Consider the following 42,915-nt stretch of genomic DNA (forward strand, 5'->3'; position numbering starts at 1 on the left):
TCAAATGCCTAAAGAAAAGAAATAAGCAATTAGGTAAACTTGAAAATCCTCTTTCCAGAAAGGAAAGAGGATTTTTACTCCTACAAGTAATTATTTCTTTCATAGGTAATAAAGTAATTTAGTCAAAATATCCAGTGAAATCTACAATTTTGGAACAACATCTCTCTTAACCTAGACGCCTTGGTATAACAAAAATTTGTAATATTTGTGATTATTTTGAACATGGAATACTCTTCCTAAATACTCTACCTCAAAAGGATAGGACACATGTATTACAACTATTTGCTATAATACAAAACTCATTTCAATCCTTATTCGAAATTCCATTTTCAGACGGCCTTGTCTGTTTATAAGGCCGTCTGAAATGTTTTCCATCCATCCCCTTCTGCCGAGCCATGATTCCATCTGATTTCATTGACGAGCTTTTGTCCAAAGTCGATATTGTCGATATTATCGACGAGCAGGTTCCGCTGAAGAAAGGCGGGGCGAACTATATGGCCTGCTGTCCGTTTCACAAGGAAAAGACACCATCGTTTTCGGTCAGCCCGACCAAGCAGTTTTACCATTGCTTTAGTTGCGGTGCTCATGGTTCGGCAATTGGTTTTGTGATGGAGCATCAGGGGCTGTCGTTTCCGGAGGCGGTGCAGTTTTTGGCTGATCGCGTCGGTATGACGGTGCCTAAAGTTCGCGGGCAGGAAGACAACCCTGAAATCCGTGCCGAACGTAAAAAAAAGCAACAAACTTTGGAAGAAACAACAGCGGCGGCAGCGGATTTTTATGCGCAACAGTTGAAATTTAATCCGGCGGCGAAAGCTTATTTAGACAAGCGCGGCTTGAGTGCGGAAGTCATCGCGCATTATGGTTTGGGCTATGCACCTGACGGCTGGCAACCTTTGGCACAAGTGTTCCAACCCTATCCTAATACTGCGTTGGTGGATACGGGCATGGTCATCGATAACGAAGGCAAACATTACGACCGCTTTCGCCACCGGATTATGTTCCCTATCCGTAATCCTCGTGGGCAGGTTATCGGATTTGGCGGCCGCGTATTGGACGACTCCAAACCCAAATACCTGAACTCTCCCGATACGCCTTTGTTTGACAAGGGGAAAAACCTTTATGGGCTATATGAAGGGCGTGCCGCCGTAAAAGAGGCAGGACGGATTTTGGTAGTCGAAGGCTACATGGACGTGGTTGCATTGGCGCAGTTCGGCGTCGGCTACGGCGTAGCGGCTTTGGGTACGGCAACCACGGCAGGACACGTCAAAATCCTGATGCGTCAGGCAGACAGTATTTATTTTTGTTTTGATGGCGACAGCGCGGGACGTAAAGCGGCTTGGCGCGCGCTGGAAAATGCGTTACCACAATTAAAAGACGATAAATCGCTGCATTTTCTATTCCTACCTGAAGAACACGACCCAGACAGCTACATCCGCGCCTACGGCAAGACGCAATTTGAAGATGCCTTGTTAAACCAAAGCAAGCCCTTATCCGAATACTTTTGGGAACATCTTTCAGACGGCCTCAACCTCAATACGCAAGAAGGCAAAGCAGAATTGGTCAAAACCAGCTCTCCGCTTTTGGCTCAGATTACTGCGCCGGCATTGGGCTATCTTCTGAAACAAAAACTCAGCGAACTGGTAGGCATTGACCCGGACAACCTCGCCCAGTTACTCGGACAAGAAGCGCCAAAGCGGCACGTCAAACAGAAAAGTTACAAACTGCCGCCTATTTCTGTCAAACAACCAACCATGCTGACACTGGTTCAAAGACAGATACGCAGCCTCTTGATAAATCCGGCTTGGGCTTCATATATAGACCTGCCCGATTATCTGGCCTTAAGTGGCGACTTTGCCTGTCTGGCCAATTTGGCCGAAACCATCAAGAATCACGATACGACTCCTGCAACTGCACAAGTACTTGAATATATGCGCGGTTCGCCCTATGAGGAAACCGTCAATCAAATCTTTTTATCAACCCTTCACTCTGAAGAAATAGAAGGGGATGACGAGGAAGATTGCGAAAGTTTCCAAATCGGCATGAAAAAGTTGTTAAATGAATTAAAATACAGTCAAATCGAAACTTTAAAGCAAAAAAGTATTCAAACTGGTTTGACCGAAAATGAAAAAAGACTCTTGCTGTCACTTTTGACGGCAAAGCAAAACTAACCCCTCAGGCCGTCTGAACAATCTAAACACACGCTGCGAAACATGACACGCAGAACACTCCATCTGTAATATTTTCAGACCGCCTCAGAGTATTAAAGTGAAATCTGATTTCACAACAAAAAGCTCTGCTCCGCCTTCAGGTACGGCCACATCACCGTAAACCGTCGGCACCCTATCAACCTAGAGAGCAATCCATGTCTAAAAATCAAAACTACGAAGAATACCAAGACCAAGACGACAACCGTCCATTGAGTATCGAAGAGCAGCGCGCGCGTCTGCGCCAACTCATTATCATGGGTAAAGAACGCGGCTACATCACTTATTCCGAAATTAACGACGCCCTGCCCGACGATATGTCCGATGCCGAGCAAATCGACAACATCGTCAGCATGATTTCCGGCTTGGGCATCCAAGTAACCGAACAAGCCCCCGATGCTGAAGACATCCTCTTGAGCGACAACGCCGCCGCCATGACCGACGACGATGCCGTTGAAGAAGCCGAAGCAGCACTCTCCAGCGCAGATTCAGAATTCGGCCGCACTACCGATCCTGTGCGTATGTATATGCGTGAAATGGGGCAAGTCGATCTGTTGACACGCGAAGACGAAATCATCATCGCTAAAAAAATCGAAAATGCACTGAAAAATATGGTGCAGGCAATCTCCGCCTGCCCTGGCTCGATTGCCGAAATTCTGGCTTTGATCGAGCAAGTCCGCAATGACGAAATCCGTGTGGATGAAGTCGTTGAAGCCATCATCGACCCTAATGAAGTCTTATTGAACGAATTAGGCTTGGGTCATTTGGAAAATGCTAAACCAGATGACGAAGAAGGCGAAGCCGTTAGCGATGATGAAGATGGCGATGATGAAGATGAAGACGATTCAGGTAGCGACTCTGAAGCCATATCCGCTGCCCATTTGGCCGAACTGAAACAAAAAGTTTTGGAACACTTCGCCTTTATCGAGAGCGAATACGGCAAAATGATCAAGCAGTTGGAAAAACACGGTAGTCAGCACGCCAACTACCTGAAACACCGCGATGCCATTGCCAACAAACTGTTGGAAGTCCGTTTTGCCACACGTCAAATCGAAAACCTGAGCAGCAACCTGCGCAGCCGCGTTGAAAACATCCGCAAACTCGAGCGTGAAATCCGCGATATCTGTATCGACCGCGTCCGCATGGAACGCGACTACTTCATCAAAAACTTCCTGCCCGCCATTACTGATTTGAAATGGGTAGAAGAAGAAGTAGCCAAAGGCCGTGTATGGGCAAACGCGTTGGATCGTTTTCGCCACGCCATCCTCGAAAAACAAACCGAGCTGGCAAATATGGAAGCTGAAACCCGCATTTCCATCGAAGAGTTGAAAGAAATCAACAAAAACATGGTGTTGAGTGAGAAAGAAACCTCAGCCGCCAAACAGGAAATGATTCAGGCTAACTTGCGTTTGGTTATTTCCATTGCCAAAAAATACACCAACCGCGGCTTGCAGTTCCTTGATTTGATTCAAGAAGGCAATATCGGTCTGATGAAAGCGGTGGACAAATTCGAATACCGCCGTGGCTACAAGTTCTCGACTTACGCCACATGGTGGATCCGTCAAGCGATTACCCGCTCCATCGCCGACCAAGCGCGTACCATCCGTATTCCGGTTCACATGATTGAAACCATCAACAAAATGAACCGTATCTCGCGCCAATACCTGCAAGAAACCGGTGAAGAGCCTGATTCTGCCAAACTGGCCGAGCTGATGGAAATGCCGGAAGACAAAATCCGCAAAATCATGAAAATCGCCAAAGAGCCGATTTCCATGGAAACACCGATTGGCGATGACGACGATTCGCACTTGGGCGACTTCATCGAGGATGCCAACAACGTTGCGCCGGCAGAAGCTGCGATGTACACCAGCCTGCACGAAGTAACCAAAGAAATCCTCGAAAGCCTGACACCGCGTGAAGCCAAAGTGTTGCGCATGCGTTTCGGTATCGATATGAATACCGACCACACTTTGGAAGAAGTCGGCAAACAATTTGACGTAACCCGCGAACGTATCCGTCAAATCGAGGCCAAAGCCCTGCGCAAGCTACGCCATCCTACCCGCAGCGACCGCCTCCGCAGCTTCCTTGATAGCGAAGAAAACAAATCATAAAAGCAAACCGCAGGTTGAAAGACCTGCGGTTTTTTTTGAAATACGAAGGCCATCTGAAAACCAAATCTCAAAAGATTTAATCGTTTCAGACGGCCTTAAACTTATTTTGATAATTTATTAAGCCTCAGTGGTTTTCTTTTTCGGACGGCGACGACGACGTTTGGGTTTGCCATCAGTTGATCCACTTTGTTTCTGACGTTTGTGATCATTGGCCGCAGTCATTTGCTGACGGGTTTCCTCATCAGCATGTTGGAAAGTTGTCCACCAAGAAGCCATCTCTTTATCAACCTCGCCAACCTCGCTACGCAAAATCAGGAAATCATAAGCGGCTCGGAAACGTGCTTGTGATAGCAGGCGATACGGACGTGCGCCGCGCATATTGTCGAATTGCGGCTGAAATTGCCAAATTTCACGCATGGTTGCAGAAAACCGTTGCGGTACGCCCCAACCTTTCTCTACCGTATCCCGCATGGTGTTCATCGCATCCATCAATGCAGGGACAGGTTTTTGTCCATGGCCTTGATTGCGTTGCCAAATAGCGTTCAGTGTCGGCCACAATACCGCCGCCAATACGAAACCTACGGAAACGGACTTATCCGCACGGATACGCTCGTCAGTATTTTTCAAGGCCAACATAATCATACGGTTTTCAGCCGCTTCAGCAGTTTTCAAGGCATCTAAAAGTGGATGAATGCCTTCGGGAATGCCCAACTCGTTTAGCCGCTTCAAACAGGCACGAGAATAACCGGAAAACAGGATTTTCAGAATTTCATCAAAAAGACGGGCAACAGGCTCATTTTTCAGACGGTCTGCATATTCGGCAATCGGCAAAGCGGTTTGCTCTTCCACTTCAAAACCCAATTTACCCGACAAACGGACGGCGCGAAGAATACGGACAGGATCTTCCTGATAGCGTTCGGCAGGATCGCCTATCATCACCAATTTTTTATCGGCAACATCAGCCACACCCTGATGGAAGTCCCAAATCTCCTCTTTAATCGGGTCGTAATACAGCGCATTGCAAGTAAAGTCGCGACGCATGGCATCTTCTTCAATGCTGCCGTAAGTATTGTCCTTCATAATGCGGCCTTGCGCATTTTGCTGAACCTTATCGCCACCGCGGAACGTCGTCACTTCAATAGTTTCAGGTCCGATCATCACATGAACGATTTGGAAGCGGCGGCCGATAATGCGGCTGCGGCGGAATACTTTGCGGATTTGCTCCGGCGTGGCATCGGTTGCGATATCAAAGTCTTTGGGTTCGACCCCGAGCAACAAATCCCGAACGGCACCGCCCACAACATAAGCCTGAAAACCGGCTTCATGCAGGCGTTTGGCAATTTTCTCCGCGGCAAAGCTCAACATATCCGCGCGGATACCGTGTTGCTCAAGCGGGATAATTTCCTTTTCGGGCAACGATTTGACGTGTTTTTTAGGCAACACTTTATGCAGCCATTTTTTTAACATAAGCAGCTCTTTTCACAATAAAAAAGGCCGTCTGAAACTTGTCTGGCTTAAGCCTTTGCACAATATTCTGTCGTAGAAGGGGCAAAACATTGAGCAAAGGCTTCAGACGGCCTAAAAAAGACGTGCCATTATACCTTATGGAAGTTCGATTAATTAGCGTATTGGCAAAAAATATCGGCTATAATGACGGTCTGACAACGATTCAGGCAGAACATCATGTACCACTACAAATCCGAAGCTACCCAATTTCTCGACAAACTCATGGAAGACAATCCCGAAATGGAAGCGCAACGCCTCGAAAACCGCCATTTGCTGTGGGATGTTACCCTCAATCCGACTGAACAGGCCGAATTTGAAGCGGCCAAAGTCAACAAAAAACCCTACACCTACTATCAAGACTAATTCCGTATCGGCATGACGACCAACACGCACAATACCGATCTGGCATTACAACATTACCTCAACAGCATCGGTCAATCCGAACATCCCGTTTTGACCGCATTGCGCGAGCGTACCCAATCACATCGTCTGGGAAAGATGGCCATCGCCCAAGAGCAGGCAGCCATGTTGGTGTGGTTGGCCAAATTATTGAATGCCAAAAAATATTTGGAAGTTGGCGTCTTTACCGGTTACAGCAGCACCGCCATGGCGCTTGCCCTCCCCGAAGACGGCAAAATCACGGCTTGCGACATCAATGTAACCTTTACCGATATTGCCCGCGAAACATGGCAGGCAGCAGGCATAGCGCATAAAATATCGCTTCATCTGCAACCGGCTTTGCTGACTTTGGACGATTTGATTGCGCAAGGCGAATCGGAAAGCTACGACTTGGCACTTATCGATGCCGACAAACCACCTACGCCGAAATATTTCGAACGCTGTTTGCAACTGGTACGGAGTGGCGGTGTGATTGCCATCGACAATATCTTGTTGGGTGGACGCGTCATGAATGAAGCTGCCGAAAATGATCCGCCCAGCTTGGATATCCTGCGCCATTTCAACCAAAATCTGCCGCACGATACACGCATTATTCCCATTACCCTGCCTGTCGGCGACGGTTTGACATTGCTACTAAAAAAATAAAACGACACAATCCGATGAGAACATTATCACATTCCCTGTTTCTTTTGCCGCTTACTCTATTAGCCGCATCGTGCGCCGTTTCCCATCCTCCCCAACCTGCCGACAATCCTAACTTTGTCCTGCCGGATATTCCGCGTGAGCCTTTGCATGAAAAAAGTATTCCCTATCCGCGTTTGGACGCACAAACCCAGATTGACCACTTGGGCATACAAATTGCCCGACTGGAACGCACGGTTGAAGAATTAAATCAACGCTTGCACACATTGGAACAACAACGAAACATCAAACGTCCAACTACTTCGGTTTCCAACCCCAAAGCCCAGCGATTGGACGACCGCAAGCTGAAAATGAATTATTTGGCAAATGGCGGCGGCGTGCCGTCTGAAACAGACTCAGCCGCACAAAACGAATTGCGCCTTTATAATCAAGCGCAAAAATACTATCAGCGTAACAACTTCTCTGCCGCAGTAGCCATTTTAAAAGAAGCTGACGGTGGCAACGGTAGCGAAATTGCCCGCCGCAATATGTACCTGCTCCTGCAAAGCCAACAACGTCTGGGCAACTGCGAATCTGTTATCGAAATCGGCAACCGCTACGCCAACCGATTCCGCAACAGCCCACAAGCTCCTGATGCCATGTACAGCATCGGCCAGTGCCAATACAAACTGCAACAAAAAGACATCGCCCGCAGCACATGGCGCAAACTGATACAAAGCTTCCCCAACAGCGAAGCGGCAAAGCGCGCTTCCATCAGTCTCAAACAAAGATAAACGTTCAGACGGCCTTGTCATCTCCAAGGCCGTCTGAATATTTTTTTACCCTTAATCCATTCAAGCAAAAGGAACTCCTCATGATCCAAGTCGGCATTATTATGGGCAGCAACAGCGATTGGCCGGTGATGCAGCAGGCAGCACAATTTCTCAAAGAATTCGGCGTTGAATACGAAGCGCGTGTCGTCTCTGCACACCGTACGCCTGATTTGATGTTTGAATACGCCGAAACCGCACGCGAACGCGGCATCAAAGCCATCATTGCCGGTGCAGGCGGCGCAGCGCATTTGCCGGGTATGGTCGCTGCCAAAACCACGGTTCCCGTCTTAGGCGTTCCCGTGCCCAGCAAATATCTGCGCGGCGAAGACTCCCTGCTTTCGATTGTGCAAATGCCTAAAGGTGTTCCTGTTGCTACATTTGCCATTGGCGAAGCCGGTGCGGCCAATGCAGCGCTATTTGCCATTTCACTTTTGGCCAACGAAAATCCTGAGTTGGCTGAAAAACTGGCGGCCTTCCGTGCCAAACAAGAACAAACCGTTCTAGCCATGGAATTGCCCGAAGCATAAGGAACTAAGGCCGTCTGAAAGTTGTAAATGGAAACTTTGATTTCGTTTTACGATTGTTCAGACGGCCGTAGTCTTTTATTAAATTGAATTAATACCATGAAAACCCTAGTATTCGTCCTACTCTCTACCCTGCTTTGTTCCTGCCAAAGCCCAAGCACTCCAGCTCAATCAACTGCCACCCCATCTCAACAGCAAGCCCAAGATACAACCGGCAATCTGATTATCTTCTATGATGCCCAAACCGGTTCCGCGCCATTGCTAAAAGCAGTAAAAACCTCCGGTGCAACTTTGGTTTACGAATACAAAAACCTGTACGGCATTGCTATTCGTCCATCTTCCAAGACCAATATTAAAGATGCTATTGCCTATTTCAAGAAAGTAAACGGCGTATTGTCTGTTGAACAAGACCGACTGCTTAAACTTCAATAAACAAACTATTTTTGACCAAATAAAAAAGGCCGTCTGAAACGTATCACTACGATTTCAGACGGCCTTTATTTTTCAATAAATCAAATCATGCCGCTGCCTTGCGCTTTAGGCTTGGCTTGACCAAATTCCAATTTGCTCAGTGCAGACAGATAGGCCTTGGCAGTCGCTACCAACACGTCGGTATCAGCGCCTTGACCGTTGACCACACGATCGCCACGTTGCAGACGGACAGAAGTTTCGCCTTGGCTTTCGGTACCTTGTGTCACCGCATTGACAGAGTAAATCTGCAAGGTTGCGCCACTTTGAGCCACGCTTTCAATGGCTTTGAAGATCGCGTCAACAGGGCCGGAACCGGTAGCGGTAGCGTGTTTTTCTTCGCCGCGAATACTGAACACAATATTGGCACGAGGCTCTTCACCGGTTTCGGTGCTGATTTTTTGAGAGATGAATTTGTAGCTTTCAGCATTCAGGCTGCCCATTTCATCAGACACCAAAGCGTGCAAGTCTTCATCAAAGATTTCGCGTTTCTTATCCGCCAGCTCTTTAAAGCGTGCAAATGCTGCATTCAATGCCTCTTCGCTTTCCAACTCGATGCCCAAATCAGCCAGCTTGGTTTTGAAAGCATTACGGCCGGACAATTTGCCCAAAGTCAGACGGTTGGTTGACCAGCCGACTGATTCGGCAGTCATGATTTCATAGGTTTCAGGGTGTTTCAACACGCCGTCTTGGTGGATGCCTGATTCGTGCGCAAAGGCGTTTGCGCCGACTACTGCTTTGTTTGGCTGAATCGGATAGCCGGTGATAGTAGATACCAGTTTGGAAACCGGCACGATTTGCGTGGTATCGATGCCGGTTTCCAAGCCAAACAAATCATGACGCACTTTCAACGCCATCACGATTTCTTCAAGGCTGGCATTGCCTGCGCGTTCTCCCAAACCGTTGATGGTACATTCCACCTGACGCACACCTGCCTGAACAGCAGCTAATGAGTTAGCAACCGCCATACCCAAGTCATTATGGCAGTGGGTCGACCAAACTACTTTGTCGCCATTGGGAACGCTTTTGATGATGTTGCTGATACGCTCGTACCATACGGAAGGGATGGAGTAGCCGACAGTATCGGGAATGTTGATAGTAGTCGCCCCCGCTTCGATAACCGCCGTAAAGATTTTGGCAAGGAAGTCCAAATCCGAACGCACTGCGTCTTCGGCTGAAAATTCCACATCGTCAGTGTATTCTTTGGCAATTTTCACCGCTTTGACCGCCGCATCGATGACCTGCTGCGGCTTCATTTTCAGTTTGTGCTCCATGTGGATCGGGCTGGTAGCGATAAAAGTGTGAATACGTTTATTCGGAGCGGGGGAAACAGCTTCGCCTGCTTTGCGCACATCGTTTTCAACGGCACGCGCCAATGAGCAAACTGTAGATTTGGTAATGATTTTGGCAATCGCATTAACCGATTCAAAATCGCCCGGACTAGCTGCTGCAAAACCTGCCTCAATCACATCGACACCCATCTTTTCCAACTGGCGGGCAATACGGATTTTCTCCTCTTTGGTCATGGATGCACCAGGCGACTGCTCGCCGTCGCGCATGGTGGTATCGAAAATGATAACGCGGTTGGTTTGTGTCATTTCTGTTCTCTCCAGAGATTCATTTTTTTGTAAAAAAGCATTCAAATCAAGCGGTCTGCCTTGCGCTTCCGCCAAAGCGGTCAGTTTTTGCAACTGAGCCAAAGGCAGGGAACCGCGTGTACGCCATTTGTAGATAGCCGCTGTGGTCGCAGCATTTTCCGGGTCGTGCTGTTTCAGGGCTTCGGCCAGCGCGTTTACGCCGCCAAAATAGGCAACCAAACGGTCAATGTCTAATTGCATGATGTTCCTTGTCCAAATCTGATTAAGATTATTGTGTTCTGGTTTTGCATTATACTCATTTTAGACAAAACGACAATCTATTTTTATCAAAATATCAGCTCAAATTTTAAAATTTAAGAATTTTTTATACATTTTGTCTAATTTAAACTAATAAAAGCCTCTCTCAAACCGAACCTATCCTAAATATAGTAAACTAATCCTCTATTTTCCCGATTTGAAACACATTATGCCCCACACCATCCCTACCAACCGTTCCGACATCGAATGGCGCAACGAAAGCACCCAAAAACCGCCCAAACAAGCGGTTTACATCCAAGAAGCAGGCGCAGCAGAAATTTTAAAAAATGCCCACGCGCAAACTGCAACTGTTTGGACTGGCGATTTTCACAATGCCAAACAAGTCTTGGCCGCAATGAAAAAACGTATCCGCAGGCCGTCTGAAAAAAAGAAAGATACGCCTGCCGATATTCAGACGGCCTTTCACACCCACCGTATGAAACAGGCTCAGCAAAGCCGTTTGCTCAATATGCTTGCCGTTGAAATCCAACCGAATTTTCAACTGGATAATGCACGCGTACCTGACATCTACTCCGCTCTGTGCGATGTTTACGACACACCAAACGACAAACCGTTTCTCTTACCACTGAATCAACTACTGGGCTTTATCGGTGCACACGAATGGCACAAAAAGGGCATAGACATTCCTCAGCTAAACGGAAAAATCCATGTTCCTTTCGGCGTATTCTCTCCACTGCGTGGCGAATATTTGGATTTAATCGCCCGAGCACCACTCACTCCCAATATTCAGACGGCCTTTGACATCGGCACCGGCTCAGGCGTGATTGCCGCAATTTTGGCCAAACGAGGCATACCCGGCATCATTGCCACAGACACCAACCCCAAAGCAATTGCCTGCGCCACAGCAAACCTCGAACGCTTAGGCTTGGATAAAGCTGTCAGTATTCAATCGATTGATTTGTTTCCCGAAACTTGCACCGACCTTATCGTTTGCAATCCGCCTTGGCTGCCGGCAAAACCGACCTCCGCTATTGAGACCGCCCTTTACGACCCCAATCATGCCATGCTGGCTGCATTCCTCAACGGCGTACGCAAGCACTTAAATCCAAACGGCGAAGCCTGGTTGATTATTTCAGATCTAGCAGAACATTTGCATTTGCGCGATAAAGACTTTCTAAACAAATGCTTTCAGACGGCCTCGCTCAATGTAGTTGATATTTTGAAAACCAAACCGCAACACAAAAAAGCAATAGATGAATCCGATCCTTTGGCGTTTGCCAGAAACAAGGAAACTACTTATCTATACCGTTTGAAAGCGATATAAAATCAAGGCCGTCTGAACATTCAGACGGCCTTTAAGCATTTCCATAAAAGAAAACGGCATATCCGTAAAGATATGCCGTCGATGGGAGCAGGGACTGCTATATTTGGCAGTGGTTTGTGTTTTAGTCCTCTTGCGCCGCTGTTTGCAGGTAGTTTGGCAAACCAACTTTGCCAATCAATTCCTGCTGAGTTTCAAGCCAGTCAATGTGTTCTTCGTTGATGTCTTTTTGTTTTTCCAACAAATCACGGCTGACGTAGTCTTGTTGCTCTTCTGCAAGAGCGATGGCTGCAACCAGAGCATCATGTTTTTCATACTCTTTTTTCAGATCGCAGGCAATGATTTCTTCGGTAGATTCACCGATCAACAGTTTACCCAATTCTTGCAGATTAGGCAGGCCTTCCAAGAACAAAATACGCTCGATTAAATCGTCTGCGGATTTCATTTCGCGGATGGATTGTTTGAAGAAGTGTTCACCTAATTCTTCAAAGCCCCAGTTTTTCAAAATGCGGGCATGCAGGAAGTATTGGTTAATGGTAATCAGCAACAAACCTAAGTTTTTGTTCAGCTCGCGAATAACTAAGCGATCGCCTTTCATATTCAGCTCCTTATATGTTATACGCTAGATTACAGTTGGCTTTGGTAGTAGTTGCCTTCGCCGACCAATTCGATCAGACGCAGTTGTTGTTCCAACCAGTGAGCGTGATCTTCTTCAGTGTCTTTCAGTTGGGCAACCATCAAATCGCGGGTAACGTAGTCTTGAGCTTCTTCGCACAATTTGATGCCTTTTTTCAACGCATCGCGTACTTCGTATTCAGTGTTCAAGTCTGCTTTCAGACAAGAGATTACGTCAGTACCGATGTTCAGTTCGGCACGAGTCATTTTAGGAGTACCGCCCAACATCAGGATACGACGGATGAAGTCTTCGGCGTGAGTGGTTTCTTCTTCCATCTCGTGGTTCAAACGTTCGAACAGTTTGGTGTAACCCCATTCGGAGTACATGCGAGAGTGGATAAAATATTGGTCGCGAGCAGCCAACTCGCCAGACAATAATTCGTTCATGTAATCAATAACTGCTTGGTTGCCTTGCATAATTCTTTCTCTTTCTTTTAAAAGTTGACGATCACGAAATGAAGATTCGTGTGTTGTTATGGAATGAGGTAATTGTATGCATAAGTAGCACTTTTGACAAATTTTCTATTTAAAATACAAACAATTATCAAAAAATTTAACCCGTCTAAAAGGCCGTCTGAAAAATTAATTCCCTGTTTTTAATAACATTTTTTTGACATTGATATTAAGAATCCATTGAATCATTCAAAAACATTTACATTCGTTAACCATAAATAAAAGCAAATAACCCAACAAAATCAATCAAATTTAATTATGAATTATTCTCAACTGCTTTTGCCTCACTTTTTTGAATCTTCTACTCCGTCAACACTTAGGAATCGTGCTATAATTACCAGTTATCTTTTTTTTAAGCACCTAGCTGAAACACATAAATTATCATGAAACAAATCCGCAATATTGCCATCATCGCCCACGTCGACCATGGCAAAACCACATTAGTTGACCAATTGCTGCGTCAGTCCGGTACATTCCGTTCCAACCAGCAAGTAGAAGAGCGCGTAATGGACAGCAACGATCTTGAAAAAGAGCGCGGCATTACCATTCTCGCTAAAAATACCGCCATCGAATACGAAGGCTACCACATCAACATCGTAGATACCCCGGGACACGCCGATTTTGGTGGCGAAGTGGAACGTGTATTGGGCATGGTTGACTGCGTCGTACTGTTGGTTGACGCACAAGAAGGCCCTATGCCGCAAACCCGTTTCGTGACCAAAAAAGCTTTGGCTTTGGGTCTGAAACCTATCGTTGTCATCAACAAAATCGACAAACCGTCTGCCCGTCCAAGCTGGGTTATCGACCAAACATTCGAATTGTTCGACAATTTGGGCGCAACCGACGAACAATTGGACTTCCCTATCGTCTATGCTTCCGGCCTGTCCGGCTTTGCCAAATTGGATGAAAACGACGAGAGCAGCGATATGCGCCCTCTGTTCGAGACCATTTTGAAACACACGCCTCCTCCAAGCGGCAACGCAGACGCAACGCTGCAACTTCAAATTTCCCAACTGGACTACGACAACTACACCGGCCGCCTCGGTATCGGCCGCATCCTGAACGGCCGCATCAAACCCGGCCAAGTCGTTGCCGTCATGAATCATGAAGAACAAGTTGCCCAGGGCCGTATCAACCAACTGTTAGGTTTCCAAGGCTTGGAACGCGTACCTTTGGAAGAAGCCGAAGCCGGCGACATCGTGATTATTTCCGGTATCGAAGACATCGGTATCGGCGTAACCATTACCGACAAAGACAATCCTAAAGGCTTACCTATGTTAAGCGTGGACGAGCCGACCCTGACCATGGACTTTATGGTCAACACTTCTCCTTTGGCCGGTACTGAAGGCAAATTCGTGACTTCCCGCCAAATCCGCGACCGTCTGCAAAAAGAATTGCTGACTAACGTTGCCCTGCGTGTTGAAGATACTGCCGACGCTGATGTATTCCGCGTTTCCGGCCGTGGCGAATTGCACCTGACCATTTTGTTGGAAAACATGCGCCGCGAAGGCTTTGAATTGGCAGTAGGCAAACCGCGCGTGGTATTCCGTGAAATCAATGGCCAAAAATGCGAGCCTTACGAAAACCTGACCGTGGACGTACCTGATGAAAACCAAGGCGCCGTTATGGAAGAGCTTGGCCGCCGCCGTGGCGAACTGACCAATATGGAAAGCGACGGCAATGGCCGTACCCGCTTGGAGTACCACATTCCTGCCCGCGGCCTGATCGGTTTCCAAGGCGAGTTCCTGACCCTGACCCGCGGTACCGGCTTGATGAGCCACGTTTTTGACGACTACGCACCGGTTAAACCCGATATGCCCGGCCGTCACAACGGCGTACTGGTTTCTCAAGAGCAAGGTGAAGCCGTTGCTTACGCCCTGTGGAACTTGGAAGACCGCGGCCGTATGTTCGTTTCTCCAAACGATAAAGTCTACGAAGGCATGATTATCGGTATTCACAGCCGCGACAACGACTTGGTGGTAAACCCTCTGAAAGGTAAAAAACTGACCAATGTCCGTGCCAGCGGTACAGATGAAGCCGTGCGCCTGACTACGCCAATCAAATTGACTTTGGAAGGTGCAGTTGAATTCATCGACGATGACGAACTGGTTGAAATTACGCCACAATCCATCCGCCTGCGTAAACGCTACCTGAGCGAATTGGAACGTCGCCGTCATTTCAAAAAACTGGACTGATTCTGTTTGATTGATATGTTTTAAAATTAAGGCCGTCTGAAAAGTGTTTTAGAAATCCTAGATTTCATTTTTACACTTTCAGACGGCCTTTTATCATCTGTTCAAATAAAGTAAATCGGCATTTCTTCCGCTTGTACCGCCGCTTCATCAGTACGATCATTCTTACGATATTGCCCCGGCGATATCCCATATTGCTTTTTAAATGCCTTGCCAAAATGCGTTTCCGATTGAAAACCGACTGAGAGCGCAACCGATAAAACCGGATCCGCCGTCTGTTTCAACAATAATGCCCCCTGTTGCAAGCGGATACTGTTTACAAAGGCATGCGGGCTTGTTCCCGTCTGCTGCTTGAATACCCGCATCAACTGGGCGCGAGATAAGTTGGCTATCGCGGTCATTTTCTCGATATTCCATTCCTCTTCCGGCTTATCCACTACTGCCTGAAGCAGATTCCGCAAGCGTTTATCCTGCCAACCATTCAGCAAACCACTTAATTGCGCTTCCCCATTTTTCTCCAGGCTGGCTCGAAGTAGAAATACCAACAATACCGAAGCCAATGCGTTCACAACCGCTACCGAGCCAGACAAAGCCTGACCGCTCTCATACTGCAACAATGCCACCAAATACTGCAAAGAAGGATGGTTGATATTCAGTAAAACCGTATCAGGCAGCCCTGCCATAATATCCGCCTGCGCTTCATATTCAAACCGCGCGCAGAAAAGATGCAAAGCCGCATCGCCTCCTGCATGACTCTCCTTGACTTTAAATGCACCTTTTTCACTCGTCAGCACGTTGACGCCGAGATTTTCACAACTGCTATCGCTGCTCAAAGTATGCCCTACGCTGCGCGGGAAAAAAATGATATCCCCAGCACTCAGCAGCCTGGCCTCTTGCTCCCCATCAATTCGGATATAACCCGAACCGGAAGTTACGATATGCACCAAACCATGCGCACGCTTTGGTTCATGCCGCACATACCATTCCCCCCGAAACAGACATTGAACATCCACGCTGCCTTTTACCTGCGCCAATTCGACCAGCCTATCCAAAATATCCATAGTATTTTTTACCAATAAATGAGATGTTTTGACGATTTAAATCTTCCAATTATTGCAATAATACACACACCAAACACAAACGGATAGGATTTTTTATCTTATCCACTCACATTAAGAAAGGACATATCATGTTTAAAGACTGGCCTGAACATACCGCCTTGGTAAAAAAATCATTCGGCGAACTGGGTAAAAACCATCCTAAAATGCTGCAAGCCTACGGCGCATTAGATCAAGCAGCCGCTGCCGAAGCACTGGATGCCAAAACACGCGAACTGATCGCCATTGCCGTTGCCATTACCACACGTTGCGAAAGCTGCATCAGCGTGCATGCGGCCGCTGCAGCTAAAGCGGGTGCAACCGAAAGCGAAATCGCCGGCGCATTGGCCACCGCTATCGCCCTGAACGCAGGTGCCGCTTATACCTACGCTTTGCGCGCTTTGGAAGCAGTAGAAACCCAACGCTAATCGGTTTGTAAAATCAGGCCGTCTGAAAGCCGACTCCCCTTTCAGACGGCCTGATGAAATGCTAAACTGATAAAGTTATCATATTATTTTCTGTCTAATAGGAGATTGAACCATGAAGAAACTGCTGACCGCCGTACTTTTTGTCGCTGCTGTTGCCACTCCTTTGGCCGCTTCTGCAGCCTCTTTGCCTAAAGTTGAAAAAAGCGCGGCACAACCTGCAAAAGCAAAAGGCGTTTGGATTGATGTCCGCTCTGCCGAAGAATTTAAAGAAGGCCACTTGCAAGGTGCACTCAATATTCCGCATGACCAAATCGTTGACCGCATCAAATCTGTCAGCCCGGATAAAAATGCACCGGTAAACCTCTACTGCCGCAGCGGCCGCCGTGCAGAAGCCGCGCTGACTGAGCTGAAAAAAGCCGGCTACACTAACGTAACCAACCATGGCGGTTATGAAGACTTGGTGAAAAAAGGTTTGAAATAAATCTAGTTGATTTTAAAAAGGCCGTCTGAAACTTTTCAGACGGCCTTTATTGCCATTACAGACAGCAACTTCCAAATCTCAAACGTTTGCTGAGACCGGTTTCGTGAATTAATTGTTTGATAACCAAAATATTGGTGTTATCGGCCAAGGCGCGAATGCTGTGCGCTTCCATCGGTTCAAGACGGATAACTTGTAAGCCTTCGGTTTGCAAAACTGCGTCCACCGTTTTGATTTCGGCTTTTCCGTTTAAAACTAAAAGCAAAATAATCGCATCCGCCTCATAGGCCGGAATTTCATTATCCTTCTGCAGTGAAAGCTGAACAATCTCCTGATTGCCGTCTGAAGCAATCACGCCGCCCAATAAAGCTTTGGGGTCTAACTCATAATGTTTCATTATTATCCTTTCCGCCCAAACGTTGCCGATTCATGGACAATCGCTCAAGCAAACCAGTACAATACCGCCCATCTTACCGATAGACACAATATTGTCACATGAACATATTAATCTCAAACGACGATGGTTATCTTGCGCCTGGTTTGGCTGTTTTGGCAAGAGTGTGCGCAGAATTTGCTAATGTCAGGGTGGTTGCGCCCGAACGCGATCGCAGCGGCGTCAGCAATTCCCTGACTTTAGACCGTCCTTTACAACTGAAACAGGCGGAAAACGGGTTTTACTATGTGAATGGTACCCCGACCGACTGCATTCATGTCGGCCAGCATGCCCTTGCCGATTTCAAACCCGACTTAGTCTTGTCCGGCATTAACAACGGCGCAAACATGGGCGACGATACGCTTTATTCCGGTACGGTTGCCGCCGCGACGGAAGCCTACCTGATGGGCATTCCCGCCATTGCTTTCTCGCTCGCAGATTCCAGCGGCCGTTATTGGGAGACTGCGGAAAAAGCCGCTTGGATACTGCTTTCCTACTTTCTCAAACGCCCTATTTCCGAACCCATCTTATGGAACATCAATATCCCTGCCGTCGCACCTGAGGATATCCAAGGCATAAAAATTACACGGCTCGGCCGCCGTCATCATGAACAAAGCATTGTTCCCATGTATAATCCACGTGGCGAACAAATTTATTGGATTGGGCCGGTCGGCGATGTTTCCGACAGCGAAGAAGGTACCGACTTTGGCGAATGCGCGTCCGGCTTCATCACGATTACCCCCCTGCAAGTCGATTTGACTGCCTACGGACAAATGGAGCAAACCGCTTCCTTTTGGTCAGAAATCCCTGCGCCTTAACAGTCCCTAACAGCCGAACACTTGAGAAACAAGCATATTTTTATTATGATATGCCTCGACGAGAACAATTACCCGAATACGAAAGTCATTAACATGTTGAAAAAAAGTGTATCTTATGCCGGATCGGCAGCTTTGGTTTTATTACTTGCAGCCTGTGCCAGCCAACAACCGGCTCCTGTAGTCGTCGGCACACAAAGCGGTGGTTCAACAACAAGCTCTACCGCTGACAATCCTTACGGTGCAGCGCCTTACAATACCAACACCAGCCCAGTGGCAGATGCTCCATACACTCCGCCGGCAAGTACACCTGCTCCAACATATAACAGCGGCAGCACCGGCACTTACACGCCTTCTTATGCGCCTGTTGATATTAATGCAGCGACACATACTGTTGTTCGTGGTGATACCGTTTACAACATCTCCAAACGCTACAACATTACCCAAGACAATCTGCGTGCATGGAATAACTTAGCCGACAATACCATCAGCATTGGTCAAACCCTGCGCGTGAAACCTGAGGGCTACGTTGCACCTGCAGCTTCTGCAAGCAAACCTTCTACTCCAACAACGACAACCACTGCTCCGGCTCCAAGCACTCCTGCCAATACACCAACCGTGTCTACCGGCAGCAGCCGCAACGTCAGCGGCATCACATGGCAGCGTCCGACTACCGGTAACGTTATCGCCAACTTCGGCGGCAGCAACAAAGGCGTAGATATCGCCGGTACGCAAGGCCAGCCGGTTGTTGCAGCGGCAGACGGTAAAGTCGTTTACGCAGGCTCAGGCTTGCGCGGTTACGGCAACTTGGTCATTATCCAACACAACTCCTCATTCTTGAGCGCATACGGCCACAACCAACGCCTGCTGGTTAATGAAAACCAAACCGTTAAACGCGGTCAAACCATTGCGCACATGGGTAATACCGATGCATCTCGTACCCAGTTGCACTTTGAAATCCGTCAAAACGGCAAACCGGTCAATCCGGCAAATTATGTTGCCTTCTAAGCTGATTCAAGCAACCTAATTTCAATTCAATCCCTGCCTAAATGTCATTTAGGTAGGGATTGTTTGTACCGGTTCCCCATGAAATTTCATCTTCCCTTTCTTTATACCCTGCTATTGGGCGGTTGTGCCGCGTTTTTGCCTTCATTGGACGAACGCACCCAAAGCAGTTATCTTGACATACCTGCAACGCCGCGGCTGGACAGTGCATTAGGTATTCCTTCTACATCCTCCAATACCGATGTTTCCCATATCTATCTGCTGAACGATGCCCACGAAGCCTTTGTTGCCCGTGCTGCCCTGATTGAATCCGCCGACCATACCCTCGATTTGCAGTACTATATCTGGCACAACGACATCTCCGGCAAGCTTCTGTTGAACCTGATTCATCGCGCGGCCGAGCGCGGCGTCCGTGTGCGTTTGCTTCTGGACGACAACAACACCAACGGCATGGATGATCTCCTGCTGGCACTCGACAATCATCCCAATATCGAAGTCCGTCTGTTTAATCCCTTTATTTTCAGAAAATGGCGTGCACTCGGCTACGTTGCCGATTTTCCGCGACTCAACCGCCGAATGCACAACAAATCGTTTACCGCCGACAACCGTGCCACCATTTTGGGCGGACGCAATATCGGCGACGAATATTTTAAGGTTAACGACGATACCATCTTTGCCGACCTCGATATCCTCGCCACAGGCCGCGTCGTAACCGAAGTTTCCCAAGACTTCGACCGCTATTGGGCAAGCCATTCCGCCTACAACGCGACCAGCATCATCAAACGGGGAAATCTGCAAAAAGGATTGGCAGAGCTCAATTACACCGACCAAGATAAAAATCAAACGCTCATCCGCTACCGTCAAAGCATAGAACACTCCAACCTCTATCAAAAAATGCAGAGCAACCTTATGGAGTGGCAAAGCGTCAGCACACGCCTGATCAGCGATGACCCGGCCAAAGGCTTAGACCGCGACCGGCACAAACCGCCTATTTCCGAACGCCTGCAAGACGCCCTCAAGCAACCAGAAAAAAGCGTTTACCTTGTCTCCCCTTATTTTGTACCTACAAAATCAGGCGTCAAGGCCATAGAAAAGCTGATTCACAACGGCGTGGATGTTACCGTTCTGACCAATTCCCTCCAGGCGACCGACGTTGCCGCCGTCCATTCCGGCTACGTCAAATACCGCAAGCCCTTGCTTAAAGCCGGAGTTAAACTCTATGAGCTTCAACCCAACCACGCCGTTCCGACCTCCAAAGACCGCGGCTTGACCGGTAGCTCCGCCACCAGCTTGCATGCCAAAACTTTCATCGTGGACGAGAAACGCATTTTCATCGGCTCATTCAACCTCGACCCACGCTCCGCACGCCTCAATACCGAAATGGGTGTCGTCATCGAAAGCCCCGAAATCGCAGGCCAAATGCAGCGCACCCTCGTTACAACTACCCCAAGCTATGCCTATCAGGTAACGCTTGGCAATTACAACAAACTATACTGGTATGACCCAAGCGAAAAACGAACTTACGCACACGAACCCGAAGCCAAGTTCTGGAAACGGATGACTTCAAAAATCCTGTCCATCCTGCCCATAGAAGGATTATTATAGAGGCCGTCTGAAAACAGAAATTATGCAGCCAGAGGAATTCACCATGTCTCGACTCATCTGTAAAACCTTATTTGTTTGTACCGCCAGCCTGTTGTTGGCCTCCTGCGGCACCACCGGTAAGCACAAATCCCACAAGCCGCAAACAACCGCCAGAACAATCCAACCTGTCCGCATTTCACATATCGACCGAACCCAAGGTTCGCAGGAATTAATGCTCCACAGCCTAGGCCTGATCGGTACACCCTACAAATGGGGCGGCAGCACCACAGCCACAGGCTTTGACTGCAGCGGCATGATCCAATTCGTCTATAAAAACGCCCTCAACGTCAATCTGCCACGCACCGCGCGTGATATGGCCGCAGCCAGCCGAAAAATTCCCGACGGCAAATTAAAAGCCGGCGATCTTGTCTTTTTCAATACCGGCGGCGCACACAAATATTCCCATGTCGGCCTCTACATCGGCAACGGCGAATTTATCCACGCCCCCAGCAGCGGCAAAACCATCAAAACCGAAAAACTTTCCACTCCGTTTTACGCCAAAAACTATTTGGGCGCACATACCTTTTTTACCGAATAAATCAAGGCCGTCTGAAAGGTATCATGACATCATCGATACCTTTCAATCTATTGCTGATGAGTAAAGCTTGATTGCAAGATAGGCACATGCAAAAATTTACCCATAACAAAGCAATAGAAAGATAACACTCAGTTTCAACAGCTTAAATCATCTTCCGCCCCATCATTTTGTAAGTACGAAACCATCAAGGATATATCATGCACACAGAATCCGTTCTAACCCTCCTCAAAACACTGCAAAACCAAATCTGCGCCGCTCTGAAGCAAGAAGATGGCGAAGCCAAATTTGTGCATGAAGCATGGACTGGGAAACTGGGCATCGGCGAAACCCGCGTATTGAAAAACGGCGCAGTATTCGAGCAGGCAGGTGTGAATTTTTCGCATGTAAAGGGAACAAAAATGCCGGCTTCTGCCACGGCCCATCGTCCGAAATTGGCAGGCGCGGCGTTTGAAGCCATGGGCGTGTCGCTGGTCATTCATCCGAAAAATCCTTATGTCCCAACCAGCCATGCCAATGTGCGCTTTTTTATTGCCTATCCTGAAAATGCCGAGCCGGTTTGGTGGTTTGGCGGCGGCTTTGATTTGACGCCGTTTTATCCTTTTGAAGAAGATATCGTACATTGGCACACAGTGGCGCGGGACGTATGCGCGCCATTTGGCGAATCGGTTTATCCTGAATTCAAACAATGGTGTGACGAATATTTCTATTTAAAACACCGTAACGAAACTCGCGGCGTGGGTGGCCTGTTTTTTGACGATTTAAACCGCTGGGATTTCGATACCTGCTTGAATTTTATCAAGGCAGTTGGGGAAGGCTATATCGCAGCGTATCTGCCGATTGTGGCCAAACGCAAAAATACGCCTTATGGAGAACGTGAACGCGATTTCCAACTCTACCGTCGCGGACGCTATGTGGAATTTAACTTAGTTTGGGACAGAGGCACGCTGTTCGGTCTGCAAAGCGGCGGCCGTACGGAAAGCATTTTGATGTCCATGCCGCCTTTGGTACGCTTTGAGTATCAATATGCACCGGAAGAAGGTTCTCCAGAAGCCGCATTAAATCAATTTTTGGTAGCGCGAGACTGGCTGAAAGAATTCGGAAAATAATATCCGTTTGCAATACAGGCCGTCTGAAAAGCTGTTTTTAATCATAAATACTGCTTTTTCAGACGGCCTTTGCTTCAATTGCTTTGAATTTGCATACCTTTGCCTATTGCGCTGTTTTCTCTCTATAGAGTTTTTGAGACAATGCGCCCATATAAAAATCACCTCACAAACCACACTAAAAAGGAATAATCGGTGAAACGCATTTTCTTATTTATCGCAACCAATATCGCAGTTCTGGTTGTCATCCGTGTTATTTTGGCCATCTTGGGCATCAACAGCACCGACCAAGTCAGCAGCCTGTTGGCTTATTCCGCAGTCGTCGGCTTCAGTGGCTCGATTGTCTCCCTGCTGATGTCGAAAACCATCGCCAAACATTCGGTCGGCGCCGTCGTCATCGACCAGCCCCAAAGCGAAGAAGAAGCTTGGCTGTTGGCAACTGTTGAAGCGCAAGCCCGCCAATGGAATCTGAAAACGCCGGAAGTCGCCATTTACGACTCTCCCGAGCCTAACGCCTTTGCAACCGGCGCAACCAAAAACAGCTCGCTCGTCGCTGTCAGCACCGGCCTGCTCGACCACATGACCCGCGATGAAGTCGAAGCCGTTTTGGCGCATGAAATGGCGCACGTCGGCAACGGCGATATGGTAACGCTGACGCTGATTCAAGGTATTGTAAATACTTTTGTCGTCTTCTTGGCGCGTATCGTTTCCAGCATGGTGGCGCGCAACAATGACGGCAGTACGTCGCAGGGTACATATTTCATGGTCAGCATGGTATTGCAAATCGTATTCGGCTTCCTCGCCAGCATCATTGTGATGTGGTTCAGCCGCCAACGCGAATACCGCGCCGATGCGGGCGCTGCAAAACTGGTGGGCGCGCCGAAAATGATTGCCGCCCTGCAACGCTTAAAAGGCGGTACCAGCGATTTGCCGCAAACCATGACCGCAATGGGCATTGCTAGCGAAGCCAAAGATTCTTGGTTCAGTACCCATCCTTCTTTGGACAACCGCATCAACCGTTTGAAAAACCGCTAATCGAAAACATCAAGGCCGTCTGAAACATCCATTTCAGACGGCCTTTTTTTATTTCTTCATCAAAGCCCGTTTGATGATAATCATCCAGTCTTTTTTATCCAACAGCGGGCGCTGGTTAAATACGTCATATTTGCAACCGTCCAGCTTCTGCAAAATCAACTGGCCGCCGACAATAATCATGCGCAGCTCAAAACCGATTCGTCCTTTGAGGGTTTTGCCCAACGGCGAGCCTGCCTTCAGCATTTGAAAGGCACGTTGGCACTCGTGCGCTATCAATCGTTGAAAAGCAAAATCGGCTTTACCGGCCGCAATCTGCTCTTCGCTGACTTTGAACTTCTGCAAATCTTCCTGAGGGATGTACACGCGTCCTTTTTGCCAATCTACCGCCACGTCCTGCCAGAAATTAATCAGCTGCAAGGCAGTGCAAATGCCGTCACTTTGCGCCATGCTCACTTCATCGGTTTGCCCGTACAAATGCAGCATAATGCGCCCCACCGGATTGGCGGACAAGCGGCAATAGGTAATCAATTCCCCAAAGTTTTCGTAACGGATTTTGACCACATCCTGGCTGAACGCCGCCAGCAAATCATAAAACGGCTGCAACGGTAATTGAAACGGCTCAATCGCTTCGTTGTACAAACGCTGCATCAATGCCGTTTGCGGCTTCCTGCCTTGTGCAATGCGGTCTAACTCTGCCTTCAGTTTGTCCAGTTGGCGCAGGCGTTCGGCTGCTTCGGCATTGCCTTCGTCGGCAATATCGTCCGCCGTTCGCGCAAAAGCGTAAACGGCGTGAACCGGCTTGCGCAAACGGCGCGGCAGCACAATGGAGCCGACAGGGAAGTTTTCGTAATGATCGACTGACATGGGAAATCTGAAAATTTAAAATAAAGTGTTTTTGCTGACAGGCTGTCTGAAATTCAGACGGCCTTACGTTTGGCCGCAAAAAAATCCTGCAATACGCTTTGGCATTCTTCTGCCAATATACCGCCCAAAATTGCGGTATGCTTGTTCAGACGTTTGTCGGCAAACAAATCGACCACGCTGCCTGCCGCGCCGGTTTTGGCTTCGGCTGCGCCATAAATCACGCGCCCGACCCGTGCCTGTATCAAGGCAGATGCGCACATGGAGCAAGGCTCTAAGGTAATGTACACGTCGCAGTCTTCCAAGCGGTAGTTTTGCAAGGCTTTGCCAGCGGCGGCAAGCACGTTGATTTCGGCGTGGTGGCTGACATTGTGGTCGCCAATGCAGGTATTGTGTGCCGCTGCGATTGCCTTGCCTTGATATACGATGACCGCGCCAACGGGCACTTCGCCCAATGCCGCCGATTGTCTGGCCTGTTCTATCGCCAGCCGCATAAAGGCTTCCATATCGTTTTGAGAAGGGAAAACGGCAACAGGCGGATGGTTTTTCAAAGCCTCGCCCAGCTCCGTCTTTCTCTCCTCGGAAATATGTCGAACATCCACACCCGAAACCAGCGCATCCAGTTGCCACAAAGTGCTTTTGGTTACGGTCAAACCAGACGCTTTCAGTAATAGAAATGCGCGGACTGCGCCGATTTCCTGTAAATCTTCCCGTGTACAAATACCCAATTCTTTTAGCGCGGCCAATGTTTTAGGCGCAAGTGGTGGCGTGTTCAGCATGGATTATTCCTGAAAATGCTGACGCGCCAAGGCTAAGGCCGTCTGAACATAATCGCCGTCTGCGTAAGAATCTAACGTATGCGCCAAAGGAATTTTCCGCAACCAGGTCAACTGGCGCTTGGCAAGCTGGCGCGTGGCGATAATGCCTTTTTCGACAAATGTGTCATAATCGGTTTCGCCTTCGAGATAATCCCAAGCCTGACGGTAGCCCACGCAGCGCATAGACGGCATATCGGCATGCAGCTGCGGATAATCACGGCGTAAGCCGTGCATTTCATCGAGAAAACCGTGTTCCAGCATATTTAAAAAGCGTTTTTCGATTTGCTGGTGTAACAAATGGCGGTCTTCGGGGATAAGGGCAACCGTGCATAAATCCAATAAGGGCGCAGCCTGCTTCTGCTCTGTGAAATGTTCGCTCAAAGGCTTGCCGGTCAGAAGATAGACTTCCAAAGCGCGTTCAATACGCTGGCTGTCATTGGCTTTCAGACGGCCTGCCGTAATCGGGTCAACTTCCTGCAAACGGCGATACAGGCCTGCCAGACCGTGTTCGTTTTTTTCCGACTGAAGCTGCGCGCGCACCGCCGCATCCGCACTGGGCAAATCGTTCAAACCTTCTGTCAGCGCGTGGAAATACATCATCGTACCGCCGACAATCAGCGGATAGCGTCCGCGCTCATGTATTTCGTTCACCAAGCGCACGCAGTCGCCGACAAAATCCGCCGCGCTGTAACTTTCCAGCGGCGAGATAATATCAATCAAATGATGCGGTACGGCGGCAAGCTCTTCGGCAGTCGGTTTGGCCGTACCGATGTCCATGCCGCGATACACCAGCGCGGAATCCAAACTGATGATTTCCACCGGCAACGATTGGGCAATATTTAAGGCCAGTGCGGTTTTACCGCCGGCGGTCGGGCCGAGTACGGCGAAGGCTTTGGGCGCGTTCATAAGAAAACGGAAAAATTAAAAATGCGATTATAGCAAACCCGGGCAAACCATATTTCAGGCCGTCTGAAACATTTGCCCTACATTATCAAAAGCGTTACACTTGCTGCGCCGTTTCAGACGGCCTTTTATATTGATTTCAAACCTGCTGCTGCCGTCATTGCGCCGGCAGTCAAGCCGTCAGCGACACTGCGTCGCTGTAAACACGAAAGAACACACTATGACCGTATCTCCCGTAGCCTTGCGCCGTCAAACCGAGCGCAAGCCGCATCCGACTGCGCGTTATTGGAAAAAATGCGATGTCGAGGCCTTGTTCGGACTGCCTTTTCTCGACCTCGTTTTCCAAGCCGCCGAAATCCACCGCGAAAACTTCAACCCGCGCGAAATCCAACTTTCCACCCTGCTCTCCATCAAAACCGGCGGTTGCCCCGAAGACTGCGCCTACTGCCCGCAATCGGCACACCACAACACCAATCTGGGCAAAGAGCAGATGATGGATGTGGACGAAATCGTCGAAAAAGCCAAAATTGCCCAATCGCGCGGCGCCAGCCGTTTCTGCATGGGCGCAGCATGGCGCGGACCCAAACCCAAAGACGTGGCTGTTGTTTCCGAAATCATCAGCGCGGTGAAAGGCTTGGGCATGGAAGTGTGCGGCACCTTCGGCATGCTCGAAGACGGCATGGCTGAAGACTTCAAAAAAGCCGGTTTGGACTACTACAACCACAACCTCGACACCGACCCCGAACGCTACAACGACATCATCCACACCCGCAAACACGAAGACCGCATGGATACTTTGGGCAAAGTCCGCAATGCCGGTTTGAAAGTCTGCTGCGGCGGTATCGTCGGCATGAACGAAACCCGCGCCGAACGCGCAGGCCTGATTGCCAGCCTTGCCAACCTCGACCCGCAACCCGAAAGCGTGCCGATTAACCAGTTGGTTAAAGTAGAAGGCACGCCGCTGGCCGATGCCGAAGATTTGGACTGGACGGAATTTGTCCGCACCATCGCCGTCGCACGCATTACCATGCCGCATAGCTACGTCCGCCTCTCCGCAGGCCGCAGCAATATGCCGGAATCCATGCAGGCCATGTGTTTTATGGCTGGCGCAAACTCGATTTTCTACGGCGACAAGCTGCTGACTACGGGCAATCCGGACGAAGACGGCGACCGCCTGCTGATGGAAAAATTGAATTTGTATCCGCTGCGCTTTGAATTGGAAGAAGAATACAAAGCCGCACAGGAAACGCCCAAAATCAAAGTCGACTATTAACCGCCATCAATAAAGGCCGTCTGAAACTTTCAGACGGCCTTTTATCATGATTCAACATTAAAACTTTCAATCTTCCGTATCCACTCTTCCTTTTCCACCTCACTCAAAAACGAAGCGCGGAACGAATTGGCACATAAGGTTTTGATTTCTTCCGCACTCAAATCCAAAGCCTCGGCAAGTACTTCAAAATTGCGGTTCATATAGCCGCCGAAATACGCCGGATCATCGGAATTGACGGTTACCAATACGCCGCGTTGCAACATACGGCGCAAATTGTGTTTTGCCATTTCAGGGAACACTTTTAATTTCAAATTGCTCAACGGGCAAACGGTCAACGGCATTTGCTCTGCAATCAAACGTGCCATCAAGGCCTCATCTTCTTCCGCCCGTACGCCATGATCGATACGGCGGACATGCAGCAAGTCCAAAGCCTCGTAAACATATTCCGGCGGGCCTTCTTCTCCGGCATGTGCCACCGTCAACAAACTCTCCGCCCGCGCCTGCGCAAACACACGCCCAAACTTAGACGGCGGATGCCCCAGCTCGCTCGAATCCAAGCCTACGCCGATGATGTGTTCTTTATAAGGCAAAGCATGATTTAAGGTTTCAAATGCGCTTTCTTCCGACAAATGCCGCAGGAAACACATAATCAAACGCGTACTTATGCCCCATTGCTGCCCGGCTTCACGACAGGCGCGGATAATGCCGTTAATTACGGTTTCAAACGCCACGCCACGCGCAGTATGGGTTTGCGGATCGAAAAATATTTCCGTATGCACGACATTGTCTTCATGGCAACGCTCAAGATACGCGCGGGTCAAATCATAAAAATCCGCCTCATGCAACAATACGCCGGCACCGGCATAATAAATATCCAAAAACGACTGCAAATTGTGAAAATCATAAGCCTGCCGTACCGCATCGACATTTTCATAAGGAATCGCTATGTGGTTGCGCTTGGCGATTTCAAACATCAACTCCGGCTCGAACGTCCCTTCGATATGGACGTGCAACTCGGCTTTGGGCAGGGCTTGGATCAATTGTTTGATATTCATATTTTCTCTGTTTTTCGGTTTATATTTATTTAATATTGAAGGCCGTCTGAAACTTTCAGACGGCCTTTGACCATTTATCTGTTAAAAACCATTTTCCATCATGATTTCGCCGGGGATGCGGTTGCGGTGCATGGCGTAGCCCAAATCCATTAGGGCTTGGAAAGTGTCTTTGACCATTGCCGGATTGCCGCAGACCATAAAGCGCGTATCCGCTTTGGTGAACTTGAAGCCGACTTTCTCTTCCAAGCCGCTATTCTTCAGCAATTCGGGAATCCGTTTGCCGCTCAATGCGCCTTCCGTTTCCTCACGCGTGGTAACCGGAACAAAAGTGAATTTATGGAAATATTCTTCAATAAGCGGATGCCCTTTCAAATCGGCAAGGCGTTGGTTGAAAATCAACTCGTCGCCGTAAGAAACTGAATGCACCAAAACCAAACGATCGAAACGCTGCCAGATTTCAGGCTGCTCGATAATGGAGAGGAAAGGCGCAATGCCGGAACCCGTGCAGAGCATGACCAAATCTTTTCCGTCGGGGAAACGCTCGGGCAAGAGGAAACCGGTAGCCGTTTTATCCAGCAAAATAGTATCGCCCTCTTTCATCGCGGCAAAACGCGTCGACATCGGACCGCCTTCGATTAACACCGCGAAATACTCAAGCGTATCGGCGTATTCGGCAGACACGACAGAATACGCGCGCCAAATAAAGCCCTCGCCGTCACGGAAACCAAGGCGCGAAAACTGCCCTGCCGAAAAACGGTAGGACTCGGGGCGGCTGATGGCAAAAGTCATCAACTTAGGCGTATGGTGTTTGATCCACAAGACTTTTTCTTCGGTAAACTTGGCTTCTGGAGAAGCTGCCATAATAGGTTTCCTTGATATTCGGTATCAGTTTCAAATAGGGCTTATTATAAAGATTCAAAAGGCCGTCTGAAATATTTATTTTCAGACGGCCTTTAAGATTATTCACGGCGCAAACGGATACTGATGCCTTTTTGTTCTAAAATCAAATCGTTACCGTCAAAACGATAGTTCCACACGCTTTGTTTGCGCAAAAACGCATCTTCCAGCTTCATGTTTTCACACAGCATCATGCTTACCGCAATATGGCCAAAATCAATTTTGTCCGAACCAATCGTATTGGCTTGAAACATCATACCGTTACACCCCATCTTGCCATACGCCTTAGGCATCTCGCTCAAATCCAGATAGGCATCAGTACCGGCCAAATCTTTTTCGGTGAATTTATTGAAAGCGACAACACGCCATTTGGCGGCTAAAGTAGGCTGCGCCGTTTGTTGAGTTTGTACCTGCGATTTAGAGGCTTGTCCAGGCTGAGATACTGAAGGAGATGTACAAGCTGCCAAAACCACCATACTCATCAATACACCGAATAATGTTTTCATATCTATTCCTTATGTATTACTAAAGGCCGTCTGAAAAACCATTCACTTTCAGACGGTCTTTCAATTGGTAAGGTATTAGAGACATAGATAATTTAACCATTTTTTTATTTCCAATACTCCTCAGAACTCGAGTCTAAGTGCGTTCCATGCCAAATGTTATCAACTTCATGAGCGTAAAATGGATCGTTTTGTCTCATTTCTTTTTCAAAAAATTCGTCATGAAATTCCGCAAATGGATCATTACCTTGAATCTTGGAATTCCAACCACCAATAGGCATATCAACAGGCCGCCATTTGCCATTGGTTTGTCTCATGTTTGTTTTAACTGTAGCAGAAAAATACTTACTTGCGTGTTTAGATTCGGTGTAATAGTCTACAATGGTAACAAAAACGAGTGATTGGAGTAATCCAATTACCCAAAAACCCTCAACAAAAAGATTTAATGTCGCTTCGCCTGTACTGAAGTACATTACCGTAGGCGTAGAGATGGAGAATGCCGCTACAAATAAGGTAACAAGCCTAAAAAGTTTTTTAGATTTTGTTTTCAATTTACACCCCATAATGATTGCTAGCATTTCAGCTACCAATAAGCCTTATTTACAAAGTCGTATCCAATGCTTTGGAAATATCGTTCCAAATATCGTCAACGTCTTCAATACCGACAGAGAAACGCAGCAGGCCGACTTTGATGCCCATTTCCATTTTCACATCATGCGGCACGCCGCTGTGGGATTGGGAATAGCAATGGTTGACCAAACTTTCCACGCCGCCGAGGCTGGAAGCCATTTTGACCAGTTTCATGTTTTTAATCACGCTATTGGCCGCTTCACGCGTGTCATTTTTGAGATAAACCGTAACCACGCCGCCGATGCCTTTGGGCATTTGTGCTTGAGCGAGTTCATAATGTTCGTGCGACGGCAGGCCGGGATAGAACACTTTTTCAATGGCAGGATGGGCTTCCAAACGGCGTGCGATTTCGAGTGCGTTTTGGCAATGGGCGTTCATGCGCAGAGCCAGTGTTTTGATACCGCGCAACACCAGCCAGCAGTCCATTGGGCCTGCAATCGCGCCGGTATGAACCATCATGTCGTGCAAAGGCTGAGCCAGTTCTTTGGTTTTGGCAACGACTACGCCCATTAGTACGTCGGAATGGCCGCACAAATATTTGGTAGCAGAGTGGAACACAAAATCGCAACCCATATCCAACGGCTGTTGCAGATATGGCGTGGCAAAGGTATTGTCGATGCCGACCAGTGCACCGGCTGCTTTGGCTTTCGCGGCAAGCGCTTTAATGTCTACCAATCTCAAAAGCGGGTTGGACGGCGTTTCCAGCCAAACCAGTTTGACATTGTGCGCTTTGAGCAGTTCGTCCAGATTATCCGGATTGCCCAAATCGGCAAAAACAACGTTTACACCCCATTTTTGATAAACATCGACCAATAAATCATAAGCGCCACCGTAAATATCGGCGACCGCGACAATGGTATCGCCCGGACGCAGGAAAGTACGCCATACGGCATCAATCCCCGCCATACCGCTGGAAAACGCGAAGCCGGCCGCACCATGCTCCAAATCGGCAACGGTATCTTCCAATACCTGACGGGTCGGGTTGCTCAGGCGCGAATAGCGGTAAGGTACATTTTCGCCAATCTCGTGCAGCGCAAACATACTGTTTTGATAAATCGGCGGCATCAGCGCGCGGTTGTGTTCGTCGCAATCGTAGCTGGAATGAATGGCTTTCGTGGCGAATTTCATTTGGTCTCTGCCTATATAGATGTGAATAATCGAAGATTTTATCACTATCTGAAAAATAGAAACAATCAATGCAGGCGGATAAAGCAAGTGATATAATCTCGCATTTGCAAATCGGCCGACACGAGCCGATTCCCTCCACACGCATCTCAACAATCCTATCATGAAGGACATACCACGCATGAACGCCATTGCAGACGTGCAATCCAGCCGCGATTTACGCAACCTGCCGATTAATCAGGTCGGCATCAAAGACCTGCGCTTTCCAATCTCCCTTAAAAGCAAAGAAGGCGAACAATCCACCGTCGCCCGCCTGACCATGACGGTTTTCCTGCCTGCCGACCAAAAAGGCACGCATATGTCGCGCTTTGTCGCCCTGATGGAAAAACAAACCGATGCTTTGGATTTCGATACGCTGCACAAACTGACCGCCGATATGGTTGCCCTGTTGGATTCGCATTCCGGCAAAATCAGCGTTTCCTTCCCGTTTTTCCGCAAGAAAAGTGCGCCCGTCTCCGGCATCCAATCGCTGCTCGACTATGATGTTACCCTGACTGGCGAAATCAAAAACGGCACATACAGCCACAATCTGAAAGTAATGGTTCCGGTTACTTCATTGTGTCCGTGTTCCAAAGAAATTTCCCAATACGGCGCGCACAACCAACGTTCGCATGTGACCGTCAGCCTGATTGCAAACGCGGATGTAGGCATTGAAGAAATCATCGATTACGTCGAAGCGCAAGCAAGCTGCCAGCTCTACGGTTTGCTCAAACGCCCTGACGAGAAGTATGTAACAGAAAAAGCATACGAAAATCCGAAGTTTGTCGAAGACATGGTTCGCGATGTGGCCACTGCGCTGATTGCCGACAAACGCATCGAATCGTTCGTCGTCGAAAGCGAAAACTTCGAATCGATACACAACCATTCCGCTTACGCTTATATCGCTTATCCTTAAAAGCCGAGCCGAAGAGGAACAAAGGCCGTCTGAACGTTTCAGACGGCCTTTGGCATAGATTGAACGATAACATGAGACTATCGGTCATATATGGGCAACCCTATTTCGATATAATTCAAAAGCATTAGATTTCTCTCGCAATATTTAACATAAATTAAGCCGTTTATTTTTTCCATCATTTATAATGACGGTTCCTCAACGGCATCTCCGTAGATACTATGAAAAAATTCCTTTATTTCCTCATTGCATTTTTAGGCTTGAGCAGCTTCGCATTCGCAGTAGACGCCAATGATTTGCTGCCTCCAGAGCAAGCCTTTGTACCTCAAGTCAATGTAACCGATCAAGGCATCAGCGTTCAGTTCAAGATCGCTGACGGCTACTATATGTACCAGTCCAAAATCGTTGCTGCGACCAATCCTGACAAAGTCTTGGCCGAACCCAAATTCAGCAAAGGCGAAGAAAAAGAAGACGAATTCTTCGGCAAACAAACGGTTTACCACCATACCGCACAGGTTGACCTGCCTTACAAACAAGCCGCGCCGCAATACAAACTGACGCTGACTTATCAAGGCTGTGCCGAAGTGGGTGTGTGTTATCCACCTGTGGACACCGAGTTTGACGTAAAAGGCGACGGGGTTTACCAGCCACAAAACGATGAGCCGGTTTCTGCCAAAGACCGCTTTTTGCAACCGTCCGCCTCTTCAGACGGCCAAATGCCCACGCAACCCAGTACAAACAATCCCGACAGCAGCCGCTTCAAGCTCTCTTGGGATACTTTAAACGCCAACCTGTTGGCGTTTTTTGTCGCAGGTTTGGGCTTAAGCTTTACAGCCTGTATGTATCCGCTCCTGCCGATTGTTTCCAGCATTGTCGTGGGCGATAAAAAAGCCGGCAAAGGCCGCGCGTTCACCTTGTCTATGGTGTATGTACAAGGCTTGGCATTGACCTATACCTTGGTCGGCGTGATTGCCGGCTTGACCGGCGCGCTGTTGACCGTATGGTTGCAACAGCCTTGGGTCGTACTTGCCGCCGCCGCGTTGATGGTGGTACTGGCTATGTCCATGTTCGGCCTCTTCAATATCCAGCTGCCCAACTCCGTCCAATCCTATTTCCAAAACCAAAGCAACAAACTCTCCGGCGGCAAAATCATTTCCGTCTTCATCATGGGTATTTTGTCTGCCCTGATTGTCGGCCCTTGCGTTGCGCCCCCGCTGGCATTTGCTTTGGGCTATATCGGGCAGACCGGTGATGCCGTACTGGGCGGCCTTGCGCTTTATGTCTTGGCACTCGGCACCGGCGTACCGCTCATCATCATCGGCACATTCGGCGGCCATATCCTGCCTAAAGCAGGCGACTGGATGAACGGCATCAAATACGCATTTGGCTTTATTTTGCTGGCCGTTGCCGTATATCTTGCCACACCGCATCTGCCTTATTTCGCAGTAGTCAGCCTCTACACCTTGCTGATGATTGTTCCCGCCCTTATGCTTTTGGCGAAATCCGGCAAACAAAAAGGCCGTCTGAAAACAGTTGCCGCCGTATTAGGCTTTTTACTGCTGATTGGCGGCTCATGGTTTGGCTGGCAAAGCTTCAATAAACAAACCACTACCCTGCACCACTTCTTAACGCTGGTTCCGCCATCCGAAACCGGCCAAGAAACCGACCACGGCAAGATGTTTACCGATGTCGGCGAACTCAAAGCCGCTATGGATGCCGCCTTGAAAGCCGACCCAAGCAAGCCCGTGCTGATTGATTTCTACGCCGACTGGTGCGTATCCTGCAAAGAAATGGCCGCCTACACGCTCAACCAACCGCAGGTACACGAAGCAGTCGATATGCAGCGCTTCTTCCAAATCGACGTAACCGCCAACACTCCTGACCATCAGGCCTTACTGAAAGAATACGGCCTCTTCGGCCCTCCGGGCGTGTTTGTTGTCCGCGCCGACGGTAGTCATAGCGAAGCCTTATTAGGCTTTGTCAAACCCGATGCCTTCATCGAATGGTATCGCAAAAACGAGAAATAGCCGTCTATAAAAAGGCCGTCTGAAAACAGATTTTCAGACGGCCTTTTCTTATGTTCAGAAATTAAAATTCATCTTGATGCCAACGCGTAGAACGCAAAATGCTGGAATCCACATCTTGAATATTGCGATGACCGGTAAACGCCATGGAAATATCCATTTCTTTATACAGGATTTCCAGCGCACGGGTTACGCCTTCTTCTCCATACGCACCCAAACCATACAGAAACGCCCGGCCTATCATCGTACCTTTCGCACCCAAAGCCCAAGCCTTCAAAATATCCTGACCGCTGCGGATACCGCTGTCCATCCAAACCTCGATGTCGCTGCCCACCGCACTGACCACATCAGGCAAAGCCTTAATGGCAGACACAGTATCATCAAGCTGACGGCCGCCATGATTGGAAACGACCAATGCGTCCGCGCCGCTTTTCGCTGCCTTTTCCGCATCTTCAGGTTCCATAATGCCTTTGATAATCAGCTTGCCGCCCCACAAATCTTTAATGCGGGCGACGTCGTCCCAGCTCAGGCGCGGGTCGAATTGTTCGGAAGTCCATGAAGACAGCGAAGACAAATCGCCCACGTTTTTCGCATGACCGACAATATTGCGGAAGGTGCGGCGTTCCGTGTTCAGCATTTTCATGCACCATTCGGGCTTAGTCGCCAAATTGATTAAATTGGCGATGGTCGGTTTCGGTGGCGCAGACAGGCCGTTTTTGATGTCTTTGTGGCGCTGACCCAAAACCTGCAAATCGGCAGTCAATACCAAAGCCGAACATTTGGCATCCTTCGCACGCTTAATCAGGTTCTCCATAAACTCGCGGTCGCGCATCACATAAAGCTGAAACCAAAACGGCGAGCTGGTGTTTTCAGCCACATCTTCAATCGAACAAATGGACATGGTCGACAGCGTAAACGGGATACCGAATTTTTCCGCCGCCCGCGCCGCCAAGATTTCACCGTCGGCATGCGCCATACCGGTAAAACCCGTCGGTGCAATCGCCACCGGCATTTTCACATCCTGTCCGATCATTTTGGTCTCAAGGCTGCGTCCTTCCATATTAACCAATACTTTTTGACGGAAACGGATGTCTTTAAAATCCGAAGTATTTTCACGATAAGTGGTTTCCGTCCAAGAGCCTGAGTCAATATAGTCATAAAACATACGCGGCATTTTACGTTTGGCAACAAGACGCAAGTCTTCGATACAGGTTATTTTGCTTAAATCAGATTTCATTGTCGATTGCCTCTGTTAAGGTAAGATGGATGGTCAAGGCCGTCTGAACATTTCAAACACCTCATTTATTTTACTCCATCAAAACAACTAAATTTTAAGAATAATTTTGATAATCTATATCACTATCAGTATTAAATCAAAACATTTTAACCCTGATATTTGTAGGGTTGATAGCCTTTTTTCAGACGGCCTTAAATTCAAATTGCAGAAAAATAAAGAAAATATTTTCCGATTTAAAAATCAGCCAACGTCACCATTTAAACAAACAATCAAACCGAGCCGCCACATACTTGACTGAAACACTCAGATATTAGACAATTCTCCCCACTAATAAAAACGCCCCACACAGGCAACCACACCATGAGACTGACTACCAAAGGGCGATTTGCAGTAACCGCCATGATAGATTTGGCGATGAACGCGCAAACCGGCGCTGTCAAACTCAGTGCCATCAGCGAACGACAAAGCATATCGCTTTCCTACCTCGAACAATTATTCAGCAAGCTGCGCCGTGCCGGATTGGTTGAAAGCCTACGCGGCCCCGGCGGAGGCTACATCCTTGCCGCTCCCGCCGAGCAAATCAATATTGCACAAATCATCTCCGCAGCCGAAGACCGACTGGATGCCACGCAGTGCGGCAGCAAAGCAAACTGCAACCACGGTGCCCCCTGCCTGACCCACGACCTTTGGGAAAACTTAAACAAAACCATCAATGATTACCTCAGCGGCGTTACGCTGCAAAGTATCATTGAACAAAAAAACTGCAGCGACAGCAGTCATGTCGTTACCTTTACACACATTCATTAAACCGACTTGCGGCAAAGACCGCAGGCAGATGACCAAACGAAAGAGCAAACCATGACCGTCAAAACCCCCGTATACCTCGACTACGCCGCAACCACTCCCGTTGACCGCCGCGTTGCCGAAAAAATGATTCCCTACCTGTCCGATATTTTCGGCAACCCAGCCTCCAACAGCCACAGCTTCGGCTGGGAAGCAGAAGAAGCAGTCGAAAAAGCACGCGCAGACATTGCAGCCCTGATTAACGCCGACTCTAAAGAAATCGTTTTTACCAGCGGCGCAACCGAGTCCAACAACCTCGCCATCAAAGGCGCGGCGCACTTCTACAAATCTAAAGGCAACCACCTCATTACCGTAAAAACCGAGCACAAAGCCGTGCTCGATACCATGCGTGAACTCGAACGCCAAGGTTATGAAGTAACTTATCTAGACGTACAAGAAAACGGTTTGGTTGATTTAGACGTACTGAAAGCCGCCATCCGCGAAGACACCATCCTCGTTTCCGTCATGTGGGTAAACAACGAAATCGGCGTGGTTCAAGATATTCCTGCCATCGGCGAAATCTGCCGCGAACGCAAAATCATTTTCCACGTTGACGCAGCACAAGCATGCGGTAAAGTACCTGTCGACGTTGAAGCTGCCAAAGTTGATTTGCTGTCTATGTCCGGCCACAAAGTATACGGCCCTAAAGGTATCGGCGCCCTGTATGTACGCCGTAAACCACGCGTCCGCCTCGAAGCCCAAATGCACGGCGGTGGCCACGAACGCGGTTTCCGTTCCGGCACATTGCCGACCCACCAAATCGTCGGTATGGGCGAAGCTTTCCGCATTGCCAAAGAAGAATTGGCACAAGACACTGCGCACTACCTGAAACTGCGCGATATCTTCCTCAAAGGTATCGAAGGTATTGAAGAAGTCTACATCAACGGCGACCTCGAACACCGCGCTCCGAACAACCTGAACGTCAGCTTCAACTTCGTCGAAGGCGAAAGCCTGATTATGGCAGTGAAAGAACTCGCCGTATCCAGCGGCTCCGCCTGTACTTCTGCCAGTCTCGAACCAAGCTACGTCCTGCGCGCACTCGGCCGCAACGACGAATTGGCGCACTCATCCCTGCGTATCACCTTCGGCCGCATGACCACCGAAGAAGAAGTCCAATTCGCAGCAGAACTGATTAAATCCAAAATCGGCAAACTGCGCGAACTGTCTCCGCTGTGGGAAATGTTTAAAGAAGGTATCGATTTGAACTCGATTGAATGGGCGGCGCATTAATCAAGAGAAAAGGTCGTCTGAAAAATTCAAAAGACCTTTACCTTTTCAGACGACCTCATCAAGAAAAATACTAAAAATGACGATAATAAAAAATAAAATACGCCACTTACTTTCTTGTCTGACTCTATGCTCTGCCCCGCTGGTTTCAGCACAGACACAAGCCGATTGGTCAACTATATTCAAATCATTTGAAAACGGCTGCCAATTCGATAAGCGTTTGGAAAACCTGTTGGAACCATTTAGTGATGTAAGCGATAACTGGAACGATAAAGGCTCTAAATATCAAAACCTGCGTTTGAATCATCCCAATAGAGTCCAGCTGCCAAAGGCTTACCGTGATCTTGCGCACCCGCCGATGACTTTGCACCGCGCGGAATTTAGTGAAGATGGAGAACAGTTCATTCTTGATCAAACCCGTTTGAAACTCAGCGGTACTTACCATGGCTTGCCTGTGGTTCATATCAGCCAGACATTCCAATTAGAAACCGCAGGTTACAGCTACACCCGTTTGTTGTTGGATGTACCTTTGGAACAGGCACGCAAGGTGTTAAAAGGAAAATATCGTCCTGTTCGAAAATACAGTTTGATTTTAGAAGAATACGAAACCCTGCAAGCAAAACTAAAACCGATTAATGTTAACGGAAAACCCCAAACAATTTTAGAATGTGCCTTTATAAATGGCTGATAAAACAACTGTAATAGGCAATCAACTTAGACATTTAAAAGGACGTCTGAAACCTTAAAAACCTTTTCAGACGACCTAAAAACTACAATCTTCAAATTAAGGATACAAGCTCATGGACGAACAAGAGCTCGACCTCGAGAATCTCGACAACCTGCTCGAAGATTTTGACGGCGTTACCGTAGAGGGCGGCGTTGATTCAGAGAATGACGACGGCTGCGAAGGTGGCGCGTGTAAAATCTAAACTTCAGGCCGTCTGAATATTCGTAAACAAACCATTTACACCACTAAAAACACAAAGGAAACCACATCATGGCATACAGCGATAAAGTAATCGACCACTACGAAAATCCCCGCAACGTCGGTACTTTCGACAAAAACGACGAGTCCGTCGGCACCGGCATGGTCGGCGCACCCGCCTGCGGTGACGTAATGCGTCTGCAAATCAAAGTAAACGATGAGGGTATTATCGAAGATGCAAAATTCAAAACTTACGGTTGCGGTTCTGCCATCGCTTCTTCCAGCCTGATTACCGAGTGGGTCAAAGGCAAAAGCCTTGACGATGCACTGGCAATCAAAAACAGCGAAATTGCCGAAGAGTTGGAATTGCCTCCAGTTAAAATCCACTGTTCTATTTTAGCCGAAGATGCAGTAAAAGCAGCCGTTGCCGACTATCGCAAACGTCAGGAAAACAAATAACCTTGTTTGCCAGATACTTAGTTTGCAGACATTAATGCCTAAATCAGCTTGATAGGCACCAACTGCCATATTAAGTACGCCAGTACCTGCAAAATCAAAGGAGGCGAAATGCCTTTTACTGATGAAGAAATCCAATCCCTACTTGCTGTCAAAGGCATAGGTAAAACCATATTACAGCGTTTGCAGCAAATGGGGTTGGATGACGTTGCCAAGTTGGCGGCGGCAGATTTGGACGATATTTTGAAACAGGGCGCACAATTGACCGGCTCGACCTGTTGGAAAAACAGTCCGCAGGCAAAAGCTGCCATTGCCGCTGCAATAGAGTGGGCAAAACAGCGTTTTCAGACGGCCTGAGCGTCAAGAGCTCGTCTGAAATAAAAAAACAGGCAAAACAGAAAATGATTGCGAAATGAGGAAAAAAGCATGATTACTATCACAGAAAACGCAGCCAAACACATCAACGGCTACCTGACCAAACGTGGCAAGGGTTTAGGTGTGCGCTTGGGTGTGAAAACCAGCGGCTGCTCAGGCATGGCATACAACCTTGAATTTGTCGATGAAGTGAACGAGGATGACCTGATTTTTGAAGAACACGGCGCGCGCGTTTATATCGACCCAAAAAGCTTGGTTTATCTAGACGGCACACAAGTCGATTACACCAAAGAAGGCTTACAGGAAGGTTTCAAATTTGAGAACCCAAACGTTAAAGACTCTTGCGGTTGCGGTGAGAGCTTCCACGTTTAAAAAATAAAAATGGCGGGACAGTATCAAAACCATCCCGCCATTTTTTGGCTTCTTGCCTATTATAGCTACCCTTGCCTTTTCTTTTTCGTTCTACTTTGTGTCGGAACAAATCAGATTTGACTAAGGCTTTTAAGGCATTGTCTCGTATTTTGCCTTTATTATGCTGTACCTTACCGGTCATATTGTTTTCCTTTCGTATAAACAGTTTTTGGATTATATCGTAAAATAATCCTCTTCTTTAGATTTTTTCCTTTAATATCATGTCTCAATACTTCAACCTCTTCCAGCTTGAGCCATCTTTCAATATTAATACCGAAGCACTCGAACAGACCTATCGAGCTTTAGCTGCTCGTTTTCATCCCGATAAATTTGCTTCTGCTTCAGCTTTTGAGCAGAAACAAGCCGTTATGATGTCTTCTACAATTAATGATGCCTACCGCACATTAAAAAGCCCTATTGATCGGGCTGCTTATCTCTTGAAAAGCCAAAATATCGATGCTGATGCACCTGAACACACTTCGTTTTCGCCAGAATTCCTCATGCAGCAGATGGAATGGCGGGAAACATTGATGGATGCTCAAATGGAACAAAACCATGATGCCATCCGAGCACTGGATCAAGAAATCCAAGAAGTACAAAGCAACCTATATCAAGATTTGCAACAAGCATTTAAACAACAAGATTATGAATCAGCCGCACAATGGGTACGGCATGGACGCTTTCTTAATAAGCTTCGCAATGAAATTGCTTCAATCTTATAAGGTACATATGCTGTTACGTTTACCCAAGTTTTATAGCAAATGATTTTATATGCAAAACAAAAACCGTATCAGATAAATCTGATACGGTTTTCTTATATTAACTACCGATTAGCGTTTTTTACCGGTAACAGTAGCAACAGCCAGGTTTTCGTTACGTTTCAGAGAAACACTTTCAACACCTTCCGGCAATTTGATGTCTGACAAGTGCAGAATGTCGCCGGCAACTACTGATGCACAATCCAGTTCCAAGAAAGCAGGAATGTTTGCAGGCAAAGCAACTACTTCAACAGAAGTGTTCAACAGAGATACGCGGCCACCTTGCAATTTAACAGCTTGAGAGTTTTCAGCGTTAACAATGTGCAGAGGTACACGGATACGTACAGGTTGATCAGCTTTTACAGCTTGGAAGTCGATGTGTTGAACTTCGCGACGGAATGGGTGCATTTGGAAGTCACGCACGATAACGTCTTTAGTTTCACCGTTCAAAGACAGTTTAATCAAAGCAGTATGGAAAGATTCTTTTTCCAATGCATAGAATACAGTTTTGTGGTCTACAGCGATAGCAACAGGCTCTTGACCTTCTCCGTACAGAATGCCAGGGATTTGGCCTTCGCGACGCAGGCGGCGGCTCGCACCAGTGCCTTGGGCTTCGCGAACAGAGGCTTGAATTTCGTAAGTCATGTTTAATACTCCAATTTAGATAAAATCGTCGTCATCGGCCGCGACCAGCTTAAGACGACATCGGGTTATGGCAGCAACATGCCGCCAGTCATCACATCTTCATTGAAAAGATACGAGACGGATTCTTCATTGCTGATACGGCGTACCGTCTCAGCCAGCAAACCGGCAATGGTAACTTGACGGATGCGTTCACATTTTTTAGCTGCTTCAGACAACGGAATCGTATCTGTCACAACTACTTGGTCAATTTCGGAAGAAGCAATTCGATTCACTGCTTCACCGGAGAATACTGCATGGCTGGCGTATGCCAGTACACGATCTGCACCGCGCTCTTTCAGGGCAACGGCCGCTTTGCACAAGGTGTTTGCCGTATCGATCATATCATCTACGATCAAGCAAGTACGGCCTTGAATATCGCCAATAATATTCATCACTTCAGCCACATTAGCTTTAGGACGACGTTTATCAATAATGGCCAAATCAGCATTTAAAGATTTAGCAACAGCACGTGCACGTACAACACCACCGATATCAGGGCTGACAACAGTCAGATTGTCGATACGTTGTTGTTTAATGTCGTTCAATAAAATCGGGGTAGCGTAAATATTATCTACCGGAATATCGAAGAAACCTTGAATTTGGTCGGCATGCAAGTCAACAGTCAATACGCGGTCGATACCTGCTGAGTACAACATATTCGCTACCAATTTAGCAGAAATCGGCACACGGACAGAGCGAGGACGACGATCTTGACGCGCATAACCAAAGTAAGGAATCGCGGCAGTAATACGACCAGCAGAAGCACGTTTGAGTGCATCGGCCATAGTCAAAATTTCCATCAGGTTGTCATTGGTTGGCGCGCAGGTAGGTTGCAAAATAAACACATCGCGACCACGCACATTTTCCAACAATTCAATGGCTACTTCGCCATCAGAGAATTTGGAAACGGTGGCTTCACCGAGTGAAATATCCAAATGTTTGACAACACGTTGCGCCAATTCCGGATTTGCATTACCGGTAAACACCATTAAACTGTCATAAGCAGCCATATCTTCACCTGATTCTAGATTTGATTTACGCTCAGAAAACATTACGCTTCCCTTTGCCCTATGTCTAAGACACTAATTGCGCGATTATACGCGTAAAGACGGGTAAAAAAAAGTTTTTCTGCGTTATTTCGCTCTGCGCGTAAAAAAGCGTGTAAGAAAACTTACACGCTTTTATTTGGCTGGGGAGGAAGGATTCGAACCTTCGCATG

At 48.0% G+C, this 42,915-nt stretch carries 45 protein-coding genes and 1 pseudogene; 28 read left to right on the top strand and 18 right to left on the bottom strand.

Features of this window, described 5'->3' with window-relative positions:
* The first annotated feature begins 395 nt into the window (after nucleotides 1–395).
* The gene (gene dnaG, locus HMPREF2700_RS05685) at nucleotides 396–2,168 is read left to right on the top strand and encodes a DNA primase (RefSeq protein ID WP_070590904.1); all 1,773 of its coding nucleotides are present in this window, start codon (nucleotides 396–398) and stop codon (nucleotides 2,166–2,168) included.
* 194 nt (nucleotides 2,169–2,362) lie between these two features.
* Nucleotides 2,363–4,315, top strand: a complete 1,953-nt coding sequence (rpoD, locus tag HMPREF2700_RS05690) for an RNA polymerase sigma factor RpoD (protein ID WP_070590905.1) — start codon at nucleotides 2,363–2,365, stop codon at nucleotides 4,313–4,315.
* Between the two features lie 117 nt (nucleotides 4,316–4,432).
* Here rpoD and HMPREF2700_RS05695 read toward each other — a convergent pair whose 3' ends face one another.
* Nucleotides 4,433–5,782, bottom strand: coding sequence for a polynucleotide adenylyltransferase PcnB (locus tag HMPREF2700_RS05695; protein ID WP_070590906.1), 1,350 nt, complete (start codon nucleotides 5,780–5,782; stop codon nucleotides 4,433–4,435).
* 216 nt (nucleotides 5,783–5,998) lie between these two features.
* On the opposite strand from HMPREF2700_RS05695, the gene HMPREF2700_RS05700 reads away from it, so the two are divergent.
* The 5 genes from HMPREF2700_RS05700 (at nucleotide 5,999) to HMPREF2700_RS05720 (ending at nucleotide 8,630) form a co-directional block, all read left to right on the top strand.
* Nucleotides 5,999–6,184, top strand: a complete 186-nt coding sequence (locus HMPREF2700_RS05700) for a DUF3460 family protein (protein WP_003680728.1) — start codon at nucleotides 5,999–6,001, stop codon at nucleotides 6,182–6,184.
* 12 nt (nucleotides 6,185–6,196) lie between these two features.
* Nucleotides 6,197–6,865, top strand: coding sequence for a class I SAM-dependent methyltransferase (locus HMPREF2700_RS05705; protein ID WP_070590907.1), 669 nt, complete (start codon nucleotides 6,197–6,199; stop codon nucleotides 6,863–6,865).
* A 14-nt stretch (nucleotides 6,866–6,879) separates the two neighbouring features.
* A complete protein-coding gene (locus HMPREF2700_RS05710) occupies nucleotides 6,880–7,635 on the top strand; it encodes a tetratricopeptide repeat protein (protein WP_070590909.1) in 756 nt (251 codons plus the stop codon).
* An 80-nt stretch (nucleotides 7,636–7,715) separates the two neighbouring features.
* A complete protein-coding gene (gene purE / locus HMPREF2700_RS05715; RefSeq protein ID WP_003686478.1) occupies nucleotides 7,716–8,201 on the top strand; it encodes a 5-(carboxyamino)imidazole ribonucleotide mutase in 486 nt (161 codons plus the stop codon).
* 96 nt (nucleotides 8,202–8,297) lie between these two features.
* The gene (locus HMPREF2700_RS05720) at nucleotides 8,298–8,630 is read left to right on the top strand and encodes a hypothetical protein (protein WP_070590910.1); all 333 of its coding nucleotides are present in this window, start codon (nucleotides 8,298–8,300) and stop codon (nucleotides 8,628–8,630) included.
* Nucleotides 8,631–8,710: 80 nt separating this feature from the next.
* On the opposite strand, the gene HMPREF2700_RS05725 is transcribed toward HMPREF2700_RS05720, so the two are convergent.
* The gene (locus tag HMPREF2700_RS05725; RefSeq protein WP_003686450.1) at nucleotides 8,711–10,504 is read right to left on the bottom strand and encodes a 2-isopropylmalate synthase; all 1,794 of its coding nucleotides are present in this window, start codon (nucleotides 10,502–10,504) and stop codon (nucleotides 8,711–8,713) included.
* Between the two features lie 226 nt (nucleotides 10,505–10,730).
* On the opposite strand from HMPREF2700_RS05725, the gene HMPREF2700_RS05730 reads away from it, so the two are divergent.
* On the top strand, nucleotides 10,731–11,846 hold the full coding sequence (locus HMPREF2700_RS05730; protein WP_070590912.1) for a methyltransferase: 1,116 nt from the start codon (nucleotides 10,731–10,733) through the stop codon (nucleotides 11,844–11,846).
* 121 nt (nucleotides 11,847–11,967) lie between these two features.
* Here HMPREF2700_RS05730 and bfr (HMPREF2700_RS05735) read toward each other — a convergent pair whose 3' ends face one another.
* Together bfr (HMPREF2700_RS05735) and bfr (HMPREF2700_RS05740) are read right to left on the bottom strand one after the other, a co-directional pair.
* Nucleotides 11,968–12,441 carry a bacterioferritin gene (bfr, locus tag HMPREF2700_RS05735; protein ID WP_003680736.1) on the bottom strand — a complete coding sequence of 158 codons (474 nt, stop codon included), beginning with the start codon at nucleotides 12,439–12,441 and terminating at the stop codon, nucleotides 11,968–11,970.
* Between the two features lie 29 nt (nucleotides 12,442–12,470).
* Nucleotides 12,471–12,935 carry a bacterioferritin gene (gene bfr, locus HMPREF2700_RS05740; protein ID WP_003686357.1) on the bottom strand — a complete coding sequence of 155 codons (465 nt, stop codon included), beginning with the start codon at nucleotides 12,933–12,935 and terminating at the stop codon, nucleotides 12,471–12,473.
* Nucleotides 12,936–13,354: 419 nt separating this feature from the next.
* Between bfr (HMPREF2700_RS05740) and typA the strand changes: the two genes are divergently transcribed.
* Nucleotides 13,355–15,166 (top strand): translational GTPase TypA, encoded by a 1,812-nt coding sequence (typA, locus tag HMPREF2700_RS05745; protein ID WP_049329418.1) that lies wholly within the window; start codon nucleotides 13,355–13,357, stop codon nucleotides 15,164–15,166.
* 101 nt (nucleotides 15,167–15,267) lie between these two features.
* Here the strand turns inward: typA and HMPREF2700_RS05750 are convergent, their stop codons facing one another.
* Nucleotides 15,268–16,224, bottom strand: a complete 957-nt coding sequence (locus HMPREF2700_RS05750; RefSeq protein ID WP_070590913.1) for an AraC family transcriptional regulator — start codon at nucleotides 16,222–16,224, stop codon at nucleotides 15,268–15,270.
* A gap of 128 nt (nucleotides 16,225–16,352) precedes the next feature.
* On the opposite strand from HMPREF2700_RS05750, the gene HMPREF2700_RS05755 reads away from it, so the two are divergent.
* Both HMPREF2700_RS05755 and HMPREF2700_RS05760 read left to right on the top strand, forming a co-directional pair.
* Complete coding sequence (locus tag HMPREF2700_RS05755) at nucleotides 16,353–16,688, top strand: carboxymuconolactone decarboxylase family protein (RefSeq protein WP_003680742.1); 336 nt, start codon at nucleotides 16,353–16,355, stop codon at nucleotides 16,686–16,688.
* 112 nt (nucleotides 16,689–16,800) lie between these two features.
* Nucleotides 16,801–17,169 (top strand): rhodanese-like domain-containing protein, encoded by a 369-nt coding sequence (locus HMPREF2700_RS05760; protein WP_070590914.1) that lies wholly within the window; start codon nucleotides 16,801–16,803, stop codon nucleotides 17,167–17,169.
* Between the two features lie 55 nt (nucleotides 17,170–17,224).
* Here HMPREF2700_RS05760 and HMPREF2700_RS05765 read toward each other — a convergent pair whose 3' ends face one another.
* Nucleotides 17,225–17,563 (bottom strand): cupin domain-containing protein, encoded by a 339-nt coding sequence (locus HMPREF2700_RS05765; RefSeq protein ID WP_070590915.1) that lies wholly within the window; start codon nucleotides 17,561–17,563, stop codon nucleotides 17,225–17,227.
* Between the two features lie 98 nt (nucleotides 17,564–17,661).
* On the opposite strand from HMPREF2700_RS05765, the gene surE reads away from it, so the two are divergent.
* The 6 genes from surE (at nucleotide 17,662) to htpX (ending at nucleotide 23,739) form a co-directional block, all read left to right on the top strand.
* Complete coding sequence (gene surE / locus HMPREF2700_RS05770) at nucleotides 17,662–18,417, top strand: 5'/3'-nucleotidase SurE (RefSeq protein ID WP_003686460.1); 756 nt, start codon at nucleotides 17,662–17,664, stop codon at nucleotides 18,415–18,417.
* A gap of 93 nt (nucleotides 18,418–18,510) precedes the next feature.
* A complete protein-coding gene (locus HMPREF2700_RS05775; RefSeq protein WP_070590917.1) occupies nucleotides 18,511–19,422 on the top strand; it encodes a peptidoglycan DD-metalloendopeptidase family protein in 912 nt (303 codons plus the stop codon).
* Between the two features lie 78 nt (nucleotides 19,423–19,500).
* Nucleotides 19,501–21,024 carry a phospholipase D family protein gene (locus HMPREF2700_RS05780; protein WP_070590919.1) on the top strand — a complete coding sequence of 508 codons (1,524 nt, stop codon included), beginning with the start codon at nucleotides 19,501–19,503 and terminating at the stop codon, nucleotides 21,022–21,024.
* A gap of 43 nt (nucleotides 21,025–21,067) precedes the next feature.
* Entirely contained in the window at nucleotides 21,068–21,601 is a 534-nt protein-coding gene (locus HMPREF2700_RS05785) for a C40 family peptidase (protein WP_070590941.1), read from the top strand.
* A 197-nt stretch (nucleotides 21,602–21,798) separates the two neighbouring features.
* The gene (gene hemF, locus HMPREF2700_RS05790) at nucleotides 21,799–22,707 is read left to right on the top strand and encodes an oxygen-dependent coproporphyrinogen oxidase (RefSeq protein ID WP_070590921.1); all 909 of its coding nucleotides are present in this window, start codon (nucleotides 21,799–21,801) and stop codon (nucleotides 22,705–22,707) included.
* Between the two features lie 192 nt (nucleotides 22,708–22,899).
* Nucleotides 22,900–23,739 carry a protease HtpX gene (gene htpX / locus HMPREF2700_RS05795; protein WP_070590923.1) on the top strand — a complete coding sequence of 280 codons (840 nt, stop codon included), beginning with the start codon at nucleotides 22,900–22,902 and terminating at the stop codon, nucleotides 23,737–23,739.
* 48 nt (nucleotides 23,740–23,787) lie between these two features.
* On the opposite strand, the gene hpnC is transcribed toward htpX, so the two are convergent.
* The 3 genes from hpnC to miaA are packed head-to-tail and all read right to left on the bottom strand — an operon-like array spanning nucleotide 23,788 to nucleotide 26,324.
* Nucleotides 23,788–24,603, bottom strand: coding sequence for a squalene synthase HpnC (gene hpnC / locus HMPREF2700_RS05800; RefSeq protein ID WP_070590924.1), 816 nt, complete (start codon nucleotides 24,601–24,603; stop codon nucleotides 23,788–23,790).
* A gap of 53 nt (nucleotides 24,604–24,656) precedes the next feature.
* Nucleotides 24,657–25,379 carry a tRNA adenosine(34) deaminase TadA gene (gene tadA, locus HMPREF2700_RS05805; protein WP_070590925.1) on the bottom strand — a complete coding sequence of 241 codons (723 nt, stop codon included), beginning with the start codon at nucleotides 25,377–25,379 and terminating at the stop codon, nucleotides 24,657–24,659.
* Nucleotides 25,380–25,382: 3 nt separating this feature from the next.
* Nucleotides 25,383–26,324 (bottom strand): tRNA (adenosine(37)-N6)-dimethylallyltransferase MiaA, encoded by a 942-nt coding sequence (gene miaA, locus HMPREF2700_RS05810; protein ID WP_070590927.1) that lies wholly within the window; start codon nucleotides 26,322–26,324, stop codon nucleotides 25,383–25,385.
* 217 nt (nucleotides 26,325–26,541) lie between these two features.
* Between miaA and bioB the strand changes: the two genes are divergently transcribed.
* Nucleotides 26,542–27,594, top strand: coding sequence for a biotin synthase BioB (gene bioB / locus HMPREF2700_RS05815; RefSeq protein ID WP_070590928.1), 1,053 nt, complete (start codon nucleotides 26,542–26,544; stop codon nucleotides 27,592–27,594).
* Nucleotides 27,595–27,638: 44 nt separating this feature from the next.
* Here bioB and HMPREF2700_RS05820 read toward each other — a convergent pair whose 3' ends face one another.
* The 5 genes and pseudogenes from HMPREF2700_RS05820 to HMPREF2700_RS05840 form a co-directional block, all read right to left on the bottom strand.
* Nucleotides 27,639–28,649 (bottom strand): adenosine deaminase, encoded by a 1,011-nt coding sequence (locus tag HMPREF2700_RS05820; RefSeq protein ID WP_070590929.1) that lies wholly within the window; start codon nucleotides 28,647–28,649, stop codon nucleotides 27,639–27,641.
* Between the two features lie 81 nt (nucleotides 28,650–28,730).
* Nucleotides 28,731–29,510, bottom strand: coding sequence for a ferredoxin--NADP reductase (locus tag HMPREF2700_RS05825; RefSeq protein WP_070590931.1), 780 nt, complete (start codon nucleotides 29,508–29,510; stop codon nucleotides 28,731–28,733).
* A 98-nt stretch (nucleotides 29,511–29,608) separates the two neighbouring features.
* Nucleotides 29,609–30,052, bottom strand: coding sequence for an META domain-containing protein (locus tag HMPREF2700_RS05830; protein WP_070590932.1), 444 nt, complete (start codon nucleotides 30,050–30,052; stop codon nucleotides 29,609–29,611).
* Between the two features lie 350 nt (nucleotides 30,053–30,402).
* Nucleotides 30,403–30,600 (bottom strand): annotated as a pseudogene (locus tag HMPREF2700_RS05835) (hypothetical protein); the annotation flags it as partial.
* Between the two features lie 49 nt (nucleotides 30,601–30,649).
* The gene (locus tag HMPREF2700_RS05840; protein ID WP_049344451.1) at nucleotides 30,650–31,807 is read right to left on the bottom strand and encodes a trans-sulfuration enzyme family protein; all 1,158 of its coding nucleotides are present in this window, start codon (nucleotides 31,805–31,807) and stop codon (nucleotides 30,650–30,652) included.
* 178 nt (nucleotides 31,808–31,985) lie between these two features.
* Between HMPREF2700_RS05840 and folE2 the strand changes: the two genes are divergently transcribed.
* Both folE2 and dsbD read left to right on the top strand, forming a co-directional pair.
* Nucleotides 31,986–32,759 (top strand): GTP cyclohydrolase FolE2, encoded by a 774-nt coding sequence (folE2, locus tag HMPREF2700_RS05845; protein WP_070461792.1) that lies wholly within the window; start codon nucleotides 31,986–31,988, stop codon nucleotides 32,757–32,759.
* Between the two features lie 218 nt (nucleotides 32,760–32,977).
* Nucleotides 32,978–34,783, top strand: a complete 1,806-nt coding sequence (gene dsbD, locus HMPREF2700_RS05850) for a protein-disulfide reductase DsbD (RefSeq protein WP_070590934.1) — start codon at nucleotides 32,978–32,980, stop codon at nucleotides 34,781–34,783.
* Between the two features lie 61 nt (nucleotides 34,784–34,844).
* Here the strand turns inward: dsbD and HMPREF2700_RS05855 are convergent, their stop codons facing one another.
* Nucleotides 34,845–36,017: an alpha-hydroxy acid oxidase gene (locus HMPREF2700_RS05855; protein WP_070590936.1), complete on the bottom strand. Its 1,173-nt coding sequence runs from the start codon at nucleotides 36,015–36,017 to the stop codon at nucleotides 34,845–34,847.
* 360 nt (nucleotides 36,018–36,377) lie between these two features.
* Here HMPREF2700_RS05855 and iscR point away from each other — a divergent pair, with 360 nt between their 5' ends.
* From iscR to iscA, 7 genes are all read left to right on the top strand, one after another.
* Entirely contained in the window at nucleotides 36,378–36,824 is a 447-nt protein-coding gene (gene iscR, locus HMPREF2700_RS05860) for a Fe-S cluster assembly transcriptional regulator IscR (RefSeq protein ID WP_003680774.1), read from the top strand.
* Nucleotides 36,825–36,875: 51 nt separating this feature from the next.
* Complete coding sequence (locus HMPREF2700_RS05865; RefSeq protein ID WP_004519895.1) at nucleotides 36,876–38,090, top strand: IscS subfamily cysteine desulfurase; 1,215 nt, start codon at nucleotides 36,876–36,878, stop codon at nucleotides 38,088–38,090.
* Between the two features lie 76 nt (nucleotides 38,091–38,166).
* Nucleotides 38,167–38,775: a hypothetical protein gene (locus HMPREF2700_RS05870; RefSeq protein ID WP_070590937.1), complete on the top strand. Its 609-nt coding sequence runs from the start codon at nucleotides 38,167–38,169 to the stop codon at nucleotides 38,773–38,775.
* A 112-nt stretch (nucleotides 38,776–38,887) separates the two neighbouring features.
* Nucleotides 38,888–39,016 carry a hypothetical protein gene (locus tag HMPREF2700_RS12010; protein ID WP_283129682.1) on the top strand — a complete coding sequence of 43 codons (129 nt, stop codon included), beginning with the start codon at nucleotides 38,888–38,890 and terminating at the stop codon, nucleotides 39,014–39,016.
* 68 nt (nucleotides 39,017–39,084) lie between these two features.
* Nucleotides 39,085–39,471: a Fe-S cluster assembly scaffold IscU gene (gene iscU / locus HMPREF2700_RS05875; RefSeq protein ID WP_003674559.1), complete on the top strand. Its 387-nt coding sequence runs from the start codon at nucleotides 39,085–39,087 to the stop codon at nucleotides 39,469–39,471.
* Nucleotides 39,472–39,579: 108 nt separating this feature from the next.
* Nucleotides 39,580–39,825, top strand: a complete 246-nt coding sequence (locus tag HMPREF2700_RS05880) for a recombinase RecA (protein ID WP_070590938.1) — start codon at nucleotides 39,580–39,582, stop codon at nucleotides 39,823–39,825.
* A 69-nt stretch (nucleotides 39,826–39,894) separates the two neighbouring features.
* The gene (gene iscA, locus HMPREF2700_RS05885; protein ID WP_063075834.1) at nucleotides 39,895–40,215 is read left to right on the top strand and encodes an iron-sulfur cluster assembly protein IscA; all 321 of its coding nucleotides are present in this window, start codon (nucleotides 39,895–39,897) and stop codon (nucleotides 40,213–40,215) included.
* Here iscA and HMPREF2700_RS11415 read toward each other — a convergent pair.
* Nucleotides 40,175–40,396 carry an alternative ribosome-rescue factor A gene (locus tag HMPREF2700_RS11415; RefSeq protein WP_083303958.1) on the bottom strand — a complete coding sequence of 74 codons (222 nt, stop codon included), beginning with the start codon at nucleotides 40,394–40,396 and terminating at the stop codon, nucleotides 40,175–40,177. The two genes, iscA and HMPREF2700_RS11415, sit on opposite strands and share 41 nt — an antisense overlap.
* Before the next feature lie 79 nt (nucleotides 40,397–40,475).
* On the opposite strand from HMPREF2700_RS11415, the gene hscB reads away from it, so the two are divergent.
* On the top strand, nucleotides 40,476–40,976 hold the full coding sequence (gene hscB, locus HMPREF2700_RS05890; protein ID WP_070590939.1) for a Fe-S protein assembly co-chaperone HscB: 501 nt from the start codon (nucleotides 40,476–40,478) through the stop codon (nucleotides 40,974–40,976).
* 108 nt (nucleotides 40,977–41,084) lie between these two features.
* On the opposite strand, the gene HMPREF2700_RS05895 is transcribed toward hscB, so the two are convergent.
* Both HMPREF2700_RS05895 and HMPREF2700_RS05900 read right to left on the bottom strand, forming a co-directional pair.
* Nucleotides 41,085–41,657: a 50S ribosomal protein L25/general stress protein Ctc gene (locus tag HMPREF2700_RS05895; RefSeq protein WP_004519902.1), complete on the bottom strand. Its 573-nt coding sequence runs from the start codon at nucleotides 41,655–41,657 to the stop codon at nucleotides 41,085–41,087.
* A 65-nt stretch (nucleotides 41,658–41,722) separates the two neighbouring features.
* Nucleotides 41,723–42,706, bottom strand: coding sequence for a ribose-phosphate pyrophosphokinase (locus HMPREF2700_RS05900; RefSeq protein WP_101755247.1), 984 nt, complete (start codon nucleotides 42,704–42,706; stop codon nucleotides 41,723–41,725).
* Nucleotides 42,707–42,915 lie beyond the last annotated feature (209 nt).

Source organism: Neisseria sp. HMSC068C04 (assembly GCF_001810105.1).
Classification (GTDB): domain Bacteria; phylum Pseudomonadota; class Gammaproteobacteria; order Burkholderiales; family Neisseriaceae; genus Neisseria; species Neisseria flavescens_B.

What these genes read in the sequence shown, in the direction of transcription:
- dnaG (WP_070590904.1), top strand. Translation starts at nt 396, where the DNA reads ATGATTCCATCTGATTTCATTGACGAGCTTTTGTCCAAAGTCGATATT.
- rpoD (WP_070590905.1), top strand. Translation starts at nt 2,363, where the DNA reads ATGTCTAAAAATCAAAACTACGAAGAATACCAAGACCAAGACGACAAC.
- HMPREF2700_RS05695 (WP_070590906.1), bottom strand. Translation starts at nt 5,782, where the DNA reads ATGTTAAAAAAATGGCTGCATAAAGTGTTGCCTAAAAAACACGTCAAA.
- HMPREF2700_RS05700 (WP_003680728.1), top strand. Translation starts at nt 5,999, where the DNA reads ATGTACCACTACAAATCCGAAGCTACCCAATTTCTCGACAAACTCATG.
- HMPREF2700_RS05705 (WP_070590907.1), top strand. Translation starts at nt 6,197, where the DNA reads ATGACGACCAACACGCACAATACCGATCTGGCATTACAACATTACCTC.
- HMPREF2700_RS05710 (WP_070590909.1), top strand. Translation starts at nt 6,880, where the DNA reads ATGAGAACATTATCACATTCCCTGTTTCTTTTGCCGCTTACTCTATTA.
- purE (WP_003686478.1), top strand. Translation starts at nt 7,716, where the DNA reads ATGATCCAAGTCGGCATTATTATGGGCAGCAACAGCGATTGGCCGGTG.
- HMPREF2700_RS05720 (WP_070590910.1), top strand. Translation starts at nt 8,298, where the DNA reads ATGAAAACCCTAGTATTCGTCCTACTCTCTACCCTGCTTTGTTCCTGC.
- HMPREF2700_RS05725 (WP_003686450.1), bottom strand. Translation starts at nt 10,504, where the DNA reads ATGCAATTAGACATTGACCGTTTGGTTGCCTATTTTGGCGGCGTAAAC.
- HMPREF2700_RS05730 (WP_070590912.1), top strand. Translation starts at nt 10,731, where the DNA reads ATGCCCCACACCATCCCTACCAACCGTTCCGACATCGAATGGCGCAAC.
- bfr (WP_003680736.1), bottom strand. Translation starts at nt 12,441, where the DNA reads ATGAAAGGCGATCGCTTAGTTATTCGCGAGCTGAACAAAAACTTAGGT.
- bfr (WP_003686357.1), bottom strand. Translation starts at nt 12,935, where the DNA reads ATGCAAGGCAACCAAGCAGTTATTGATTACATGAACGAATTATTGTCT.
- typA (WP_049329418.1), top strand. Translation starts at nt 13,355, where the DNA reads ATGAAACAAATCCGCAATATTGCCATCATCGCCCACGTCGACCATGGC.
- HMPREF2700_RS05750 (WP_070590913.1), bottom strand. Translation starts at nt 16,224, where the DNA reads ATGGATATTTTGGATAGGCTGGTCGAATTGGCGCAGGTAAAAGGCAGC.
- HMPREF2700_RS05755 (WP_003680742.1), top strand. Translation starts at nt 16,353, where the DNA reads ATGTTTAAAGACTGGCCTGAACATACCGCCTTGGTAAAAAAATCATTC.
- HMPREF2700_RS05760 (WP_070590914.1), top strand. Translation starts at nt 16,801, where the DNA reads ATGAAGAAACTGCTGACCGCCGTACTTTTTGTCGCTGCTGTTGCCACT.
- HMPREF2700_RS05765 (WP_070590915.1), bottom strand. Translation starts at nt 17,563, where the DNA reads ATGAAACATTATGAGTTAGACCCCAAAGCTTTATTGGGCGGCGTGATT.
- surE (WP_003686460.1), top strand. Translation starts at nt 17,662, where the DNA reads ATGAACATATTAATCTCAAACGACGATGGTTATCTTGCGCCTGGTTTG.
- HMPREF2700_RS05775 (WP_070590917.1), top strand. Translation starts at nt 18,511, where the DNA reads ATGTTGAAAAAAAGTGTATCTTATGCCGGATCGGCAGCTTTGGTTTTA.
- HMPREF2700_RS05780 (WP_070590919.1), top strand. Translation starts at nt 19,501, where the DNA reads ATGAAATTTCATCTTCCCTTTCTTTATACCCTGCTATTGGGCGGTTGT.
- HMPREF2700_RS05785 (WP_070590941.1), top strand. Translation starts at nt 21,068, where the DNA reads ATGTCTCGACTCATCTGTAAAACCTTATTTGTTTGTACCGCCAGCCTG.
- hemF (WP_070590921.1), top strand. Translation starts at nt 21,799, where the DNA reads ATGCACACAGAATCCGTTCTAACCCTCCTCAAAACACTGCAAAACCAA.
- hpnC (WP_070590924.1), bottom strand. Translation starts at nt 24,603, where the DNA reads ATGTCAGTCGATCATTACGAAAACTTCCCTGTCGGCTCCATTGTGCTG.
- tadA (WP_070590925.1), bottom strand. Translation starts at nt 25,379, where the DNA reads ATGCTGAACACGCCACCACTTGCGCCTAAAACATTGGCCGCGCTAAAA.
- miaA (WP_070590927.1), bottom strand. Translation starts at nt 26,324, where the DNA reads ATGAACGCGCCCAAAGCCTTCGCCGTACTCGGCCCGACCGCCGGCGGT.
- bioB (WP_070590928.1), top strand. Translation starts at nt 26,542, where the DNA reads ATGACCGTATCTCCCGTAGCCTTGCGCCGTCAAACCGAGCGCAAGCCG.
- HMPREF2700_RS05820 (WP_070590929.1), bottom strand. Translation starts at nt 28,649, where the DNA reads ATGAATATCAAACAATTGATCCAAGCCCTGCCCAAAGCCGAGTTGCAC.
- HMPREF2700_RS05825 (WP_070590931.1), bottom strand. Translation starts at nt 29,510, where the DNA reads ATGGCAGCTTCTCCAGAAGCCAAGTTTACCGAAGAAAAAGTCTTGTGG.
- HMPREF2700_RS05830 (WP_070590932.1), bottom strand. Translation starts at nt 30,052, where the DNA reads ATGAAAACATTATTCGGTGTATTGATGAGTATGGTGGTTTTGGCAGCT.
- HMPREF2700_RS05840 (WP_049344451.1), bottom strand. Translation starts at nt 31,807, where the DNA reads ATGAAATTCGCCACGAAAGCCATTCATTCCAGCTACGATTGCGACGAA.
- folE2 (WP_070461792.1), top strand. Translation starts at nt 31,986, where the DNA reads ATGAACGCCATTGCAGACGTGCAATCCAGCCGCGATTTACGCAACCTG.
- dsbD (WP_070590934.1), top strand. Translation starts at nt 32,978, where the DNA reads ATGAAAAAATTCCTTTATTTCCTCATTGCATTTTTAGGCTTGAGCAGC.
- HMPREF2700_RS05855 (WP_070590936.1), bottom strand. Translation starts at nt 36,017, where the DNA reads ATGAAATCTGATTTAAGCAAAATAACCTGTATCGAAGACTTGCGTCTT.
- iscR (WP_003680774.1), top strand. Translation starts at nt 36,378, where the DNA reads ATGAGACTGACTACCAAAGGGCGATTTGCAGTAACCGCCATGATAGAT.
- HMPREF2700_RS05865 (WP_004519895.1), top strand. Translation starts at nt 36,876, where the DNA reads ATGACCGTCAAAACCCCCGTATACCTCGACTACGCCGCAACCACTCCC.
- HMPREF2700_RS05870 (WP_070590937.1), top strand. Translation starts at nt 38,167, where the DNA reads ATGACGATAATAAAAAATAAAATACGCCACTTACTTTCTTGTCTGACT.
- HMPREF2700_RS12010 (WP_283129682.1), top strand. Translation starts at nt 38,888, where the DNA reads ATGGACGAACAAGAGCTCGACCTCGAGAATCTCGACAACCTGCTCGAA.
- iscU (WP_003674559.1), top strand. Translation starts at nt 39,085, where the DNA reads ATGGCATACAGCGATAAAGTAATCGACCACTACGAAAATCCCCGCAAC.
- HMPREF2700_RS05880 (WP_070590938.1), top strand. Translation starts at nt 39,580, where the DNA reads ATGCCTTTTACTGATGAAGAAATCCAATCCCTACTTGCTGTCAAAGGC.
- iscA (WP_063075834.1), top strand. Translation starts at nt 39,895, where the DNA reads ATGATTACTATCACAGAAAACGCAGCCAAACACATCAACGGCTACCTG.
- HMPREF2700_RS11415 (WP_083303958.1), bottom strand. Translation starts at nt 40,396, where the DNA reads ATGACCGGTAAGGTACAGCATAATAAAGGCAAAATACGAGACAATGCC.
- hscB (WP_070590939.1), top strand. Translation starts at nt 40,476, where the DNA reads ATGTCTCAATACTTCAACCTCTTCCAGCTTGAGCCATCTTTCAATATT.
- HMPREF2700_RS05895 (WP_004519902.1), bottom strand. Translation starts at nt 41,657, where the DNA reads ATGACTTACGAAATTCAAGCCTCTGTTCGCGAAGCCCAAGGCACTGGT.
- HMPREF2700_RS05900 (WP_101755247.1), bottom strand. Translation starts at nt 42,706, where the DNA reads ATGGCTGCTTATGACAGTTTAATGGTGTTTACCGGTAATGCAAATCCG.